42 protein-coding genes and 2 pseudogenes (2 of these 44 only partly in view) are annotated in these 57,671 nt (G+C 73.9%); 26 read left to right on the top strand and 18 right to left on the bottom strand.

Translation table 11 applies throughout. From position 1 onward, the window contains the following. The 10 genes from VE614_RS12210 to VE614_RS12165 all read right to left on the bottom strand — a co-directional run. Nucleotides 1-999 carry the 5' portion of an ABC transporter ATP-binding protein gene (locus VE614_RS12210; protein WP_324935678.1) on the bottom strand. The gene continues 741 nt to the left of window position 1, outside the view, so only the first 999 of its 1,740 coding nucleotides appear in the window; its start codon is at nucleotides 997-999; its stop codon lies beyond the left edge, outside the window. Next, on the bottom strand, nucleotides 996-2,084 hold the full coding sequence (locus VE614_RS12205) for a SagB/ThcOx family dehydrogenase (RefSeq protein ID WP_324935676.1): 1,089 nt from the start codon (nucleotides 2,082-2,084) through the stop codon (nucleotides 996-998). Before VE614_RS12205 ends, VE614_RS12210 begins: the two co-directional genes overlap by 4 nt. A gap of 8 nt (nucleotides 2,085-2,092) precedes the next feature. Beyond that, on the bottom strand, nucleotides 2,093-3,472 hold the full coding sequence (locus VE614_RS12200; protein WP_324935674.1) for a YcaO-like family protein: 1,380 nt from the start codon (nucleotides 3,470-3,472) through the stop codon (nucleotides 2,093-2,095). Further along, the gene (locus VE614_RS12195; protein ID WP_324935672.1) at nucleotides 3,469-4,950 is read right to left on the bottom strand and encodes a CocE/NonD family hydrolase; all 1,482 of its coding nucleotides are present in this window, start codon (nucleotides 4,948-4,950) and stop codon (nucleotides 3,469-3,471) included. Before VE614_RS12195 ends, VE614_RS12200 begins: the two co-directional genes overlap by 4 nt. Next, entirely contained in the window at nucleotides 4,947-5,786 is an 840-nt protein-coding gene (locus VE614_RS12190) for a hypothetical protein (RefSeq protein ID WP_324935670.1), read from the bottom strand. The genes VE614_RS12195 and VE614_RS12190 overlap by 4 nt, the downstream gene beginning before the upstream one ends. A gap of 107 nt (nucleotides 5,787-5,893) precedes the next feature. Further along, nucleotides 5,894-6,007, bottom strand: a complete 114-nt coding sequence (gene amiA, locus VE614_RS12185; protein WP_240449383.1) for a streptamidine family RiPP — start codon at nucleotides 6,005-6,007, stop codon at nucleotides 5,894-5,896. Nucleotides 6,008-6,089: 82 nt separating this feature from the next. Beyond that, nucleotides 6,090-6,887, bottom strand: coding sequence for an ABC transporter ATP-binding protein (locus tag VE614_RS12180; RefSeq protein WP_324935667.1), 798 nt, complete (start codon nucleotides 6,885-6,887; stop codon nucleotides 6,090-6,092). A gap of 120 nt (nucleotides 6,888-7,007) precedes the next feature. Continuing rightward, the gene (locus VE614_RS12175; protein WP_324935665.1) at nucleotides 7,008-8,057 is read right to left on the bottom strand and encodes an iron ABC transporter permease; all 1,050 of its coding nucleotides are present in this window, start codon (nucleotides 8,055-8,057) and stop codon (nucleotides 7,008-7,010) included. A 61-nt stretch (nucleotides 8,058-8,118) separates the two neighbouring features. Next, the gene (locus VE614_RS12170) at nucleotides 8,119-9,051 is read right to left on the bottom strand and encodes an iron ABC transporter permease (protein ID WP_324935736.1); all 933 of its coding nucleotides are present in this window, start codon (nucleotides 9,049-9,051) and stop codon (nucleotides 8,119-8,121) included. 101 nt (nucleotides 9,052-9,152) lie between these two features. After that, nucleotides 9,153-10,142, bottom strand: a complete 990-nt coding sequence (locus tag VE614_RS12165; protein WP_324935663.1) for an ABC transporter substrate-binding protein — start codon at nucleotides 10,140-10,142, stop codon at nucleotides 9,153-9,155. A gap of 104 nt (nucleotides 10,143-10,246) precedes the next feature. Between VE614_RS12165 and VE614_RS12160 the strand changes: the two genes are divergently transcribed. Then, complete coding sequence (locus VE614_RS12160; protein WP_324935661.1) at nucleotides 10,247-11,443, top strand: hypothetical protein; 1,197 nt, start codon at nucleotides 10,247-10,249, stop codon at nucleotides 11,441-11,443. A gap of 146 nt (nucleotides 11,444-11,589) precedes the next feature. After that, nucleotides 11,590-11,937 (top strand): DUF1330 domain-containing protein, encoded by a 348-nt coding sequence (locus VE614_RS12155; RefSeq protein WP_324935659.1) that lies wholly within the window; start codon nucleotides 11,590-11,592, stop codon nucleotides 11,935-11,937. Here VE614_RS12155 and VE614_RS12150 read toward each other — a convergent pair. Next, complete coding sequence (locus tag VE614_RS12150; protein ID WP_324935657.1) at nucleotides 11,883-12,239, bottom strand: hypothetical protein; 357 nt, start codon at nucleotides 12,237-12,239, stop codon at nucleotides 11,883-11,885. The two genes, VE614_RS12155 and VE614_RS12150, sit on opposite strands and share 55 nt — an antisense overlap. Before the next feature lie 102 nt (nucleotides 12,240-12,341). Here VE614_RS12150 and VE614_RS12145 point away from each other — a divergent pair, with 102 nt between their 5' ends. Both VE614_RS12145 and VE614_RS12140 read left to right on the top strand, forming a co-directional pair. Beyond that, nucleotides 12,342-13,031 carry a DUF6882 domain-containing protein gene (locus VE614_RS12145; RefSeq protein ID WP_324935655.1) on the top strand — a complete coding sequence of 230 codons (690 nt, stop codon included), beginning with the start codon at nucleotides 12,342-12,344 and terminating at the stop codon, nucleotides 13,029-13,031. Nucleotides 13,032-13,234: 203 nt separating this feature from the next. Beyond that, a complete protein-coding gene (locus VE614_RS12140; RefSeq protein ID WP_324935652.1) occupies nucleotides 13,235-14,866 on the top strand; it encodes an alpha/beta fold hydrolase in 1,632 nt (543 codons plus the stop codon). Nucleotides 14,867-14,888: 22 nt separating this feature from the next. Here VE614_RS12140 and VE614_RS12135 read toward each other — a convergent pair whose 3' ends face one another. Further along, nucleotides 14,889-15,389, bottom strand: a complete 501-nt coding sequence (locus VE614_RS12135) for a peptidylprolyl isomerase (RefSeq protein ID WP_324935650.1) — start codon at nucleotides 15,387-15,389, stop codon at nucleotides 14,889-14,891. Between the two features lie 42 nt (nucleotides 15,390-15,431). Continuing rightward, complete coding sequence (locus tag VE614_RS12130; protein ID WP_324935648.1) at nucleotides 15,432-16,460, bottom strand: alpha/beta hydrolase; 1,029 nt, start codon at nucleotides 16,458-16,460, stop codon at nucleotides 15,432-15,434. 248 nt (nucleotides 16,461-16,708) lie between these two features. On the opposite strand from VE614_RS12130, the gene VE614_RS12125 reads away from it, so the two are divergent. After that, the gene (locus tag VE614_RS12125; protein WP_324935646.1) at nucleotides 16,709-16,840 is read left to right on the top strand and encodes a hypothetical protein; all 132 of its coding nucleotides are present in this window, start codon (nucleotides 16,709-16,711) and stop codon (nucleotides 16,838-16,840) included. 177 nt (nucleotides 16,841-17,017) lie between these two features. On the opposite strand, the gene VE614_RS12120 is transcribed toward VE614_RS12125, so the two are convergent. Next, the gene (locus tag VE614_RS12120; RefSeq protein WP_324935644.1) at nucleotides 17,018-17,173 is read right to left on the bottom strand and encodes a hypothetical protein; all 156 of its coding nucleotides are present in this window, start codon (nucleotides 17,171-17,173) and stop codon (nucleotides 17,018-17,020) included. 87 nt (nucleotides 17,174-17,260) lie between these two features. Here VE614_RS12120 and VE614_RS12115 point away from each other — a divergent pair, with 87 nt between their 5' ends. The 4 genes from VE614_RS12115 (at nucleotide 17,261) to VE614_RS12100 (ending at nucleotide 20,527) form a co-directional block, all read left to right on the top strand. Continuing rightward, nucleotides 17,261-17,986 (top strand): response regulator transcription factor, encoded by a 726-nt coding sequence (locus VE614_RS12115; protein WP_324935640.1) that lies wholly within the window; start codon nucleotides 17,261-17,263, stop codon nucleotides 17,984-17,986. 2 nt (nucleotides 17,987-17,988) lie between these two features. Next, a complete protein-coding gene (locus VE614_RS12110; protein WP_324935638.1) occupies nucleotides 17,989-19,101 on the top strand; it encodes a HAMP domain-containing sensor histidine kinase in 1,113 nt (370 codons plus the stop codon). A gap of 88 nt (nucleotides 19,102-19,189) precedes the next feature. Then, on the top strand, nucleotides 19,190-19,756 hold the full coding sequence (locus VE614_RS12105) for a DM13 domain-containing protein (RefSeq protein WP_324935636.1): 567 nt from the start codon (nucleotides 19,190-19,192) through the stop codon (nucleotides 19,754-19,756). 126 nt (nucleotides 19,757-19,882) lie between these two features. Next, a complete protein-coding gene (locus VE614_RS12100; protein ID WP_324935634.1) occupies nucleotides 19,883-20,527 on the top strand; it encodes a dihydrofolate reductase family protein in 645 nt (214 codons plus the stop codon). 50 nt (nucleotides 20,528-20,577) lie between these two features. Here the strand turns inward: VE614_RS12100 and VE614_RS12095 are convergent, their stop codons facing one another. Both VE614_RS12095 and VE614_RS12090 read right to left on the bottom strand, forming a co-directional pair. Further along, a complete protein-coding gene (locus VE614_RS12095; RefSeq protein ID WP_324935631.1) occupies nucleotides 20,578-21,405 on the bottom strand; it encodes an SCO2400 family protein in 828 nt (275 codons plus the stop codon). 273 nt (nucleotides 21,406-21,678) lie between these two features. Further along, complete coding sequence (locus VE614_RS12090) at nucleotides 21,679-23,043, bottom strand: cellulase family glycosylhydrolase (RefSeq protein ID WP_414719563.1); 1,365 nt, start codon at nucleotides 23,041-23,043, stop codon at nucleotides 21,679-21,681. 132 nt (nucleotides 23,044-23,175) lie between these two features. Here VE614_RS12090 and VE614_RS12085 point away from each other — a divergent pair, with 132 nt between their 5' ends. The 3 genes from VE614_RS12085 to VE614_RS12075 all read left to right on the top strand — a co-directional run bounded on the left by VE614_RS12085 (nucleotide 23,176) and on the right by VE614_RS12075 (nucleotide 26,621). After that, on the top strand, nucleotides 23,176-24,720 hold the full coding sequence (locus tag VE614_RS12085; RefSeq protein WP_324935629.1) for a ricin-type beta-trefoil lectin domain protein: 1,545 nt from the start codon (nucleotides 23,176-23,178) through the stop codon (nucleotides 24,718-24,720). Nucleotides 24,721-24,942: 222 nt separating this feature from the next. Continuing rightward, nucleotides 24,943-26,151, top strand: coding sequence for a M20 family metallopeptidase (locus VE614_RS12080; RefSeq protein WP_324935627.1), 1,209 nt, complete (start codon nucleotides 24,943-24,945; stop codon nucleotides 26,149-26,151). Between the two features lie 89 nt (nucleotides 26,152-26,240). Beyond that, nucleotides 26,241-26,621 (top strand): hypothetical protein, encoded by a 381-nt coding sequence (locus tag VE614_RS12075; protein ID WP_324935625.1) that lies wholly within the window; start codon nucleotides 26,241-26,243, stop codon nucleotides 26,619-26,621. A 54-nt stretch (nucleotides 26,622-26,675) separates the two neighbouring features. On the opposite strand, the pseudogene VE614_RS33745 reads toward VE614_RS12075, so the two are convergent. Beyond that, a pseudogene (locus VE614_RS33745) lies at nucleotides 26,676-26,837 on the bottom strand (S1 RNA-binding domain-containing protein); the annotation flags it as partial. A 198-nt stretch (nucleotides 26,838-27,035) separates the two neighbouring features. On the opposite strand from VE614_RS33745, the gene VE614_RS12070 reads away from it, so the two are divergent. The 5 genes from VE614_RS12070 (at nucleotide 27,036) to VE614_RS12050 (ending at nucleotide 34,597) form a co-directional block, all read left to right on the top strand. Beyond that, on the top strand, nucleotides 27,036-27,944 hold the full coding sequence (locus VE614_RS12070; RefSeq protein ID WP_324935623.1) for an aminoglycoside phosphotransferase family protein: 909 nt from the start codon (nucleotides 27,036-27,038) through the stop codon (nucleotides 27,942-27,944). Between the two features lie 1,135 nt (nucleotides 27,945-29,079). Next, complete coding sequence (locus VE614_RS12065) at nucleotides 29,080-30,027, top strand: LysR family transcriptional regulator (RefSeq protein ID WP_324935621.1); 948 nt, start codon at nucleotides 29,080-29,082, stop codon at nucleotides 30,025-30,027. A gap of 491 nt (nucleotides 30,028-30,518) precedes the next feature. After that, the gene (locus VE614_RS12060) at nucleotides 30,519-31,565 is read left to right on the top strand and encodes an N-acetylmuramoyl-L-alanine amidase (protein WP_324935619.1); all 1,047 of its coding nucleotides are present in this window, start codon (nucleotides 30,519-30,521) and stop codon (nucleotides 31,563-31,565) included. 378 nt (nucleotides 31,566-31,943) lie between these two features. Further along, nucleotides 31,944-34,118 (top strand): acyltransferase family protein, encoded by a 2,175-nt coding sequence (locus tag VE614_RS12055; RefSeq protein ID WP_324935617.1) that lies wholly within the window; start codon nucleotides 31,944-31,946, stop codon nucleotides 34,116-34,118. 200 nt (nucleotides 34,119-34,318) lie between these two features. After that, a complete protein-coding gene (locus VE614_RS12050; protein ID WP_324935615.1) occupies nucleotides 34,319-34,597 on the top strand; it encodes a DUF6355 family natural product biosynthesis protein in 279 nt (92 codons plus the stop codon). A gap of 208 nt (nucleotides 34,598-34,805) precedes the next feature. On the opposite strand, the pseudogene VE614_RS12040 reads toward VE614_RS12050, so the two are convergent. After that, nucleotides 34,806-35,012, bottom strand: a pseudogene (locus VE614_RS12040) (hypothetical protein); the annotation flags it as partial. A gap of 361 nt (nucleotides 35,013-35,373) precedes the next feature. On the opposite strand from VE614_RS12040, the gene VE614_RS12035 reads away from it, so the two are divergent. The 9 genes from VE614_RS12035 to VE614_RS11995 form a co-directional block, all read left to right on the top strand. Then, nucleotides 35,374-35,802 (top strand): YybH family protein, encoded by a 429-nt coding sequence (locus VE614_RS12035; protein ID WP_324935613.1) that lies wholly within the window; start codon nucleotides 35,374-35,376, stop codon nucleotides 35,800-35,802. 279 nt (nucleotides 35,803-36,081) lie between these two features. Beyond that, nucleotides 36,082-43,680 (top strand): non-ribosomal peptide synthetase/type I polyketide synthase, encoded by a 7,599-nt coding sequence (locus VE614_RS12030; RefSeq protein ID WP_324935611.1) that lies wholly within the window; start codon nucleotides 36,082-36,084, stop codon nucleotides 43,678-43,680. Beyond that, nucleotides 43,677-44,933, top strand: a complete 1,257-nt coding sequence (locus VE614_RS12025; protein ID WP_324935609.1) for an MFS transporter — start codon at nucleotides 43,677-43,679, stop codon at nucleotides 44,931-44,933. Before VE614_RS12030 ends, VE614_RS12025 begins: the two co-directional genes overlap by 4 nt. Next, nucleotides 44,930-48,406, top strand: coding sequence for an amino acid adenylation domain-containing protein (locus VE614_RS12020; RefSeq protein WP_324935607.1), 3,477 nt, complete (start codon nucleotides 44,930-44,932; stop codon nucleotides 48,404-48,406). The genes VE614_RS12025 and VE614_RS12020 overlap by 4 nt, the downstream gene beginning before the upstream one ends. After that, nucleotides 48,399-50,498: an amino acid adenylation domain-containing protein gene (locus tag VE614_RS12015; RefSeq protein ID WP_324935605.1), complete on the top strand. Its 2,100-nt coding sequence runs from the start codon at nucleotides 48,399-48,401 to the stop codon at nucleotides 50,496-50,498. The genes VE614_RS12020 and VE614_RS12015 overlap by 8 nt, the downstream gene beginning before the upstream one ends. Next, complete coding sequence (locus VE614_RS12010) at nucleotides 50,495-51,280, top strand: thioesterase II family protein (RefSeq protein ID WP_324935603.1); 786 nt, start codon at nucleotides 50,495-50,497, stop codon at nucleotides 51,278-51,280. The genes VE614_RS12015 and VE614_RS12010 overlap by 4 nt, the downstream gene beginning before the upstream one ends. Before the next feature lie 16 nt (nucleotides 51,281-51,296). Next, the gene (locus VE614_RS12005; RefSeq protein WP_324935602.1) at nucleotides 51,297-55,049 is read left to right on the top strand and encodes an amino acid adenylation domain-containing protein; all 3,753 of its coding nucleotides are present in this window, start codon (nucleotides 51,297-51,299) and stop codon (nucleotides 55,047-55,049) included. 119 nt (nucleotides 55,050-55,168) lie between these two features. After that, nucleotides 55,169-56,356 carry an acyl-CoA dehydrogenase family protein gene (locus VE614_RS12000; RefSeq protein ID WP_324935600.1) on the top strand — a complete coding sequence of 396 codons (1,188 nt, stop codon included), beginning with the start codon at nucleotides 55,169-55,171 and terminating at the stop codon, nucleotides 56,354-56,356. 570 nt (nucleotides 56,357-56,926) lie between these two features. Further along, nucleotides 56,927-57,671: the 5' portion of a glutamate-cysteine ligase family protein gene (locus tag VE614_RS11995; RefSeq protein ID WP_324935598.1), read on the top strand. 734 nt of this gene lie beyond the right edge of the window; 745 of the gene's 1,479 nt are visible here — the first part of the coding sequence; the start codon lies at nucleotides 56,927-56,929; its stop codon lies beyond the right edge, outside the window.

Here is a 57,671-nt window from a genome sequence, read left to right as displayed (position 1 = left end):
CCGGGGAGCCTCGGGCCAGTCGGCGGGTTCCCGTCCGGTGTCCGGGACGGCGGGTGCGGCGGTGCGCAGGGCGGCGAGCCCGTCGGCGGCGGAGACGCCGAGGTATCCGGCGTGCCATTCCCGGGCCAGGTCGCGGACGGGCCGGAAGCACTCGCCGGTCAGCAGCAGCACCAGGTAGGTACCGGTGGGGGCGGTGGCGCCGGCCACCGCCGACCAGCAGGCCAGCAGTGCGCCGGCCGCGGTGCCGCCCTGGACGGCCAGGTCGGTGATGCCCGTGTCGACCAGTGAGACGCGGAGTTTGGCGACGGTCGCCCGGTGCAGCCGCGCCGACCGCTCCTCCAGCCGCCGCCGGGTGCGGCCGACGGCGCCCGCGGCGCGTAGCGCGGGCATGCCCTGGAGGGCTTCGAGGTAGTCGGCGCCGAGCCCTTCGTAGGTGTCCCAGTGCTCCTTGCCGCGCCGGGCGAGCAACCGGTCCCAGGCGCGTGGCCCGGCCAGGGCCAGCAGCAGGGCCGGGACGAGCCCGAGAAGGGCGCGTGGCTCGATCACGGCCACCGCGGCGAGCAGCAGGGGCGGCGCGACCAGGGTGACGATCAGCTGGGGCAGATAGCGGGACACGTAGGCGTCGACGCCCTCCACGCCGTCGACGAGGGTGGTGCGCACCGCTCCGGTCCGCGCGGTGGTCAGCTGGGCGGGGCCCAGCCGGCCGAGGTGGGCGAGGAGTTCGTCGCGCAGCCGGACCCGGACGTGGGCGCCGGCCCGCGCGGCGGTGCGCCGCTGGGCGCAGCCGAGTGCGGCCCGTACGGCCACGACGGCGAGGACCGCCGTGAGGAGAGCGGGAAGTGAGCCGGTCGCACCGCGCGCGATCGCGGCGAGTGCCTGCGCGAGCAGGACGGCCTGGGCGAGCCAGCTCAGGGTGACGGCTCCCTGGAGGAGGGTGGCCGCGAGCAGCGGGCGCCGCGCGTGACGTGCGGCGCGGCGCAGCTCCGGGTGGACGATCACGAGGTCCTCTTCTCGGGTCGGCCGGACCCGAGGGCCAGGCCGTGGACGATCCAGTTCTGTGCGGGTGGGCCGCCCAGCGCGGCGCCCAGGTCGGCCCGTTGCCAGGAGCCGACCGGCCGGGCGGCGAGGCCGCGCCGCGCGGCGGTGAGCTGGGCGCGTCCGACGGCGTGTCCGGCGTGCAGGTGGTCGCGGCGGATGCGCGGCGGGGCGGCGACGGAGGGACAGCCGTAGGCGAGCAGGACGGCGCCGGCGTCGGCGATCCAGCCCTGTCCGGCCGCCCAGGCGGCGAGGGTGGGCCGGGCCTCCCCGGTCGCGAGCCGCCGCAGGGTGCCGTCGGGCGCGGTCTCGACGAGTTCCGGGCGGGGTCCGCCGACGGCCACGCACCACCGCAGCTGCCCGGGGCCGGCTTCCCGCGCGGTGGTGAGCACCGCGTGCAGGTCCTCGCGCGCGGGGGTGCCGGTGAGGGGCGGCCGGGCGCTGCGCCGGGCCAGCAGTTCGGCCGGTGTGGGCGCGTCCGGTTCCGGCGGGCGCGGTCCGGGAACGGGGGGCGGTATGTGGACGGCGGCCAGCGGTTGTTCGGTGGTGCCGTCGAGGCGGAGTACCGGACGCGCGGTCGCCAGGGCCCGCGCGGCGAGCCAGAGCGCGGCGGCGGCGTGCCCGGTGTCGAGCAGCAGCAGGGGCCACGCCCGGTGGCCGTAGTGGCTCGCCGTGCGGCGCGCGGTGACCGTCAGCTCGACGGTCGTTCCGGGCGGGGCGTCGCGCGGTACCGGTCCCAGGTGGTGGACGCGGTGGCGCAGCGGGTCGTAGCCGTACGCTCCGGGCGGCAAGGAGCAGCCCTCGCCGACGACGAGCCGGGCGTCGACCGGGTGCAGCGCGCCCGCCGACGGGGCGGGCCGCAGCCGTCCGGAGGGATCGGCGGCGGCCAGCGACAGCCGCAGCAGCCGGTCCAGGTCGAGCCGTCCGGGCCCGGCCGGGGGCATCGCGCGGGCTGGTCCCGGCCAGTCGGGGACGGCGGGGCCCGCGGGGGTGTCGGGGCCCGGCTCCTCGGCGGTGCGGGCCCGGGCGAGGGCGGTCACCAGATCCACGGCGCGGCTCACATGTGCGGGGGAGGGGCGAGTGTGAAGTCCTCCGGCGCTCCGGGCGCCGCGCTGCGCCAGCCGCGGGCCGCGGCGGCGTCGGCGAGACGCGGGCAGCCGAAGTACCCGAACGCGGCGGGCGCGTTGGGGAGCAGCCCGGAGACCAGGACGCGGGCGACCCGCAGCGCCGTCTCGGCGACGTCCTCCGTGGTCAGGTCGAAGGTCATGACCCGGTGGCCGCCGCGCTCCAGCGCCCGGTCCATCAGTTCCCGGCTGCCGGGTGCGACCTCGTCGAGGGCGACGACGCCGAGCTGCGGGTCGGTGAACCGCCGGGCCTCGGCCGCCATCCGCGGGTCGAGCCACACCTGGACGTGCGCGCCCAGGTCCCTGACGTGCTCGAAGTGGTCGCCGCACACGTCGAGGTAGCGGCGGTCCTCGCGGTGGTCGAGATAGAGCCCCTTGGCGAGCAGCCCGGCGTCGACGGCCTGGAAGACCCAGCCGTCGGGACCGGTGAGCCCCTGGGTGAACACCCAGGTGTGCACGGCCTCCAGTACGGCCTTGCGGGCGGCCTCGGCCGGGTCGTACTTGCAGGCGAACCCGGCCGCGTACAGGCCGAGCCGCGGATCGTGGACCAGGGCCGCCACGCAGGGGGCGAACTCGGAGGGCATCTCGACGAGCCACACCCGCAGCCCGGACCCGGCGAGATCGCCGGCGAGTCCGGGCACGGTGTCCGGGTCGATGCCGCGCGTGGGCCCGTCGAGGTGCCACCACAGTTCCAGCGCGTCGCGTTCGGCGATCTCCAGCAGTGCGCGTTCGACGGCGTCGTCGAGTCCCTGTCCGGTGGCGATGCCGGCGTAGTTGAGGTGGTGGGTGCGGGGGAGGGCCCGCAGCTCGCCCTGGCGCCAGTTGAGGTGGGTGAGCGCGACGGGCGCCCACACCTCGGCGCTCTCCCCGCCGGGCAGCCGCTCGGTGCCCCGGGTCCACAGGGCGGGGGTGTCCGGGGTGAGGGGACGGTAGGGGAACCTGTCACGGGCGTACTGCCAGTCGGCGTACGCCGGCAGCTCGTCCGGCCCGTACAACCGCAGTCCCTTTCCGGATAGTTCGGCGGCGGTGGCGCGCAGCGGCGCGTCGGGGTGGCCGGGCGGCGGGACGCGGTTGCCGCAGTAGCGTTCCACCCCCTCGGCTATGGCCGATATGCGGGCGGTCTCGGGGTCGCCGAAGGAGGTGCCGAGCGAGACCCGGTCGGCGGGCCACAGACCCAGCTTGCGGGCGTCGGCGACCTCGGCGGTCATCGCCGTGTAGCGGGGCGGGGTGCCTTCCGGGTGGTCGACGGGCTTGACCTTGCGGACGATGCCGCAGACCGGGTCTACCAGGGTTTCCAGCGGCAGCGGCGTCATCGCGGGATCTCCTCCTCGGGGTCGGTGGGTCGGGGACGGGTACGGAGCGCACTGAGCAGGAGTCCGAGGCACGCCGGGTCCACCTCGCGGGCGGAGGCGGTGAGCCGGGTGGCCGTGACGGGGTCCTCGCCGGTGTGCGGGTTGCGGGCATGGGCGGGGAAGTGGTGCCCGGCGATCTCCAGGCGGAGCCGGGTCCCGGCGCGCAGCCGCCGGGCCGGCCGGCCCAGCGGGACGGTGAACTCGGTATACCGTCCGGGCGGTTCGGCGCGCCGGACGATACCGACCGCGAGCCGCTCGGCACGCCCTTCGGGCGTGAGCGCGACGAGCCGGGCGGCCCAGTCGGCGGACGGGGTGTCCGCCCGGGCGCGCAGCCGCACCCGGGCGGGTCCGAGAAGGTCCAGCGGACGCGGCAGGGGCGCCGTGACGAGTACACAGCGGTCCGGCGCTCCGTCGGCCGGTACGGTCAAGTCGCCCGAGAGCACCGGGCGTTCGGGGTCGGCGGTGAACGCGGTGCCGCGCAGCGGACGCAGGCGGGGCGCGTACGGCTCGCCCTCGGTGTCCGCCGCCGTCCACAGCGGGCTGCCGCCGAGCGCCACGGCACCGGACCGTCCGCCCGCCAGGCGCCCGGCGAGCGCGGCGCGGGCCCAGCGTGCGTAGAGGTCGCCGAGGCGGACGCGGTGCGCGGGGTCGGCGTCGGGGCCCGGGGCGGTGGTGAGGCCGTGGCCCCACGGTCCCATCAGCAGGCGCGCGGAGGGGCCGCCCCAGCGGCGCCACAACTCCACGGTGTCCTCGGCGAAGTGGTCGTGGTGACCGCCCACGGCGAGCAGCGGCACCCGCGCCTCGGCGCCCAGGGCGACCAGCCGCCCCCGGTCGCGGCGCCGCCACACCCCCGGCCAGGAGGGCAGTTCCCGCCCGAGCCGCCGGGGGAGGTCCAGCAGCGGCAGGTGGGCCGGCAGGTCCGGGTCCGCGGCGAGGGCCTTGTCCAGCGCGCTGTCGTCCGAGTCCGGCCGGTCGCCGTGCGCCGCCCACCATCCGGCGCGGGTCAGCAGCCGCTCCACCCCCGAGGGTTCCCGCGCGGTGTCGGCGGCACCGAGGGCGGGCACGGCGGCGAGCACCGCGTCCGGGCGCGCGTCGCCGGGCGCTTCCAGGGCGAGGACGAGGGCGCAGTGCGCGGCGTACGAGGCGCCGGACGCGACCAGCCGCCCGTCGCTCCAGGGCCGGCCGCGGATCCAGCGCGCGGTCTCCGCGCCGTCCGCCGCCTCATCCTCGTACGGCCGCCATTCCCCCGGCGAGGCGAACCGCCCGCGCACGTCCTGCGCGACGGCGGCGAATCCCCGGGCCGTCCAGCCGCGCAGCTCGGCGCGGTGGGCCCGGCGGTCGTACGGGGTGCGGACGAGGACGGTGGGGAAGGGGCCGGGGCCGTCCGGGAGGCGGACGTCGGTGGCCAGGCCGTGCACGGTCGTGGTGTACGTCGTCACCTGGCGGTCACCGGCAGCCGGGCGACGTCGGGGACGGGCAGGACCGGGTGTTCGGTGACGGTCAGGGTACGCAGGTCGACGCGGCGCAGCCGGCGCCGGGCGGGCAGCGCGCCGGTGTCGGGGGCGTCGGTGGCCCAGCGGGTGAGGTCGTCGGCGAGCAGCGCGGCGAGCAGTGCCGCCGCCGGCGCGGTGAGCCGGACGGGGGCGCCGCCGGTGCGCGGGCCGTTCCAGTAGGCGGCCAGCTCCCGGTGTGCGGGGGTGGCGGCGAGCCGGCGGGCGCGCAGATGGGCGGAGGTGACGTCCCCGGCGACGGCGGCCACCGGCTCGATGTACGCCTGCCAGCCCTCGCGGTGGCAGCGCAGCCAGGCGACCCCCCGCTCGGGCAGCCGGTCGGCGTCGTCCCACAGGCCGGGGGGCACGGGGCCGTCGAGGCACCAGACCACGGCGGCGACGTCCGGCGCGATCGGCTCGCCGGGGGTGCCGGGGCGGGGCGCGGCACCCCCGGCCCGCAGCAGCCGGGTCAGGGGCTCGGTGAGGACCGGATCGCCCAGCAGCAGGACGGGGCGGCGCTCGGCGGGCCACTCGGCGGAACGGCCTCCCGCGGCCGGTGTGCCGTCCTCGGTCAGGTAGCCGGCCGCGGCGAACGCGGCGACGAGTCGGTCGAGTTCGCCATCCGCGCCGGGCAGGTCCGTTCCGGTCAGCCGGGAGCGGAGCGCGTCCGCGTCCGCGCGGCCCGTGTTGACGCGGAAGAACTCACCGTCGGGCGTGCGGACGGCCAGTCCTCGCCCGTCGACGGCGACGACCTCGACACCGGGTGCGAGCTGGCTGCGGGACACGTCGATTCTCCTACGGGGCGGGGAGCGGAAGGTGCTGGGCAGAGCGGGGGAAGGGAGCGGGCCCGCCCTGGGAGGACGGGCCCGCTGGTGAGGGGGAGAGCCCTCGCTTACTCCTCGGTGTCCTCGAACGGGTTCTCGACGAGGGCGTTGGAGTGGGACGCCGAGTCGTGGGCCAGCTGACCCGGGTCGGCGATCGGCGCGAAGACCTGCTCGTTCTCCACGAACGTTCCTCCATCTCAAGGGACTTGCGGCGTTCTGCTGAGCGCCACGTCCTGAACATTAATGAATATGATTATCGTTTTTCTAGCTGGTGAGAGGGTGATCTGGGTAACACACGGGCCAGTCCCCCTCGGGGTCCCGGCCCACCCGGCCCGCGACCCGCAGCACCTCCGCGAGAAAGCCGGGGGTGACGACTTCCTTGGGCGCCCCGTCGGCCACCACCCGCCCGTCCCGCAGTGCCACGATCCGCTCGGCGAAGCGAGCGGCGTGGGCGAGGTCGTGCAGCACCATGACGACGGTCAGGCCCCGTTCCTCCCGCAGCCGCACCACCGTCCGCAACACGTCCAGCTGGTGATGCAGGTCCAGATACGTGGTCGGCTCGTCGAGCAGCAGGACGCGGGTGTCCTGTGCCAGCGCCATGGCCAGCCGCACCCGCTGCCGCTCCCCACCAGAGAGCCCCTCCACCGGACGGTCGGCCCAGTGCGCCACACCGACGTCCTCCAGTGCCCGCCGCACCACGGCGTCGTCCCCCTCGCGCAGCATGCCCAGCGGGCCGCGCGCCGCGTACCGCCCCTGGCGCACCAGGTGACGCACCGTCATCCCGGGGACGGCCGGGGCCGACTGGTGCAGCAGCGCCACATGGCGGGCTGCGGCCCGCCGGGAGAGCCGGGCCAGGTCCTGCCCGCCGAGCAGCACCCGCCCCTCGCCGGGCCGCAGCAACCCGGCCGCCAGCCGCAGCAGGGTGGACTTGCCGCAGCCGTTCAGCCCGACCAGGGCGGTCAGTTCGCCCGGCTCGACGGCCAGGTCGACGCCGCGCAGCACGGGCCGGCCGGGGTATCCGAAGTGGACCCCCTCGACACTGATGCCGACGGGTTCGCTCATGCCATGTCCCTCACGTCCGTATCGCGTTCAGCAGATCCGCCCGGCCGGAAGCCCCTGGAAGCCCCGGCTCGGTGCGGCCGCAAGCCCCTGGAAGCCCCGGCTCGGTGCGACCGCAAGCCCCTAGAAGCCCCGGCTCGGTGTGCGGCGCACCACCACCAGCAGCAGCACCGCGCCCGCACAGGTGGTGAGCGCGCCGACGGGCAGCGTGAGCCGGTCGGCGTCCCACACCGACGCCAGCAGCCGTGACGCCGCCTGCGCCCCCGCGTCCGCCCCGCCCACCACGACCGCCCCCAGCAGCGCGGCGCCGGGCAGCGCGAGGCGCAGATCGGCGCCGAACACCGCCACCGCGACATGCGGTACGAGCAGTCCGACGAAGCCCAGCGCGCCCACCGAGGCCACCGCGCCCGCCGTCAGCGCCACCGCGCACAGCAGGGCAGCCGTCCGGGCGCGCGGGGCCGACAGTCCCGCCGCGGCGGCGAGTTCGTCCCCACAGCGCAGCAGGGTCAGCGGCCCCGACAGCAGCCACGCCACCACGAGCCAGGGCAGCGCCCACGGCCACAGCAGGTGCCAGTGCTCCCACACCCGGCCCTCGGTGCTGCCGACCAGCCACTGCACGACGCTGCCGAGTTCGCCCGGCGCGACCAGCAGCACCATCGCGGTGAGCCCGCCGAGCACCGCTGAGACCAGCACCCCGTGCACCGCGGTCTTCTCCGGGTCGCCCCGGCCCCGGCCGGTCAGCAGCCACAGCAGCCCCGCCCCGGCGCAACCGCCCGCGCACGCGGCGACGACCACGGCGAACGGCGACTGCCACCCCGCGAGCCCTAGCCCCGTCGCCGTGACGGCGCCGAGCACCGCGCCCGGCGTCACCCCCGTGACCTCGGGACCGGCCAGCGGATTGCGCAGGGCCGACTGGAGGACCAGCCCGGCCACCCCGAGACAGGCGCCCGCGCCGAGGGCCACGAGCATGCGGGGCAGCCGCAGGTGGAAGAACACATGGCGTTCCAGTGCGTCACCCCCGCCGCCCAGCACCTCCCAGACCACGCCCGGGGACATGGCCCGCCCGGCCAGCAGCGAGGCGCCCGCGGCCAGCACGAGCAGCGCGCCCAGTACGCCGTAGCGCCGTGCGATCGTCAGTCGTCCCCCCACAGCCGTACCGCTGGTCTCTCTCATCGCGTCCTCCACGGCAGCGCACCCCGGCTCATCGCGTCCTCCGCAGCAGCGCCACTCCGGCTCATCGCGTCCTCCGCAGCAGCGCCACTCCGGCCGGGACGCCGAGCAGCGCCGTCCAGGCACCGGCCGGCGTCTCCACGGGGGCCAGGGCGAGCCGGGCCGGTACGTCGGCCACGGCCACCACGGCCGCACCCCACCCCGCCGACCACGGCAGCCAGCCGACCGCGTCGCAGCGCGGGTTGAGGCGGCGGGCCAGGTGCGGGGCGAGGAAGCCGACCCAGGCCACCGGGCCGCACACGGCGGTCACCGGGGCGATCAGCACGACGGCGACGGCGAGCGCCGTGAACCGCGCCCGGTGCACCCGCACCCCGAGCGCCTCCGCGTCGTCGTCGCCGAGCCGCAGCACCGCGAGCACCGGCGCGCACAGCACGAGCGCGGGGACCGCGATCAGCAGCCACGGCCACAGCCCGGTCACGTCCTCCCAGGTGCGGGCGGAGAGCGAGCCGAGCAGATAGCGGTAGATCAGCTGGAGGTCGAGCTGGTCGGCCATCACCATCAGCACCAGCAGCGCCGCCTGCAACGCGGCGGCGACCGCCGCTCCGGTGAGCAGCACGGCGGAGGGGCTGCGCCCGAGTCCGGCCGCGAGCAGGGTCAGTCCGCCGCCGAGCACGGCGCCGCCGATGGCCAGCAGGGGCTGGACGGCCGCGGGCACCGCCACCGCCAGCACCAGGGGCGCGGCGACCCCGAGGGCCGCACCGGAGGAGACGCCCAGCATCTCGGGGACGGCCAGCGGATTGCGCAGCGCCTCCTGGAGCACCAGTCCCGCCGCGCCCAGGCAGGCGCCCGCGACGAGCGCGAGCACCAGCCGGGGCACCCGCAGCTCGGTGACGACGACCCGGGTGATCTCGTCGCCGCCGAAGAGCCGGTGCGGCGGGACGTAGGGAGTGCCGAGGCACAGCGCGCACCACGACGCCACGACGAGCAGCACGGCCAGGGCGGAGAGTTGCGCCCCACGGCGTGCTCCCGGCCGTCGCGGCCCCGGCGAACCGGCGGAGGGCGAGCCCGCCGCCGGTTCCAGGATCCCGGTGGGCGTGCTCACCGCAGCGCGGCCACGGCCTCGTCGAGGACGAGCCCCAGGGAACGCGTGCCGCGCCCCTTGGCCCACACCTCGGAGTCGACCTCGTGGACGTCCCCGTTCTCGACGGCCGGGATCTTGCCCCACAGCGGGTTCTTCGCCAGCTTCTCCGAGAGCTTGCCGTCCGGTTCGCCGAAGCTCATCGTCTCGACGAACAGGACGTCCACGCCCTGCGCGAGGATCTCCTCCAGGCTGTAACTGCCCTCCACGCCACGGGACGTCCAGGGGTACTCGGCGAGCTTCGGGAACAGGCCGGCGGCCACGTCGGTGCCGGGGGTGGCGACGCCGAAGTTCTCGTCGCTGCCGTAGATGATCAGTGCCGTCTTGTCGCTCTTCTTCCGCTCGGCCGCGGCGAGCTTGGTGCGGAACGTCCGCTCCGCCTTCTCGCCCTGTGCCGTGCGGCCGGTGAGCGCGGCGACGTCGCGCAGATAGCCCACGCTGTCCTGCCACTTGGCGGGCTGCATGGGCCAGAACGTGGTGGCGCCCTTCAGCGCGGGGGCGAGCTTGCCATGGGTGTCCTCCAGCCCGATCACCAGGTCGGGCTTGTGGGAGAGGATCGCCTCCACCTCGGGGGCGATGAAGCCGCCGGGGATGATGTCGACCCGCTTCGCCTTCTCGGGCCCGAGGAAGTCCGGGTGGGCGAGGAGCTGGCTGTTGGTGGCGACGGGCACGAGGCCCAGCTCGGTCAGGATGTCGTCGCACAGCGCCACCAGGCAGACGATGCGCTCCGGCCGCTGCTTCAGCGAGACGGTGACGCCGCGCGCGTCCGTCAACTGCCGGGCCTCCTTGATGGGTTCGACCGTGACGTCCGTCACGTCGGCCTTCGCGTCGCCGGCGTTCGCCCCGCTCTCGGCCGGGGAGTCGGCGGTGGCGCCGCATCCCACCAGGACGGAACCCAGGATCACGGCGGCCAGTCCGCGCCGTACGGCCCTCAGGGGTGAGCGCAGCATCGGTGCCCTCGTTTCTTCTCGTGTCGTCTCGTGGTCCGGAAACGCACCGACCATACATGATAATCATTTTCAGTCATGCTCGATGTGCCGACGGAGGACCGCCGATGACGACCGAACCGCTGCTCCTGGTCTCCGACCACGTGGAGGGATGCGTCCATCTCGTGACCGTGCCGGACGGCTCCGACGCGGGGCGGCTGCCGGGCCGTCACCTCTCCGAGCACGCCGGTTTCCTGGCCCTGCCGGAGGGGCGGGTGGCCTGCGTCGACGACCGCCGGGGCGAACTGCTCGTCCTCGATCCGTACGGCGGGCGGCCGGTCGCGGCCGCGATACCCGTGGCCGTCCCGGCCGAACACCTCGCCGCCGACCCCTCCGGACGATGGGTGGCCGTCACCACGGGACTCGGCAAGAACGCCGCCCCCTGGTCGGACCTGCTCACGGTCGTGGATCTGGCCACCGGCGAGGCCGCGCGGGTCCGCACCCGCGTCGGCGAGCCCGGCGTGACGGTGCTCGGATCCGGCGAACCGCTCGTCGTCCTACGGCACCGCGAACCCGGTACCCTGGCCGTCCACCGCCTCGCCGACCTGCTCGCCGCACCGCCCGGCTGCCCGCCCGTCACCCCGGCCGCCTGCCTGCCCCTCCCGGACGACGGACACGGCGACGCCCAGGATCCGCGCCACGCCCGGGTCTTCGCCGCCACCGGCGACGGCGTGCACCGGGCGCGGCGGGAAGGCGACAGCCTGGTGGCAGAACCGCCGATCCCGTGGGACGCGCCCGCCCGCGGCTGGTACCTACGGCTGGACCCGCGCCGACGAGCCCTGTGGTCCACCCTGCGCGGCGGACCCGCGGACCCGCTGCGCTGGCCGGAGTGGACCAACCAGGCCTGGCGCCACGACCTGGACACCCACACCACGACCCGGACCGAACTCGGCCCCGGACTCGTCTTCCGCCTCGCCCTGGCCCGCGCCCACACCGCCTTCGCCCGCATCCACCCCGACGGCGACGAACTCGTCCTGCTGGGCGGCGACGGCGCCACGCGTCACGTCGCCCTCGCCGCGATGGACGGCGCCCCCCGACGTGGCGGCACACCCTGGGAAGGTGTCCAGCGCCGGGCCGTGGCCGCGTCACCCGACACCGACTGGGTCGCCGTCACCCGCGGCGGCCATGGGGAGGTCCACCTCGTCGACGCGGCCACCGGCACGGAGGTGAACCGCCTCCGTCTGGACACGCCCCTCCATCACGGCGGCCACGCGGCGCTTCTTCCCCAGCCCGGGGGGCCGGACCGCGATCTCGTGGGGCGGTGAGCCCGGCGCGCCCACAGCGACCTGACGCCGACGCCGACCGCCGGCGCAGTGGAGACGGGGCGATTACCCGCCACGTAATCGCCCTCGGCGCGGCCGGATGACAAGGTCGTTCCGAGCACGGGCCGGACCGACCGGAAGGACCCACCATGACCGCCTACGCCATCGCCCACCTGCACGAGACCGCCGTCCACGAGGACATCGCCGAGTACATCGAGCGCATCACCGGGACCTTCGCGCCGTACGGCGGCCGCTTCCTGGTGCACGGTACCCGGCACGAGACGAAGGAGGGCCGCTGGCCGGGGGCGGTCGTGATGATCTCCTTCCCCTCGATCGCCGAGGCGCGGGCGTGGTGGGACTCGCCCGCCTACCAGGAGATCGTTCCGCTGCGGTCCCGGCACATCGTCGGGGACATCATCCTGGTCGAAGGCGTGCCCGAGGGCTACGACCCGGCCGTCACCGCCAGAGCGATACGCGACGCCATCCCGGCCGAGTAGCCCCCGGTCAACCCGGCCGGAGGGAACCGCTGCAGGTGAGGCATGACCCGGGCGCCCACCTCCCGATCCCGGGCGAGGGCGACCACGAACGGCAGCGCGGCGGTCGCGGCGGATGCCACCCGCCCGGTCCCCAGCGCGCAGCAGTCGAACAGCGGGTAGCAGTCCTCCTCGGTCGCCGCCCCGCCCTTGAGGACCAGGTTCCGCAGGGCACGCCGCATCTCCTCGGGCGGATGGTCCCCGAGCGCCGACTCCCGCCGCTCCCACGGCACTTCGTCCAGCGCCTCCAGCACCGTGTGTGCCACCTGCCCCCCCGTGACCTCGGCGAATCGGTCCCCGGCGGACGTCCTTCCAACGGGGTACCCCCGGGCCGGCCGACAGCGCGTGCGGCCCCATAGGGTCGGGGCATGGTGAGTGGATTCAGCGAAGCGTTTCTCCTGGAAGCCGAACGGCATGCCGCCTGGGGCGCGGCCCAACTCGACGCTCTGACGCGGTTCCTGCCCGAAGGCCCCTGGACCGCGGACCTGCCGTCCTGCCTGTACCGGCAGGGCGGGCTGGAGCTGCGGGTGGCCGTGCTCGGCACGTACGACACGGAAGAGCAGTCCTGGATGTGGGGCTGGGCCAATCCGGGACTCCAGGGCACCGAGGTCGTCGCCCTGGCCGCCGCGGTCGAGCGGTACGGGCGGGCGCACGGCATAACCGAACTGACCGAGGAAGTGCTGCCGCTGTCCGGCTTCGACGACCCGCGGCACGCGGCCGAGCTGCTCGCCTTCACCGGGATGGGGGTGGCCGAAGCACCGGGGTACATCGGCGTTCCCGCGGGACCGGCCACACAGGTCTACTTCCTGCCCGACGACACGCGAGTGCCGCGCGTCGGCGTGGACCCGGTCGCACTGCCGCGGACGCTGCTCACCGGCGCCGGTCTGATCGGCCACGCGCCCCGCCAGGTCGTCGGCGGTTACTTCGACCACCACGGCGTGCCCCAGTGCGTCGAGGGCGAGCGGATCGTCGCCGAACTGCCCGGCGGAGACGCGGTCGAGGTGGACTTCGACACACACGGCCGGATCGCCGGCATCTCGGTGAAGGCCGGCGCCTGAGCGTGGAGCGAAGCCAGGGAAAGACCCAGGTGGTTCTGGGCAACCCCCTGAGGTGTCCCCGGAGGGGAACTCCGGCCACGTCCCGGTGGCTTCCCTGATCCCTGTCTCGCGCGATTGCGTCCGAAGTCGTCTCACCGCCACCTTTGATCACGGGACATCCCGTCCCGCGTGGCCCGCTCGACGACCTCGGAAGGAACTCCCTGATGCCCCTGCTCCTCAAAGCGCTCACCGGAGTGCTCGCAGTCGGCGTATTCGCCGCACCGTCGGCACCGGTCGTGGAAGCGGCGGACGCCGGCCCTCCCCGCTTCACACGAACGACGGCGGAGGTGTCGTCCATCGACTGGAGACCATGCCCCCGGGACGCGACAGCGGAATGCGGCACTTTACCTCTGCCCGTCGACTGGACGCGCCCGGCGGGCGAGCAGTTCGACCTCGCGGTGGCCCGCCGCAAGGCGGCCGATCCGGCCCGGCGGCTCGGCGTGCTGCTGGTCAACCCCGGCGGGCCGGGGGACTCCGGTGTGGACTTCGCCGTACGGCGGGCCAAGTCCACCTTCAGCGAGGACATCCTGTCCCGGTTCGACATCGTCGGGTTCGACCCGCGCGGTGTCGGGGACAGCCGGCCCGTGAAGTGCTCGCAGGAACTGGTGAACCGGCGACCGTCCGCCTATCCCCGCAACCAGGCGGAGTTCGCTCGACTCGCGGAGTTCAACCGCGTGTTGCGCGAGGACTGCCGACGGCGCAGCGGGGCCATTTTCGACCACGCCGACACCTTGAGCGTCGTCCATGACATGGATGCCCTCCGCGGTGCGCTGGGCGAGAGGAAGATCAACTACTTCGGTCATTCGTACGGCACGCTGATCGGCCAGCAGTACGCGGAGCGGTACGGCGAGCGGATCCGCGCCATGGCTCTCACCGCCAACATCGACCACAGCCTCGGACTGCGGGAGTTCCTCGTCTCGTCGGCGGTCACCGCGGAGGACTCGTTCCACCAGTTCGCGCGCTGGTGCGCGTTCGATCGCTCCTGCGCACTGCACGGCCGGGACGTCACCGCCGCGTGGGACGGCCTCCTCGCCCGAGCGGACCGGGGCGAAATACGTGATCCGGCGAGCCCGGACCGGACGCTCACCGCTCATGAGATCGCCCTCTTCGCCTTCAGGAAGTTCTACGGCCCGGACTGGCGGGAACTGGCCGCCTACGTGGCCGAGCTGGACGCGCAGGAACGGGGAGAGCGCCGGCAACCGCGGCAGCCCCGACCGGAGGACCCGCCGAGCGAAGCCGGCCGGGCGACGACCTCTGAACCGCTGTTCCACGCGGTGTTCTGCCAGGACTGGCGATTCCGGCCGAAGAACCACCGGGAGTTCGCCGCCCTGACCGCGGCCGAACTGGCGGCGGCACCTCACCTGCGGGGCTCACCCCGCGTACACACCGCGGTGGCCGGCTGCGTCGGCTGGCCGGAGAAGGTCAACAACCCACAGCACCGGCCGCGCATCACCAAGGCACCCGAGATCCTCATGCTGCATGCGCTGCACGACCCGGCGAACAACTACGCCTGGGCCGTGAACGTGCACCGGCAGACCCGCGGGACGACCGTTCTGCTGCCCTACGAGGGTGCGGGACACAGCGTCTACGGCCGCAGCGCGTGCACACGCGAGGCCGTGGACGCCTATCTCACGGACCTCGGCATCCCGAGCGACGGGAGCAGTTGCGCCCCCGCCGAGGAGCACGCGACCGGTGCCGGTACGGTTCACCCGGTAGACCCGGTAGACCCGGTAGACCCGGTAGACCCGGCTCGCGCGGTGACGCGGAAGCGGACGGCGTTCCCCGGGGCCGGGTGACCGTCCGCCGGCGTGGCCGAGGTCAGCCGATGACCTTGGCCGTCTCGATGACGACGGGCTCCAGGGGCACGTCCTGGTGGCCGCCCTTGCTGCCCGTCCGCACCTGCTTGATCCGGTCGACGACCTCCTGGCCCTCGGCCACCCTGCCGAAGACGGCGTAACCCCAGCCGTTCGGGTTCTTCGCCTTGAAGTCGAGGAAGGCGTTGTCCGAGACGTTGACGAAGAACTGCGCCGTCGCGGAGTGCGGGTCGCCGGTCCGCGCCATGGCCACCGTGTACGCCGTGTTCTTCAGCCCGTTGTCGGCCTCATTGGTGATCGGCGCCTGGGTGGGCTTCTGCGACATGTCCCGGGTGAAGCCACCTCCCTGGATCATGAAGCCGTCGATCACCCGGTGAAAGATCGTTCCGTCGTAGTGCCCGTTCCGGACGTACGTCAGGAAGTTCTCGACGGTCTTGGGTGCCTCGGCGTCGTTCAGTTCGAGCACGATGCGGCCGAAGTCAGTGGTCAGCTCGACCCTGGACATAGAGTCGTCACCTTTCTGGCGGGACATGATCGGCACAGTTTGTCACGCACGTCCCTCGCGTGCCGGGACGGCCGCTCCGGTCGTGGCCGAGGAAGGCAGCGCGGCCAGCCAGTCGGTGAGGATCCGGTTGACCTCGGCGGGGCGTTCCTGCTGGATCCAGTGGCCGCAGCCGTCGAGGAGGTGGCAGGAGACCAGCCCGGGCAGCGTGGTGGGGTGGGCGTCGATCGCGTCGGCCAGCCATGTGGTGGAGGCGTCAAGGCGACCGCCGACGAACAGTGACGGCTGGGGGAGCGGGGCGCCGTCGAATGCGGCGAGGTCCTCCCAGTCGCGGTCCATGTTCCGGTACCGGTTCAGCGCCCCGGTCAGTCCGGTCCGTTCGAACTCCCCGGCGTAGACGTCGAGGTCGCGCTCGCCGAGCCAGGCGGGCCGCCGTCCGCCGGGGAACCGGTCACGCAGCATCCCGCCCCTGCCGACGAAGTGCGGATCCGGAGCGGCCGGTCCCGGCATGGTGTCGCCGGACAGCGCCGCGTAGAAGCCCGCGAGCCAGCCCCGCACATCCGGTTCGATCTCGGCCTCGGCGCGCCCCGGCCGCTGGAAGTAGGAGACGTAGAACTCCTCGTCCCCGCCCATCCGCGAGAAGACCTCGCTGGGCCGTGGACCGCCCCGTGGCGTGTAGGGCACGCCGAGCAGCCCGACCGCTCGGAAGACCTCCGGTTCGAGCAGGGCGGAGTCGGCGGCGATCGTCGCGCCCCAGTCGTGGCCGACGATGACCGCCGACTCCTCGCCGAGGGCGCGCACCACGCCGACGTTGTCCTCGACCAGGTCGAGCATCCGGTAGGCGGCCGGGTCCGCGGGCTTGGAGGAGCGGCCGTAGCCGCGGACGTCGAGGGCGACCGCGCGATAGCCGGCCGCGGCCAGTGCGGGCAGTTGGTGGCGCCAGGAGTACCAGGACTCGGGGAAGCCGTGCACGAGCAGCACCAGCGGTCCGGTGCCCTGCTCCACGAGGTGGATCCGGCCCGCCGACGAGGGGACCACGCGGTGAGTGACGTCCGTGGTGAGGTGCGGTGACATGCGTCCTCCGGAGGGTCGGCCCATGGCTCAGTACCGATCATGCGGCGGATGCCGCCGTCGGGCCGAGTCCTGTTGCCGTTTCGGCAAAGTGGCGGGGTGGTGATTGAAGGACGCCGATGTGGGCAGAAGCGGCTTCGCTGTCCGAGGGTGTTTCGACGCTCTGTGAAGTTCGTGCGACGACGGAAAGGACCCGTGCTGTGAGGCGCATGGCCGGCGAGGGAGCTCGTATACCGATCTATGAAGAGCTGGTGCGTGAACGAGGTGACGCCGTGGCGGCGGCGCAGACGGCCGCCGAGCGCACCCAGCTCCAGGCCGCGCAGCTGCTGGGCAGACAGCAGGCCGACCGGCCGCACCCCGGGGCGGGCGAGCCCGCCGACTGAAGCCCGGCCGCCCCCGGACCAGCCCGAGGAGGAAGGCGTCCAACTCGGCCCGCAGCGCGGGATCGACATGGTCGCGGACGGCTTCCCAGCGTTGCCCGGCCCAGAAGTGCGCGTTGAGCGAGCCGCAGGTGTGCAGGAACTCGTACACGGCGAGAGGGCGCCGTGGGGTCCCCGCGGTCACACCCAGTCCCCCTCGACCGACGGCGCGTCGTGGTCCCACAGTCCCGTGTCGTCGTCGTACCAGGCGCCCCTGAGCCGGGGCAGGCGCTCCGGGGGCGGAACCGCCGCCGGCCACGACCAGTCCGCGATCATGACGGTGATGTCCGGCCCCACGACGGCAGACCACCGACCGCCAGGTGGGCCGGACGGTGGCGAGACCCGGACGGCGCCGGTCAGGGGACGTGCTGTCACGCTGGGGGCATGCAGCACGCGTATGGATCCACGGGGGCGGAGGGGCGCTCCGCCCGCATTCTGGTGGTCGACGACGATCCGACCGTCGCGGAGGTCGTCGCCGGATATCTCGACCGCGCCGGCCATGTCGTCGACCGCGCCGACGACGGCCCCTCCGCCCTCACCCGCCTCGCGGCCCACCGGCCGGACCTGGTGGTGCTCGACCTGATGCTGCCCGGCATGGACGGCCTCGAGGTGTGCCGCCGGATGCGCGCCGCCGGACCCGTGCCGGTCATCATGCTCACCGCCCGCGGGGATGAGGAGGACCGCATCCTGGGCCTGGAGGTCGGTGCGGACGACTATGTCACCAAGCCGTTCAGCCCCCGGGAACTGGTGCTGCGCGTGGAGTCGGTGCTGCGGCGCAGCCGCTCCGCCACCCCCGGGCACCGGCTGGCGGCGGCCGGCCTGACCATCGATCCCACCGGCCGCCGGGCCGTCAAGCACGGCGTCGAACTCGCCCTGACGCTGCGCGAGTACGACCTGTTGTGCTTTCTTCTCCGTAACCCGGGGCGGGCCTTCAGCCGCGAGGATCTGATGCGGGAGGTGTGGGGCTGGGACTTCGGAGACCTGTCGACGGTCACGGTCCATGTCCGCCGCCTGCGCGGCAAGATCGAGGACGATCCGGCCCGGCCCCGGCTGATCCGGACGGTCTGGGGGGTCGGCTATCGCTTCGAGCCCGATGAGGAGGCGGGCTGACCGTGCGCGACACCCTCCTCATCGCCCTGTACGCCTTCGCGGGCGCCGCCGCCACCGGCCTGGCCGGAGCGGGCGCCCTGTGGCGGATCCGGCGGCGCTCCCTCACGGCGTCGCTCGCCGTGGTCGCGGCGGTCGGCGTGGTCGCGATGCTCGCGGGCACACTGGCCGTCGCCTGGGCGATGTTCCTCTCCCCGCACGACCTGACGGTCGTCACGACGGTCGTCGCGATGGCGGCCGTGGTCTCCCTGGCGACCGCGCTGCTGCTGGGCCGCTGGGTGGTCGCCCGCAGCCGTGAACTCGCCGCCGCGGCCCGCCTGTTCGGCGAGGGCGGGGACTTCGCCGCTCCCGGCGGCCCGACCACCGCCGAACTCCAGGCCGTGAGCCGTGAACTGGCCGCCACCAGCGCCCGGCTCGCCGAGTCCCGGGAGCGGGAGCGCGCCCTGGAGGCATCGCGGCGCGAACTCGTCGCGTGGATCTCGCACGACCTGCGGACCCCGCTGGCCGGCCTGCGCGCCATGTCCGAGGCCCTGGAGGACGGCGTGGCCACCGACCCCGGCCGCTACCTCCGGCAGATCCGCACCGAGGTCGAACGCCTCGACGGCATGGTCGGCGACCTCTTCGAACTCTCCCGCATCCACGCCGGAACCCTGGCCCTGGCCCCCGCCCGCATGTCCGTGGACGACCTGGTCGGCGACGCGCTGGCGGGGGCCGGTCCGCTCGCCCGGGAGCGGGGGGTGAGGCTGGTGGGCGACCGGGTCGAGGCGGTGCCGGTGGAGGTGGACGGCAGGGAGATGAGCCGGGTGCTGGGCAATCTGCTGGTGAACGCCGTCCGCCGCACCCCGGCCGACGGCACCGTGGCGGTCGCCGCGGAGCGCGGGCCGGACGGCGCGGTGGTGCTGTCGGTGACCGACGGCTGCGGCGGCATCCCCGACGACGAGCTGCCCCGTGTCTTCGACACCGGCTGGCGCGGCAGCGACGCGCGTACACCCCCGGCCGGCGCGGGGCTGGGCCTGGCCATCGTGCGGGGCATCGTCGAGGCCCACCGGGGCCGCGCCACCGTGCGCAATATCCCCGGCGGCTGCCGTTTCGAGGTGACGCTGCCCGCGGCTCCGTAAGGATTTCGTCATCTGTCCCCCGGCCCCGGACGGCCGTTCCTTCCGTTGAATGGGGAGCGACGACGTACGGCATTCAGGAGGGGCGGGAATGGGACGGGTGTGGAGCGTGCTGGTCAGGCCGTGGGTGATCGGCGTGCTGGTGATGGGGCTCGCCGGGGCCGCGTTCGGGCTGTACTGGTTCCAGCCGTGGAAGCTGTGGCAGGAGGAGACGGTCCACGAGGCGCTGCCGGAGGCCGCGGCTCCCTCGGCGCCGCCCGCCGCGAGACCGTCCGGGCGGTCCGCCGCACCGGCCCCGGCCGGGCCGGTGACGCTGGCGAGCGGTGAGCTGATCAGCCATGAGCACGCGACCTCGGGCACGGTGAAGCTGGTCCGGCTGGCCGACGGCTCGCGCATCGTGCGGCTGGAGAACCTCGACACCAGCAACGGCCCCGACCTGCGTGTCTGGCTCAGCGACGCGGAGGTGAAGGAGGGGCAGGAGGGCTGGCACCTGTTCGACGACGGCGAGTACGTCAGCCTCGGCAGGCTCAAGGGCAACAAGGGCAGCCAGAACTACACCGTGCCCGCCGACGTCGACCTGTCCCGTTACAGCAGCGTGAGCATCTGGTGCGACCGCTTCGACGTCTCCTTCGGCGCCGCGGAACTCGCCCGCGCCTGAGGCTGCCGGGACGTGGCGGCGGCGTCGCGATGAGTTTTCGCGGGCTCGGCAGTCCAACTCTCACCGATCACCGATCACCGATCACCGATCACCGGTCATCGATGCGTCGATCACAGGAGGAGCCGCGTGACTCAGCTGCTGAGAGTTCAGAACTTCAATGTGTCGAGCGACGGCTACGGCGCCGGGGAGCACCAGACTCTGGAGCAACCGTTCGGCCACGCCAACCCGGGGGACCTGTTCGCCTGGGCCGGTGCCACGGCGAGCTGGCCCATGCGCACCGACCCGGGCGGGAGCCGCGGTCTCGACGACTACCTCACCCGGGACTACGCCCGCGGCATCGGCGCCGAGATCATGGGCCGCAACAAGTTCGGGCCCCAGCGCGGTCCCTGGCAGGACCACGAGTGGCAGGGGTGGTGGGGCGACGAGCCTCCGTTCCGTACCCCGGTGTTCGTCATGACCCACCACAAGCGCCCCTCGTTCACGCTCTCCGACACGACGTTCCACTTCGTCGGGGGCACCCCGGCCACGGTCCTCGCACAGGCGAGGGAGGCGGCGGACGGCAAGGACGTCCGCCTCGGCGGCGGGGTCACCACCATCCGGCAGTTCCTCGACGCCGACCTCGTCGACACCCTGCACGTGGCGGTGTCGCCGGTGAAGCTGGGATCCGGGGTGCGGCTGTGGGCGTCCCCCGACGAACTGCTCGACCGCTTCCACCTCGATGTCGTGCCCAGTCCGAGCGGGGTGACGCACCACCTGTTCTGGCGCAAGTGACCCGATCGTGACAGGGGGCGTACGCAGCAGGCCGTAGCCGCGGCGCCGGGTCAGCCGAGGCAGACCACCAGCAGACAGAGCTGCGCGGGCGCGGTGTCGGCGGGGGAGGAGCCGGGCTGCGACGCGTCGGTGCCTCCTGTGCCTCCTGTTGCTCCACTGCTTCCGGTGCCGCTCGTGTCCTCCGCGTCGCCGGCGGGCGGCGGCGGGGGCGGTGACAGTGGCGTATGGCCGGTGTCCGCCGCCGTGCCGGTGCGGGCGGGGCCGGTGGGATCGGCGGACGGTGCCGAGGCCCGCGGTGGCGAGGCCGGGGCCGCCGGAGCGGGAGCGGCGAGAAGCTGCCGCGCTCCGGCAGGCTCGGTGTGGGCCGCGACGGCCGGAGCCTGCTGCCGGGGGGAATCCGTGGCTTCGGCGGGAGCGGGGGAGGTCCGGGGAGAACGGGCCGAGTCGGGCCGCTCGATCGGCGGACGGTCGTACTGGGGCGCCTGCTCCCGAGCGGCCGGCGCGTCCGGATGCTCCGGCGCCGTCGCCGCCTGCGCCCGGTCGGGGGCGCCGCGGTGCAGACCGGCCACGGTCAGGCCGCCCCCGACGAGCGCGACGGCGGTCGCCACGACGGCCCGGCGCTGCGTCTTCTTCCAGCGGGCCAGCTGCCGTCGCCGGGCCGCCCGTCCCCGCGGCGCGGGCGGCTGCTCCGGGTAGGTGTCGTCCGGCTCCGTCCGCGCGATGCCCGCCGCCTCGACCATCGCCGTCGCCCGCGTGACCGGAGAGCTGTCGCGGGCCGTGCGGGCGGCGGAGGGATCGATGTCGGGGGCATAGGCGCCGCACCCCGGACACACCAGGGCGCCGTTGAGATGCCGACGACACGTGGAGCAGTAGTCCATCTGCGGTCTTCCTGAGCTGGCGGTGCCGTCGGCCGGCGGGCCGGGGCGGGGCTGCGTTCGGACAGGGGATCGAGCGGCTTGCCACGTTAACCGGGCTCTCGCAGCGCTGTGTGCAGCCTGTGTGATGCTCCTGGGCGGATTGCCCGGGGCTCGCCTGTGGCGGGCGTGAAGAGCACACCAGCCGGACGGTCGGTCACGCCGGACGGTCGCCGCTCCGGACAGCCGGTCACGTCGGACGGTCAGCCGCTCCGGACGGCCGGTCACGCCGGACGGTCAGCCGCTCCGGACGGTGACCGTCACCTCCCGGCCCGGCGCCGCCAGGACCCACGCCCGCCCCGCCGTCGTCCGCAGCACCGTCGCGTCGGGTGCGGTGACGCGCCAGGTGCCCGGCGGCAGGGACAGCTCGGTCACCCGCGCCCCGTGCCGGGCCGCCCGGTAGGCCAGCCGGTACACGCCGGCCGAGGAGTCGTACGACGCGGAGGCGACGGTGCCCGCCACGCTCGCCGCGTAGGGCTCGGCGGTGAGTTCCTTGTGGGTGCGGAAGGCGCCGGCGTCGTCGACCGCGCAGTAGCCGCCGCCGTAGCACCACACGTAGCCCGCCCAGCCGGAGGTGTACCGGCCCAGGGAGGCCATGGCGTCGCGGTAGAAGCGGCCCATGTTCGGCAGGGAATGGTTCAGCGGACCCCACTCGCCCACCACCACCGGCACCTCGTACTTCTTCGGGTACTCCACCACGGCCCGCTCGTACGCCTCGATCCACCCGGCGCCGGGGTCGTAGTCGGCGCCCGCCTCCATGGCGGCGTTGTAGAAGTGCGGCGCGTACACCACCTTCTGGTCGTCGACGCGCCCGAGGCCGGTCGGCACGCCCTCGCCCACGATCGGTGTGGGCTCGACGAAGAGCCAGGCGTCCCGGTCGACCGAACGGACCGCGTCGGCGAGGCGGTTGTACATCGGGGTGAGCTGGTCGCGCTCGATGCGGCGGGCGGCCGTCGGCAGATCCTCCCCCTCGCGCAGTTCGCCCATCGGTTCGTTGATCAGGTCGTAGCCGATCACCGCCGGGTGGTGGGCGACGTGCCCGGCGAGGACGCGCCAGGCCTCCGCCTGCGCGCGCCGGAGATCGGGATCCTCGTAGAGGTGGGTGAAGGCGCGCTGGACGGCGGGCTCGAAGTACTCGGCGAACCAGTCGTCCGGGTGCGGGGTGAACGGCAGCCCGTCGGTCCTGGTCGCCCACGCGGGCACCCCGCGATGGCCGAAGGCCGGACCGAACACGTCCTGGTGGGCGTCGATGAGGACCTTGACGTCGTTGCGCGCGGCCCAGCCCAGAACGCGGTCGATCTTCTTCAGGTACGCGCTGCTGTACTGCCCCGGGCGGGGCTCCAGGTCGTCCCAGAAGATCAGCAGCCGGGCGAAGTTGAAGCCCCGTGCCCGCATGTCGCGGAAGTGCCGCTCGGTGATGGCCGACAGGGCCTCGTCGCCCCGGTTCGTCTTGTCCTCGACGTTCCAGCCGCGCAGCGTCAGCACCCGCCCGTGCCGGTCGGTGAGGCGGGGGACGGACTGCGGGTCCTGCCGCGCCTGGGCGGTCGCGGGTGCGAGCAGCGCGCCGACCGCCACGCTCACCGTCAGGGTCGTTCGCAGCACGGGCAGCCTCCTGGACGCCGGTCCGCGCCCGGCGCGGAAGTTGACGTTTGTTCAGCTCTCCTCGTCCGAGATATTCCCATAGCGGCTACCGGCCAGTAAATACCGTGGGTAACCCCACGTTCAGGAGGTGTCATGAGACGCTCCGGGAACCGACTCCGGCGCATCACCACCGCCGTCACGGCCGTACTCGCCGTCGCCGCGGCGGCCGTACCCGCCAGCACGGCCGGCGCCGCCGCGGCAGCCGGCACCGGCGACGGCGCACGGCCGGCCGCCTCCAGCCCACTCCCACCCGACCTGGAGGCCATCCGGGCCCGAGAGGCCACCGCGCTCTACGGCGACCCCGCCGAACGCCCCTTCACCGAGCGCGAGTCCGCGCTGATCTCGCTCGGCGACAGCGAAATCTCCGGCGAGGGTGTCGGCACCTACGAACCGCCGACCAACGGCCCCACGAACTGGTGCCACCGCTCGCCCGAAGCCGCCATTCACCGCACCGCGATCGCCACCGACCTCACCTTCAACGCGGCCTGCTCCGGCGCCTCCACCGGCAACATCCGCGTCGGCGGCACACCGCAGTACGCCGACGAACCGGTGCAGAGCGACAGCCTGGCGGTCAAGGCCCGCAACACCCGGATCAAGATGGTGCTGCTCGTCGCGGGCGCCAACGACGACCTTCAGTTCGGCCCCGTCATGACCGACTGCGTCCAGCGCTACCTGCTCTCCCAGGGCCCCTGCGAGCCGAAGTACGCCCCCGGCTGGCAGACCCGGGTCGACAACCTCGTCCCCAAGGTCGAGCAGACCCTCCGGGACCTGAGGACCGTGATGCGCGACGCCGGTTACGCGGACGGCGACTACCAGCTCGTCGTGATGAGCTACCCGAGCCCCATCGGCCCCGACTTCCGCGACAACCCCGACTTCGGCGGAAAGCTCGCCTGCGGCGGCCTCGGCTACGACTCCGACACCGTGTGGGGCCGCAACACCGCCGTACCCGCCTTCGAACGCGGCATCCGCAAGGCCGCCGCGGCCACCGGAGCCCGCTACCTGGACAACTCACGGCTCTTCCACGGCCACGAGGTCTGCATGGACGACGCCTGGGCCCGCGGCCTGTACATCGACCTGTCCAAGCCCGGCATGCCGGACGAGAACTCCGTCCGCCAGTCCTTCCACCCCAACGGCCGCGGCCACGCCGCCTTCGCCTCCTGTCTCACCCAGTTCTACGCCTCGAACCTGCGCGAGGCCTCCTGCGCGGACGTCAACTCGGCCGGGAGGCCCAGCCTGTTCCCGTACGCCTGGGACGACGTCTTCACCCCGCTGCGGAACCAGGGGACCGGCACCTGCGTGGACGTCACCGGCTCCCGGACCGGCAACGGCACCGGCGTCCTCGGCTGGGACTGCGCCGGCACCCGCAACCAGCACTGGTGGTACGACTCCGCCCGGCAGACCTTCCACACCCAGCTCACCCAGGACCGCTGCCTGGACGTCCCCGGCGCCCGGTACCGGGCCGGCACCGAGCTGATCATCTGGAACTGCTCCGGCGCGGCCAACCAGAAGTTCCTCCGCGACGGCGCCACGATCCGCCCGTCCGCGGCGACCGGCCTCTGTCTCACCCAGACGGCGGCCCGGGAGCCGCTGCGCCTCCAGAACTGCGACGGTTCCGCCGGACAGCGGTTCACTTCGTAGGTCTTGCCCGCACCTCCGCGAAACGGCCCGTACCCCAGGGCGGGTACGGGCCAGGGCGCGACGCCCGCCCTCATGGACACGCCCCCCCACCCTGACGAGGCCGAGTGAAGAACCGCTCGCGCGGGCACTCATCCTCGGACCGACGGAACGCGCCGACCCGCAGCGGCGGGAGGTGCGCATGTCCGTGGCTCCGCCGCACACAGCGCTCGACAGGAGGACGCGGTGACCACTACGCCCGAACACCTGCTCGCCGAGGCCCGCGCACTGCTTCCCGAGATCGTCGCCGTGCGGCGCCGGCTGCACCGAGTCCCCGAACTGGGCCTGCACCTGCCGCACACCCGGAGCACGGTGCTCGCCGCACTCGACGGGCTGGGACTGACGGTGACCACGGGGGAGCGGCTCAGCTCGGTCACCGCGCTGCTGGAGGGCGACCGGCCCGGGCCCACCGTACTGCTCCGCGCCGACATGGACGCCCTGCCCCAGCAGGAGGACACCGGCCTGGAATTCGCCTCCGAGGTGCCCGGCGCCATGCACGCCTGCGGTCACGATCTGCATACGGCGATGCTCGTCGGCGCGGTCCGGCTGCTGGTCGCGCGGCGGGCGGAACTGGCCGGCCGGGTGCTCTTCATGTTCCAGCCGGCGGAGGAGAGCGACGGCGGCGCCCAGTACATGATCGACGAGGGGCTGCTGGACACTCCGGACGGCGCCGGGATCACCGCGGCGTTCGCCCTGCACGTCACGACACGCTTCGAGAGCGGATCCGTCCATCTGCGGCCCGGCCCCACGTTCGCCGCCTCCGACCAGATCCATGTGACCGTCCGCGGCCGGTCCGGCCACGCCTCGGCGCCGCACGTGTCCCTCGACCCCATCCCGGTGGCCTGCGAGATCGTCCAGGCGCTGCAGACGCTGGCCACCCGTACCGTGGACATCTTCGACCCCGCCGTGATCACCGTCGCCTCGATCCACTCCGGGACCACGACCAACATCATCCCGGAGACCGCCGAACTGCACGGCACCTTCCGTACGCTGACGCCGCGGACCCGGCGCCGGGTCCGCGAGGGCATCGACCGTGTCGCCCGGCACGTGGCCGCCGCCCACGGGGCCACCGTCGACGTGGACCTGACCGAGGGCTACCCGCCCGTGGTCAACGACGGGACGGTCGCGGCGACCGTCCGCGAGACCGCCGCCGAACTGCTCGGAGCCGACCGCGTCCAGCTGCTGCCGCAGCCGTTCATGGGCGCGGAGGACTTCTCCTACGTCCTGCGCCGCGTACCCGGCACCATGGCCTTCCTCGGCGCCCGCCGGCCGGGCGACCCCGCCGGGAAGGCGCCCGACTGCCACTCCAACCGGGTCGTCTTCGACGAACCCGCCCTCGCCGCCGGCGCGGCTCTGCACGCGGCGGTGGCACTCAGGTACCTGGCGGCCCGGTAGCCGCGTTCACGTCGCCTGTTGGAGTTTTTGAGTTGCCGCAGCCTCCCCGCTTCGCTGATCCTGTGTGCTCGGTCGACGAGGAGGAAACGATGGGGCTCATGCTGTTTCCAGGAGACGGCGACATCGACAGCCCGGATGTCTCCTGGTCCTGCACCGGCTTCGGCATGTTCCGGGCGTGGCTCGCCCGGGCCGAGGGTCTCGCCCTCGACGAGATGCGCGGCTTCGGCGGAGACCGCCCCTGGACCGAGGTGTCCACGACGCTGACCCCCCTGCTCGACCACCCGGACGACGAAGGCCACCTCACACCGATGGAGTGCGCAGCGATCCTGCCCCGGCTCAGGGAGATCGCCGAGCAGCCTCAGAAGGACCCCTCGGATCCGGTCACCCAGCGCCGGGTCGACGATGTCCGCGAGCTGGTGGCCGTCCTGCACCACTGCGTGGACCAGAACGTCGACCTCGTCTTCGGCTAGGGCCCGGCGGCGCGGCCGCTCGTCCCGGCCGAGCCGTGCGGTTCGGGACAGGGCCAGGGATCGTCGCTCCCGATCGTCCCCGGTGACGACGACCGTGACCTCGGCCCCGACCTGGACGACCTCGGACGGATCGCCCACGGGCGGCGAGGCCGGCACTCGCACGTGCACCAGCCCTTCGATTCCGTCGGCAACCTCGACGAACGCACCGAACGGGATCGACTGGGGACCCGTCCGCGAAGTTCCTCCTCCCCCCGAGACGCCGTCGACGACGGCCCGAAAGGGGTCTGGCCGGGTCCGGCCGCGTCGCCCGCAAGGACAGTCCGGCTTCCGGGTTCCACGTGTCGAGGACGAGGAACTCGCAGGCGGCCCGTTTAATCGCTTGTCCGGTAGGGCCGCGGGCGTGAGGATCGGCGGATGGTTTCGAGTGGGCCGGATGGGCGCGCCGGTGTCGACGCGGCCCTGGTGAAGCGTTTGATCGCCGCGCAGTTCCCTCAGTGGAGCCGGCTGCCGGTGGTGCCGGTGGAGGTGGACGGCTGGGACAACCGCACCTACCGCCTCGGTGACGGTATGTCGGTCCGTCTGCCCACCGCCGCCGGTTACGCCCCCGCGGTCGACAAGGAATGCGAGTGGCTGCCCCGCCTGGCGCCTGCCCTGCCCGTGGCTGTTCCCACGGTCCTGGCCAAGGGCGCCCCGGGCGAGGGATACCCCCACCCCTGGTCCGTGCGCGGCTGGCTGCCCGGCGAAACGGCCTCGCCCCGACGCATCGACGACATGGTCCGGTTCGCCACCGACGTCGCCGAGTTCGTTCTCGCCCTTCAGCGCTGTGACACGACCGGCGGTCCCCTCGCCGGGGCACACAGTTGGTATCGCGGCGCGTCGCCCGCCCACTACGACGAGGAGACGCGCCGTTGCATCGCGGCCCTGGGCGGCCGTATCGACACCGCGCGGGCCACCGAGGTCTGGCAGGCGGCGCTCGACGCCGATCGGCCAGGCACGCCGGTGTGGTTCCACGGCGACATCGCAGACAACAACCTGCTGGTCACCGACGGCCGGTTGTCCGCCGTGATCGACTTCGGCACCTCGGGCGTCGGCGATCCGGCCTGCGACCTGGTGATCGCCTGGACCATGCTCCGCGACGACAGTCGCGAGGCGTTCCGGCGGGCGGTCGGCCAGGACGACGGCACCTGGGCCAGGGCCAGGGGCTGGGCGCTGTGGAAGTCCCTGCTGACGTTGACGGAGTGTGCCGATCCCCGGGACGAGCGGGTCGCCGTCCACGCGTCCGTGATCGACGCGGTGCTGGGCGACCACGAACGCTTCGGGTGACCCGGGCGGCCCCGCCGGCCTCCGGGCAGCGGCAGGACAGACGCGGTCCCAGCGAGCGGATGGGGGTCGAGCGGGGCGGGAAGGGTGCCACGACCATCCGAGGAGGCCGAACGGCCGCGGAGATCAGGACGCCGCGTGACGCGACGGCCGTTTCGCCACCGGCAGGCGTCACCGCGACGACGGCCGACGCCAGTGCGGCGAATCCCGCCGCGCCGACGAGCAGGGCCACCGTCGTCTCCTGTCTCGCGTAACGGTCAGGGTTCATGCGAGTCCATGCATACCGTGTGAATGACGCAGACGAACACCAGCCATGACCTGCCCGGCCAAGCTCTGAACTTGCTCAAGAGGAGCTTGGGCCGGTGATCGGGCGGGGGATGCTCTGGCACACATCACATCGCACGACAACGGGGTGAAAGAACATGGAGTACTTGGCGATCCTGGGCATCGTCCTCATCGCGGTGGTCTTCTCGGCGGCCCGGGGAGGGAGCCGGTCGTCGCGGCGGCGCCGTTCCTGGTGGGGAGGCGACAGCGGCGGACACAGCGGCGGGGGCGGCTGGTTCTGCGGGGGCGGCTCGTCCTGTGGGGGAGGCTCGTCCTGCGGGGGCGGCGGGGGCGGAGACTGACGCGCGCGGGGCCTGCCCGGATCCGGGAGCACCGAGGCGTCGGCCCGGCCGGCGGAACAGCACGTCGATCTGGTCGTCCTCGGCGTCCTGCTGCCCGATCTCCATCACCTGCGGGACGCCCGGCAGTTCCGCGGCCCGACCGGCCCGCCGTCCTCCTGATCGCCGGAGGGGAGCTGGCCGGGACCTTTCGCCCCGGCCTCGGCGACGGGGCGACCCGCCGAGGACCTGCCGGCGGGCACGCCCCCGGGAGTCGCCGCCCGGCCCGCACCGCGCTCTTCGCGGGCGGAACGCCCGGTTCTCCCCACCGGTTCGGGGACCTCGCAGCCGCTCCGGACGACTCGCTCGTCCTCGCGGCGGACGGCGAGGGCAGTGTTCCGCGGCTGACGCGGGCGCAGGCCAGGCCTGATCGACGCCGGACAGGCACCGCGGCTCGAAGCCATCGGGGCCGCACCGCGCGAACCGGTCTGTACCAACCTCTTGTCCCCGTCCCTCCGTCGACGCAAGCTCCCCTCATGGAGTTGGAGTTGCGGCATCTCAGGACGGTCCGGGCCATCGCCGACGCCGGCAGCCTCACCAGGGCGGCGACGGCGCTGGGGCTCGCGCAGCCCGCGTTGAGCGCGCAGCTCAAGCGGATCGAACGGGCGCTGGGCGGCGAACTGTTCGAGCGGGGACGGCACGGCGTACGGGCCACGGCGCTCGGTGAGCTGGTCCTCGAACGCAGCCGCATCGTGCTGCCCGCGGTGACCGAACTCCAGCGGGATGCGGCGCGGTTCGCCCGCACCCCGCGGGCCTCCGCCTGCCTGCGGCTCGGCGGAACACACGGCCCGCTGCTCGGCGCCCTGGTCGACCGGCTCGCCGACGCGGTGTCCGACGCCCGCGTGACGACCTGCGCTTCCTGGTCCGAGCGGCACCTGGCCGACCTGCTCGCCGAGGGCCGGCTGGACTTCGCCCTCGCCGGGACCTGCGGCTCGGCGGCCCCGCCGGGCGCCGAGGGCCTGGTCTGGCGGGAGATCGCCGTGGACCCCGTCTTCGTCATGCTGGCCGAGGGGCACGCCCTCGCCTCCGCGCCCGAGGCCGCGCTGATCGAGCTGGCCGGCGAGGAGTGGGCCTGTGTGCCCGGCGACGGGTGCTTCGGGGACTGCTTCACCGCCGCCTGCGCCCGTGCCGGCTTCACACCGCGCCGCGTGTACGAGACGGACACCTCGTCCTTGGTGCATCTCGTCCAGGTCGGCCGGGCGATCGGCCTGTGCCGGGCCACCTTCCCGGCCTCCCCGGGGATCGTCACCCGGCCGCTCACCGGTACCCCCCTGGCCTGGCGGCATCTGCTCGGCTGGCATGCGGTGACGCAGGACGCCGACCTCGCCGAGACCGTCCTCGCCCAGGCGCGCGTGGCGCACGCGGGTGTGGCGGCGCGCAGCGACAGCTACACCCGGTGGCTCGCGGCGCACCGCGTTCCGTGAGGCCGCGCCGCCACGTCGACGCCGTCCGCGTGGAGGCCGCCCAGGCCTTGCTGTCCGCCGGGACCGCCCCGGTGGAAGAGGTCGCGCGGGAGGCCGGATCCGGTTCGTCGGAAACGGTGCGGCGCGTGTTCCGGCACACGCTCGGCGTTTCCCTCACCGGCTACCGGGCCCGCTTCCGCACGACGGACCCGCGGGACGGTGACGACCCGCTTCCGGCGTCGAGGACGCACCGGTAGACCGGCGTCGTAGAACCGCGTCGGACCGGTGTCGTAGAACGGCGGAATCGAACGCGGCACAGCGTCCGGATTCCGCTGCCGAGCGGCCGGATCAGCCCTGTACGGCCCAGCCTCTCCCCGGTATCGCAGTCATCAGCGCGTTCATCGCGTGGCTGGATCACCACCTGATCGGAGGCTGACCATGGTCCCCACCCCTGGCCCCATTCACCGCCATCCCGCCCGGCCGGTCCATCCCGCGCGACCGGAGCGCGCGGCATGAGCGCCGGTCCGCAGAGGTACCCCGGGGCCTCGACGGCCTACTGGTACCAGGACGACTATCCCGGCTCGGCGATGCGGACGAACACCATCGTCTGGCACTCCACGGAGGGCACGTCACTGCCGTCGTACGGCGGCGGCGCGTCGGCGCCCAATTTCACCGCCAAGCCGGATTTCGCCGCGAAGAAGCTGGTCTGGTACCAGCACTTCGACTTCGACGTGTCCAGCCGGGCGTTGGTCAACACCTCGGGAGGCGTGGAGACGAACACCCTCAACGTGTGCCAGGTCGAGGTGGTCGGCACCTGCGACCCGGCCACCCACCGCAGATGGGGGTCGACACCGCACCTGTACATGCCCGAGCTGCCGCGCTGGGTGATCCGCGACCTCGGGGCCTTCGCCCGCTGGGCCCATCAGCAGCACGGCGTGCCGCTGACCTCCGGGCGGACCTTCAAGGCCTACCCCGGCTCGTACGGCGCCGGCAACGGCGTGCGGATGTCCCACAGCGCCTGGAGCAACTTCAGCGGGCACTGCGGGCACCAGCACGTCCCGGAGAACCTCCACGGCGACCCCGGGGCCTTTCCCATGACCGCCATCCTCGCCGCCGCCAAGGGAACCCCACAGGAGGACCCCATGCCGCAGTACGTCAACCTCGGCACCACCAAGCCCTACCGCCTCGCCCCCGGCACCTGGGACTCGATCGAGTTCACCCAGGAGTGGACCGACGAGACGGGCCACCACCCCGCCGGGAGCAGCGTGTGGGCGCGCGGCGCCTGTCGCTTCTCCGGCTCCCTGAGCCTGCGCGTGGCCGGTCTGCAGCCCGGCCAGACCGTGCAGGTCCGGATGTCCGAGTCGGCGGGCAGTGACCTGGTGCAGGACCATCCGATCCACGAACTGGTCGGCACCGGCGGCGACACCTTCGCGGTGGTGCCCCTGGTGAAGCGGCTCGGAGCCGGGCGCGCGATGCGGGTGCGGCTGCTCAACACGCAGGAGGCCCCGGTCACGATCGTGTCGGCCGTGCTGACCGCGCTCGTGTGGAAGGAGAGCTGAGACCGGGCAGTCCCGCCGCCGGAAGGCGTCGGACAGCGGTCCGCCGCTCCCGGCGGCGGGGCGCTGCCCCGACCCGCCGAGGCGCCCCGCCGAGGCGCCCCGTCGAGGTGCCCCGCCGAGGCTCCGGAAGGCTCGCCGCCAATGTTTCCTATGCGCATTACGTCATAGCGCCGTCGTCGGTCGTTGCAACCCAAACTGTCCGTTTGTTATGGCGATGTGATAGCAACGTCATCGAGCGCGGACCCGGTCGAGGGTAGGTTCGATCGTCCGGCTCCGGGGCGATCACCGGCGTCAGCAGATCCGGTGGCGAGCCCCGGATCCTTCCGCAGGCGTGCGTGCACGTCTCGGTGACGCCCCAAGAGCAAGGAGATCCAGACGGTGCCCGTCCGCCGCCTAGCGCAGCCCCCGCGGCCCACTTCCGACGACGTCCCCGCCGTCCCGAGACCACGGGACGGCGCTCCCGGGGACCGAGGAAACCGGCCGGCTCCGGCGGCCGGCGGCGCGGGACTGAGACTGGACATCCAGGGCCTGCGCGCGGTGGCCGTCTCGCTCGTGGCGATCTCCCACGCCGGGGTCACCTCCGTGGCCGGCGGATACGTCGGCGTGGACGTCTTCTTCGTGATCTCCGGATTCCTGATCACCTCGCTGATGCTCCGCGAGTGGAGCCGCGAGGGCCGGATCGCGCTGGGCCGCTTCTACGCCCGCCGGGCGCTGCGCCTGCTGCCCGCCTCCACCCTCGTCGTGCTGGCGACGCTGGCGGGCTCCTGGCTCTTCCTGGGCCCGCTGCGCTTCGCGGACTACGCCAAGGACGCCATCGCCTCCGCCTGGTACGTCGTGAACTTCCGGCTCGCCGAGGCGGGCACCGACTACTTCAACACGGACGTGCCGCCCTCGCCGTTCCAGCACTTCTGGTCCTTGGCGGTCGAGGAGCAGTTCTATCTGATCTGGCCCATCGTCCTGATCATCGCCCTCAAGCTCTTCCGCCGCCGGGCCCTCCTGGCGATCCCGCTGCTCGCCCTGGCCGCGGCCTCCTTCGCCCTCAACCTGCACCTCACCGAGACCTCCCCCTCCTGGGCCTACTTCGGGTCGCAGGGCCGGATCTGGGAGCTGGCGGTGGGCGCCCTGCTGGCCCTGGCCGCGCACCGACTCGACGACATCCCGCGCCCGGTCGCCGCGGTCCTGAGCTGGGCGGGCCTGGCCGCCATCGGCTACGCGGCCGTCGTCTTCGACGAGAGCACCCGCTTCCCCGGCCACAACGCCGTCATCCCGGTCCTCGGCGCCGCCGCCGTCCTCGCCGGAGGCGCGGCGGCCGGCCGCTACGGAGCGGGCGCGATCCTCGCGCTGCGCCCCGCCGTCTGGATCGGCGGGATCTCCTACGCCTGGTACCTCTGGCACTGGCCGCTCATCATCATCGTTCCGGCCGCCGTCGGCTCCGGTGAGCACGACGGTCCGCTCCGGCTGATCGCCGCACTCTGCGGCATCCCGCTGGCCTGGCTGACCCTGCACCTGGTCGAGAACCCGATGCGCTTCCACCGCGCGTTCAAGGCCCACGCCGCCCGTGGGCTCTCCCTCGGCCTCGGGCTCTCCGCCGTCGCGGCCGCGCTGGCGCTGGTCACCACCCAGTTCCCGCCGACCCTGGAGGAGGGCGCGGCGCGGCCGAGTCCCAAGGCGACCATCGCAGCGGCGTCCGACCCGCGTGCCGCGCTCGTCGAGCTGCTGGAACAGCGGGTGGACCAGCTCCCGTCCAACCTCGAACCGAGCATGCGGGACACGGCGTACAAGCGGTCCAGGGTCTACACCGACGACTGCGCCCTGACCATGGCCGACACGGTGCAGACAGAGCCCTGCCTGTACGGCGACAGGAACGCCGAGCGCAGCGTGGTCCTCTTCGGCGACTCGCACGTAGCCCAGTGGTTCCCGGCGCTGGACGCGATCGCCCGCAAGCACCACTGGCGGCTCTACTCGTTCACCAAGAACGCCTGCAAGGTCGCCCAGATCACCATCGAGTACAACGGCGGCCCCTACTCGGCCTGCGACGACTGGCGGGCCGTGACCCTCCGGAAGATCCTGAAGATGGAGCCGGAACTCGTCATCACGTCCAGCTCCAACTCGGCGAAGCTGTACGGGAACGGCGACATGGCGCAGGCCTGGGGCAAGGGCCAGGCCGAGACCTACCGGACGCTCCAGCGGGGCCGCACCCAGGTGCTCACGCTGCTCGACACCCCGTGGCCCAAGAACAACGCGGTGGACTGCGCGGTCGCGCACCCGGACAGCCTCGGCTCCTGCGCCCGCGACCGTTCGGAGGCCGACCCCGAGCCCGACGTCACCAAGGCGATCCGGGCGGCGGCGGCCGCCGAGGACGTGACGGTCGTCGACCCCTACGACTGGGTATGCGCCCCGTCCGGCAACTGCCCCGTCGTGGTCGGCAACACCATGGTCTACCGGGACTACGGCCATCTGGCGGACGGTTTCGTCGAGGCGCTCATCCCCGTGGTGGAGGCCGAACTGCTGCGGCTCTTCGACACGGACCTGAGCCGGCGTCCCGGCGCCTGAACCGGCACGCACAGGGCCCGTCCCGTCGGTCACACCGGCGGGACGGGCCCTGTGCCGTGCCCACCGTCCGACGGCCACCCGAAGTGATGGTTTGCCTCCCCTTCCGAGTGAGATCGACAGCCCTTTCACCAGGGTTCCGGGACGCTTTTCCACGCATCGCCGGACCGCCCGGCATGTGATCCTCGACAAGGAGCAGCTCGATGACGCTTCGTCGTGCCCTGGTGGGCGCCCTCAGCAGCATCGTCCTCGGAATCGGCCTGCCGGTGGCCACCGCCTCCTCATCCGCCGCGGACCCCTGCGGGTTCTACGAGACCGGGTCCGACGCCTTCTACAACCACTGCACCAGCGACGGCTCCCGCGTCGTCATCGAGGTGGAGGTCTGGGGTCCGAACCACGAGCGGTGCGTGGCCCCCGGCCGCAGCTGGCTCGGCGCCGCGGACAAGATCGACGGCGCGTTCTACACCGGGCGGACCTGCTGACCGCCGCCTGGCCCGGTCCGGGCGCGGCGCTCCGCCGCGCCCGGTGCCGTCCCACATGTCCTTGGCCCCTACCCTGATCGCCTCGCGGACGCGGAAGTAGGTGCCGCAGCGGCAGATGTCGCGGATGCCGTCGAGGCCGGCCTCGGTGATCCGGGCCACGTCCTGGTCGATCCAGGCCCGCCGCGTCGGGTGCAGCTCGGCCCCCACCGAGGACGGTGCCGCCGAGGCAGGCGAGCCGTACCCGGGAGGTGGCCATGGGATGGGCCCGGCCCTGCCGGGCGTCGTCGGCGCGGTGCCACACCAGCTTGACCGGCTTGCCGATCTTCTGCGAGGCCCGGGCGGCTTCCAGCGCGGCGCCGAAGAACAGCTCGCGGCCGAACGAGCCGCCGCCCTGGGTGACCTGGACGGTGACCGCGGGCGGCGCTGGGCGCTGAGTGTGTGTGGGGGGCGCGCAAGCCTGCCGTCTCGCCTGCGGGGCGGAACGGCCGGTGCGCCCCGCGCGGGCGAGGACTACGGGCGGTTCTCGGCCCATGACCCTCGCCGTGGGAGCCCCGTGCCGGGTGCTCCGCCCCCTCGCGGGCGAGGACCCCAAGACCCGTATGGAGCCCGGCCCGTCGCCAGGGCGGTAATCGCTCACCGCTGCCCGCCGGGAGCCGGCGGGCAGCGGCGCCTCACATTCCGCAGGGCTGTCCCGTCGTAAGAGCCGTAAGAGCCGTAAGAGCCGTAAGAGCGGACATGCCGTGTGCGCATCCGGCGCAGCATCCATGGAGAATGCGATGAATTCGAGCGAGTTCCAGGTCCGGGCCCTTCTGGAGAGCCGAGTCGACGCCAGTCAGGCAAAGGATGTCGATCGGCTCATGTCGCACTACTCGTCCGACATCGTTTATTACGACGTCGTTCCCCCCATGCGATACACGGGGCACGAGCAGGTGCGCCGCAACTTCGTGCGCTGGTTCGGTGAATACAACGGCCCCCTCAGCCTGGAGACGCACGATCTCACGGTCATGACCGGCTCCGACGCCGCGTTCGCGCACATGCTCCACTTGGACTCCGGAACACGTAAGAACGGTCTCCGGAGCGCGATGTGGGTGCGATCCACCGTTTGCCTCCGGCGGTCCGGCAGTTCGTGGCTGATCACCCATGAACACATCTCGCTGCCGATCAACCCGGAGACCCTTCAGGCCTGGTTCCCGACGGACAGGTAAGGCGGAAGCGGCCCCCGCGCCGACCGGTGACATGCCGAGTCCGTTCAGTACCGCCGGTAATGGGCGGACCCGGCCGCGGGAGTGATCCATCGATCATTGACAGGCCCACTTGATGATGATCAACTCGTGTCGTGATCAAGGAGCTTGGAGTCCCGCCTGGCGTGATGTGAGCGTTCTTCCCTTCGGCCGGCCGACGACTTTTCCCAAGTGACTCCCGTCGGCCGGCGGTGCCGCCCGGTGGGCGTCAGGAATTCTGACGAGAGACAACGGGGGCAAAGCATGACCGCGGCGTGCGCCGGTACGGGACCGACGACCTTCGCCCAGGAACGTCTGTATCTCACCTCCCAGGCGGAGGGGCGGGACGACGCCTACCTGGTGATCACGGCGATGCGCCTCGACGGCGATCTCGACGTCGAGGCGCTGCACGGGGCCGTACGGGAGGTGACCGCCCGTCACGAGTCGCTGCGGGCCACCTTCGTCTTCGAGGGCGGCGCGGTGGTGCAGCGGATCCTCGACCGCTCCACCGAACCGTCGTGGACCGTCACCCAGGCCGAGCCGGCCGCCGAACGGCCGGACGACGCGGTGCGCGACCTGGTACGGCAGCTGAGAACTACGCCCTTCGACCTGGCGACCGGACCGCTGGTCCGCTGGGGCCTGACCCGGATCGGCCCGGCCGAGTACGGGTTCGCCCTCGTGGCCCACCACATCGTGTGCGACGGCTGGTCGCTCGGCGTGATCTTCCGCGACCTGGAGACCGCCTATACCGCACGCCTGGAACACCGCCCCGACGCCTTCGGCGGGGCGGCACCGAGCCCGCTCGCCTGCGCGCGGGACGAGCGGAGCCGCTGGGCGGAGCACGACGGCGCCGCCGACGACCTGGACTTCTGGCGCGGATACCTCGCCGGGAGCACTCCGCTGGCCCTGCCCACCGACCTGCCGCGCCCGGCGGCGCCCAGCGGCGCCGGCGGAAATGTGCTCGTGCCCCTCGACGAGGAGCTGATCGCGCGGCTGCGCGACACCGCGCGGCGGGCGGGCGCCACCCTCTTCATGGCCTTCGCCGGGATCTACGCGGCCGTCCTCGGCCGGTATGCCCGCCAGGACGACGTGGTGATCAGCAGCCCGGTCGCCAACCGGGAGTCCGAGGAGGAACAGGACCTCGTCGGCTGCACGGTCAACATGGTCCCGATGCGCCTCGACGTGTCCGGCCGGCCGAGCGTGCTGGATCTGCTGAGCAGGACGCGAGCCGCCGTGATGCCGGCCATGGCGCGGCAGAACGTGCCCGTCGACGTGCTGGTCCGCGAACTGGGCCTGCACGGCGCCGCCGGACGCTCACCGCTCATGCAGTGCTCCCTGGCCGTGCAGAACTTCGACGCCGCACTGCCGCGGTTCACCGGCGGCGCGGCCACGGCCGTAGAGGTGGACAGCGACCGGGCGAAGTGGGACCTCGCCCTGACCGTCGACCTCTCCGGTGAACGCCCCTCCCTGCGGCTGGAGTACGACGCCGACATCCTGCTCGGCCGCACGGCCGAGACCCTCGTACGCCACCTCATATCCGCCGTCCGGCACGCCGTGCGGGACCCCGACGAGCCACTGCGGATCGTCGACGCCGACGAGTCCCACCACCTCGTCCACGCGCTGAACCCGGCCCCGGGCGCACCCGAGACCGAGACCGTGCTCGCCCGCTTCGGGCGGGCCCGCGCGGCCCGTCCCGACCACCCGGCGGTCACCGACGGCACGACCACGCTCAGCTACGCCGAACTCGACGCCCACGCCGACCGGTTGTGCCGGCGGCTGCGCGACGCCGAGGTGGGTCCGGGCACCCACGTGGGTGTCAGCGGGCAGCGGAGCGTGTGGGCCGTGGTGGCGATGCTGGCCGCCTGGAAGGCGGGGGCGACGTTCGTGCCGCTCGACCCCGCCGGACCGAGCGAGCGCGTCCGGTCGATCGTGGAGCGGGCGGACATCGGCCTGGTCATGGCCGACCGGGCCGCCCGGCCGGTCGTCGAGGAGTGGCTGCCCACCACCGCCCTCCTCACCGTGGACACACCGGAGTTCACCACCGCGGCCGAGGAAACACAGGCCGCCGACGCTCCGCCGCTCGCGCAGAGCGACCCCGAGCGGACCGCGTACATCATCTTCACCTCCGGATCGACCGGGCGGCCCAAGGGCGTCGAGGTGCCCCACTCCTGCCTCGCCCAGCTCTTCACCGACCGGCCCGCCGGGCTGGCGGCGGACGAGACGGACGTGTGGCTCTGCACCCACTCGTTCGCCTTCGACTTCTCCGTCTGGGAGATCTGGGGCCCGCTCACCACCGGCGGCACCTGTGTCATCGCCGGCACCGACCAGGTCCGTGACCCGGCCGCGCTCGCCGCCCTGATCGACGCGCGGCGGGTGACGGTCCTCAGCCAGACCCCCGGCTCCCTCTACGGCCTGGCCCCGGCGCTGGCCGCGTCGGCTCGGCGGGGCGGCTCCGGGCCCCGGTACATCGTGCTCGGCGGCGAGGCGCTCGACTGGGAGCGGCTGGCCCTGCTGCTCGGCGACAGCGGTCTCGACGCCACCGTGGTGAACATGTACGGGATCACCGAGGGGACCGTCCACGTCACCGCGCATCCCGTCCCGGTCCGCGACCTGGGGTCGGTTCCGGCGAACGCGGTCGGCGCCCCGCTCCCGCACGCCCGGTGCTACGTCCTCGACGCGCACGGCGAACCCGCCGGGCTCGATGTGCCGGGCGAGCTGTACATCGGCGGCGGGCACGTCGCCCGCGGCTACGTCAACGACCCCGCCCAGAGCGCCGACCGCTTCCTTCCCGACCCGTTCCACGACGGCGGGCTGATGTACCGCACGGGTGACCTGGCCCGCTGGCGCACCGGAGGCGGACTGGAGTACCTGGGCCGCGTCGACGACCAGGTGAAGGTGCGCGGCCACCGTGTGGAGCCCGCCGAGGTGGAACGTGCCGTGCTGGGGCTGCCCGGCCGCCGCCTGACGGCCTGCCACGTCCTCGCCCACCAGGACGCCCTGGTCGCCTTCGTCGCCATGGACGGTCCGCTCCCGGAGCGCGAGCTGCGCGCTCACCTGCGCTCGGTACTGCCTGCCTACCTCCGGCCCAGCCGGTTCGTGGCGGTCGACGCCATCCCGCTGACGCGGAACGGGAAGGCGGACCGGGCGCGGCTGCTCGGTCTGCTGAGCGGGGAGCAGCCGACGGGCGGCGGGTCCGGCACCGGTCCGGTGCCCGAGTCCGAGCCCCGGCCGGGGACCGAGGACGCCGCGGCCCCGCGGAGGCGGGAACCGGCGGACCTGACCCGGACCGTGCTCGCCGCCTGGCAGTCGGTGCTCGACCGGTCCGACTTCGGCGTCGACGACAACTTCTTCGACGTCGGCGGGCACAGCTTCGCCCTGCTGAAGGTCCACGAGGCGCTGCGCGAGGCCGGGCTGGAGGTGAGCGTCACCGAGCTGTTCCGCAATCCCACCGTCCGCTCCTGCGCCCGGTTCCTGCACACCGCGTACGGCGACGCCGAGGCGACGGAGGCGGGCCGGCCCACCGCGGCGCCGACGGGCCGGGGCCCCGGCCCCCGGCGGCCCGGCGACGGGCGGATCGCCGTCGTGGGCATGGCGGCGCGACTGCCCGGCACCGGGGAGGACCTGGACGCCTTCTGGCGGATGGTGGTCTCCGGCGGGCACGCCGCCGCCCGCTTCGGCGAGGAGGAACTGCGTGCCGCGGGTGTGCCCAGCGGCATGCGCGACACCGCCGGCTACGTCCCCGTACGGGCCGCCCTCGACGATGTCGCCGGATTCGACCGGAAGCTGTTCGGCTACTCGCCGCTGGAGGCGTCCCTGCTCGACCCGCAGCACCGCATCCTGCTGGAGTGCGCGTGGCGTGCGCTGGAGGACGCCGGGTACGCGCCGGCGGGGACGGACGAGAACCGGACCGGCGTCTTCACCGGCGTCGGCGGGAACGCGTACCTGCTGGACGCGGTGCTCGCGAACCCGGGCGTGCTGCGCGGCGCGGGCCCCCTGCAGACGGTCATCGGCACCGACAAGGACTTCGCCGCCACCCGGATCTCCTACAAGCTCAACCTCCACGGCCCGAGCCTCACCGTCCAGACGGCCTGCTCGACCTCCCTGGTCGCCACGCACATGGCCGTCCAGAGCCTGCTGTCGGGCGAGAGCGACCTCGCCCTCGCGGGCGGCTGCTCGGTCGCCCCGCCGTCCCGGCACGGCTACGTCCACGAGCCCGGCGGCATCTACTCGCCCGACGGCCTGTGCCGTCCGTTCGACCAGCACGCGCAGGGCACCATCCCCGGCGACGGCGCCGGTGTCGTCGTCCTGAAGCGGCTGGAGGACGCGCTCGCCGACGGGGACACCGTCCACGCGGTGATCCTCGGCTCCGCCGTCAACAACGACGGCGCGCGGAAGGTCGGTTACACGGCGCCCGGACCGACCGCCCAGGCCGAGGTCATCCGCGCCGCCCTCGGCGCCGCGGGCGTGCCGGCGGAGTCCATCGGCCTCGTGGAGGCGCACGGCACCGCCACCCGCCTCGGCGACCCGGTGGAGGTGTCGGCCCTGCGCGACGTCTTCCACACCGGGACGCGGGACGCCGAGCGGGCGCCGCTGTACGTGACCGCCGCGAAGTCGAACCTCGGCCATCTGGACACCGCGGCCGGTGTGGTGGGCCTGATCAGGACCGTGCTCGCGCTGCGCCACGGGACGGTCCCGCCCCTCGCGCACTTCACCCGGGCCGCCGACCGGCTCGACGCGGAGGGGACCGCGCTGCGCTTCCCCGCCACGGCCCTGCCATGGCCCCCGGGCGCGACACCCAGGCGCGCGGGCGTCAGTTCCTTCGGCATCGGCGGCACCAACGCCCATGTGATCGTGGAGGAACCGCCCGCCGGGCTTGCCCCGCCCGCCCGCCGGCGCGAGGGCGGCCCGGCGCAGCTCCTGACCGTCTCCGCCGCCGACGAGACCGCGCTGGACCGAGCGGTCGGGCAACTCGCCGATCACCTGGCGGCGAACCCGGACGTGCCCCTGGCCGACGTGGCGTACACCCTCCGGGTCGGCCGGGCCCGGCTCCCGTGGCGTACGGCGGTCGTCGCCCCCGACACCGCTCGGGCACCCGCGCTGCTGCGCCGCGCCGAACGGGGCCGGATCCGAGTCCCCTCCGGTTCGGGCGCCGCGCTGATGTTCCCCGGGCAAGGGACGCAGCGGCCCGGAATGGGGCGTGCCCGCTACGACACCGACCCGGTCTACCGGTCCTGCGTCGACGAGGGCCTGGCGGCGGTCGGCCCCGAACTGCGCGCAGCGGTGGCCGACGCGCTGCTCACCCCGGCGGACCCCGCCGCGGCACGAGCGGCGGACGGTGTCACCGGCACGCTCCTCGCGCAGCCCTGTCTCTTCCTCGACCAGGTCGCCCTGGCGCGCAGTCTGACCGCGCGGGGGATCGAGCCCCGGGCGCTGCTCGGACACAGCCTGGGCGAGCTGACCGCGGCGTGCGTCGCCGGGGTCCTCACCCTCGCGGACGGCGTCCGGGCGGTGACCGAGCGGGCGCGGCTCATGCACGCCGCACCGCCGGGCGCCATGGCGGCGGTCGTCGCCCCGGCCGAGCGGGTGGCGGAACTCCTGCCGGACGATCTGGTCGTCGCCGCCCACAACGGGCCGCACTCGGTGGTCGTCTCCGGTGCCGCCCCGAGCGTGGCGGCCTTCGCCGAGCGCTGCCGGGAGACCGGCCTGACCGTCGTACCGCTGCACACCTCGCACGCGTTCCACTCGCCGAGCATGGACCGGGCCGCCGAGGCGTTCGCCGAGGTGATGGCGGGACTGAGCCTGAGCGCGCCGCGCACACCGGTGTTCTCCGGCGCGACCGGACGCAGGCTCGGCGACGCGGAGGCCGTCGACCCGCGGTTCTGGGCCTCCCAGATCCGGCTGCCGGTGCGCTTCGCCGAGGCGGTCCGCACCGCCGCGGACGAGCTGTCGCCCGCCGTCTGGTTCGAGACGGGCTCCGGCTCCACGCTCCAGGGCCTGGTGAGCGACATCCTGCGGGACGCGCGGCCGCTGCTCGGCGGGTTCGACCGGCCCCGGCACGGCGGGTCCCTCCCCTCAGGCCTGGAGGCCGCCGGGGTGCTGTGGCGCCTGGGAGTCGGCGAGCTGTGGCGGGACGACACCGAGGACGTCCGGCGGGTGCCGCTCCCGACGTATCCCTTCACCCGGGAGCGGTGCTGGATCGAACCGCAGGCGGCCCCGGCCGCACCGAGCGAACCGCTCGCCGCGCGATGGGCACAGGCGGCCCCGGCCGCGCCCCCCTCGCGGCGGCCGGTCGCGCCGCCGGCGCCGAAGCAGGCCGCGCCGAGCGAGCCGGCCGCGCCCCGATCGGCGGACACGGTCGCGCCACGGGCGCGGGCCGATGAACGGACGAACGTGAACGAAGAGGAGACAGCGGTGAGCATGGTGACGGCGGACACCGACGCGGTGCTGAGCGCCCTGTGGTGCGAGGTCCTCGGCGTGGACGCGGTGGCGCCCGAGGACGATTTCTTCGACCAGGGCGGGCACTCGCTCGCGGCGCTGCGGCTGAGCGCCCGCATCCGCGAGTCGCTGGGCCTGGAGGTCAGCCTGGACTCGTTCTTCGACGAGTCCACCTTCGGCGGACTCGCCCGGGTCGTACGGTCCCAGCTCGGCCGGCCGGAACCTGCCGCGCCCCCTGCCGGCCAGCCGAGCGCGCAGGCCCTCGCGTCCCCGGCTCCGGCCGTCACGGCCGCCACGCAGGTGCCGTCGCCGTCCCAGGCGGAGCACCCGGTCCCGGCCGCCCCCGCCGGCGCGCTGTCCACCAGCGTGTACTTCTTCTCCTCCGCGTCCGGTGACTTCGGCGCCGACTACGACCTGATCCTGGCCTCCGCCCGCGAGGCGGACCGGCTCGGCTACGAGGCGATCTGGACGCCGGAGCGGCACTTCCACGAGTTCGGGGCGCAGTACCCCAACCCGGCGGTGCTGGGCGCGGCGCTCGCGACCGCCACCGAGCGGATCCACATCCGGGCGGGCAGCGTCATCCCGGCCCTGCACAACCCGCTGCGCCTCGTCGAGGACTGGCGGATCGTCGACCAGCTCTCCGGCGGCCGGGTCGGGGTGTCGTTCGCGCCCGGCTTCCACCCCAGCGACTTCGCCCTCGCCCCGGACCGGTACGCGGCCCGCCGCGACACCTTCGAGGACGATGTGCGCCGTGTCCGCTCGCTCTGGTCCGAGGGTGTCGCACGCGACGCCCTGGACGGCACGGGCGGCCGGGTCGACGTGTCGCTCTATCCGCGGCCGGTCCAGCCGGAGCTGCCCACCTGGCTGACGGCGACCTCGAACGACGAGAGCTTCCGCCGGGCCGGCGCGCTGGGCGGCAACCTCCTCACCGCCCTGCTGGAGCTGCGGATCGAGGAACTCGCCGACAAGATCCGGATCTACCGCAAGGCGCGCGAGGAGGCCGGTCACGACCCCGACACAGGCCGCGTGACGCTGATGGTGCACTGCTACGTGGGCGAGTCCGAGGACATGGTGGAGGAGGTCTGCCACGACCCGTTCCTGCGCTACCTGCGCAGCCACACCCAGCTGGTCGGCACGCTGACCGCGGCCCTGCCGGAGGAGCGGATCGACCTGGCCGGGGCCAGCCCGAAGGACGTCGACGCCATCCTGCGGCGCGCCTACCAGAAGTTCCGCGGCGAGCGCGCCCTGCTCGGCGACCCGGTGGCGGTGCGGCGGCGCTGCGAGCTGCTGAGCGAAGCCGGTGTGAACGAGATCGGCGCCCTCGTCGACTTCGGCCTGACGCAGCGCCAGGTGCTCGGCAGCCTCGGACGGCTCGCCCGGGTGCGGGACGAGATGGCGGGTTCCGGCACCGCGGCCGCCGCCCGATGAGCGGCACGTTCCCGAGGTTCCTGACCGCCACGGCCGTGTCGGACACCGCCAACGGCGTCTTCGCGGTGGCGGCGACGATGACCGTCGCGGCGCGGGCGCACTCGTCGGTCGCGGTGGCCGCGGTCACGGTCGCGGCGAGCCTGCCGTGGCTGATCGCGGCCGTACCGGCCGGCGTCCTGGTGGACCGGATCAACGCGGTCCGGGCCGTCACCCTGGCCAACGTGGGCCGCTGCGTCGCGATGCTCTGTCTGGCGGCGCTGATCTGGGGCGACGTCGCGCTGGCGGTCACCGTCCCCGCGCTGGTGTTCGTGGTCTCGTGCTTCCAGACCGTGGTCGACACCGCCGCCGAAGTGGTCACCGCGAACGCGGTCGACGACACGCGCCGCACCCGGGCCAACGGCCTGCTGGCCGTGTCGACGCGGCTGTTCTACCAGTTCCTCGGTCCCGCGCTGGCGGGCGTCCTGGTCGACGTCGACGCGCGGCTGCCCAGCGTGCTGTCCGGTCTGGCGTGCCTGGCCGCCGCGCTGGTCGCCGCCCAGCTGCCGCGCGCGGCGGCGCAGGTGCGCGCGAAGGAGGAGGCCGCCACCGGGTTCTGGGAGGGGACACGGCTGGTCTTCTCCCGCCCGGTGCTGGCGACGCTGGTCGCCGTGGGCGGTCTGACCACGATCGCCAGCAGCGTCTTCTACACGATCCTCGTGGTGTACGCCCTGGATCCCGGCCCGCTCGGGCTGTCCGCCTCGCAGTACGGGTTCCTCATCGGGGCCACCGGGGTGGGCGCGGCGGCCGGCGCCCTGCTCACCCACCACGTGGAGCGGTGGCTGGGCCGCAGCACGACCCTCGTCCTGACCCGCGTGGGCTGGGCCCTGGTCTTCGCCGGGCCGCTGTTCGCCGAGGACGCCCTGCTGGTCGTCGTCATGGCGGTGGGCAGCGCCTTCGGCGGGATGTGGTCGGTCGAATCGATGACGGTGCGTCAGCTCACCGTCAGCCGGACCGATCTCGGCCGGGTCAGCGGCGCCTCACGGATGCTGACCTACGGGATGACACCCGTCGGGGCGGCGCTCGGCGGGACGATCGCGCTCGCGGTCGACGCACGGGTGCTCTTCGCCGCGTCCGCCGTGCTGACCCTGCTCACCGTCATCCCCATCCGCGTCTATCTGTCCGATCGGGCGATCGAGGCGGCGACGAAGCGGCAGGAGGCCGCCGCCGCCGACGACGCACCGGTGTCCACCAGTGAGGGGGAGAACGTCCAGTGAGCACCGCCGCACCGCATCCGGAGCCGACGATCGAGGACTGGGTACCGCTGCTCGGCGAGGTGCTGCCCCACGCCGCGCGTCCGGCCGACGGCTGGGCCGGCGCCACGTTCGGCCGGCTCGGCGGATCCTCGTTGCAGGCCTACCACCTGGTCGCGCTCGGCGAACGCCGGCTCGGGCGGGCCCTGGACCTGCCCCGGCTGCTGGGCGACACCCCGCTCGGGGACGTCCTCGCCGGCGCGCGGCCGGTGGCCGGCCGGCCCGCGCCCGTGTCCCCGCCCGGCGACCGGCCGCTGCTGCCCGGCCAGGAGGAGATGCTCACGGCCCATCTGGCGGGCCGCGACGCGGTCTACCGGCTGGTGTTCTCCGTGGCCGCGCCGGAACTGGACGGGGCACGGGCCGGCGCGGCGCTCCAGGCGCTCGCGGCCCGTCACGAGTCTCTACGCACCCGGTTCGTCGCCGACGGCGACGTCTTCGCGCGGCGGGTCCTGCCGCACTGGCGGGTGCCGCTGCGCGAGCTGGAGCTGCCCTGCGGCGGCGGTCGTCCCGCCGAGCGGATGGAAGCGCTGGTCGCCCCCGTCTCCGAAAGGTTTCTGCGGCCGTTCGAGCAGCCGCCCTGGTGCGCCTTCGTCGGCCGGTCCGCCGAAGCCGACGACGTGCTCACCCTGGTGTTCCACCACACGATCGTGGACGGCTGGAGCATCGGCGTCCTCCTGCGCGAGTTCGCCGAGTTCCACAACACCGGCCGGTTCACCGAGCCGGTCGCCCCGGCACCCGACTCCTCCCTGGCGCGCTACCGCGACCGGGCCGGCTCAGGGCGCCTGGCCGAGGACCTCCAGCGGGTGGCGGAGCGCCTGGCGGGCGCCCCGGCCGGCCTCCGGCTGCCCGGGACGGCGGGGGAGGGGAACGAGCCGTTCGACCCGAACGGATGCCGGCTGCCCGTCGTCCTGGCCCCGGACGTGCGCGACGCCGTGGACACCGTGGCACGCCGCGCCGGAGTGCGCCGCCCGGTCGTCCTGCTCGCGGCCTGGGCCCTGGTGCTGGGCCGTCGCGCGGGCACCGACGACCTCGTCCTCGGGATGCCCGCGAGCGGCCGCTTCCGCGCGGACCAGTTCGACGCGGTCGGCCTGCTGACCCGGGTCGCGCCGGTCCGGCTACGGCTCGCCCCGGACCTCGCGGTGGACGACTACCTCCGCGAGACGGCCGCCGAACACGCCGCCGCGGTGCGGGACTCGGAGGCCCCCTACCAGGACATCGTCCGCCACCTCGGCGCGCGCCCCGCCCACGGCTCCAGTCCGCTGACCCCGTTCGCGTTCGCCGCGCACGACGAACTGGTCCCGGCCGCCCTCGACCTCGCCGGGACACCGGCCGAGGTGGTCGAGGGACACGGCCGCGGCGCGGTGTTCGACACGATCCTCTACCTGCGGCAGTGGGGCGACGAGCCCGTCCTCGCCCTGGAGTACTCGGCCGGTCTCGTCGGTCCGCAGACCGCCGCCGCGCTGGCGGGGGCGCTGCGTGCCACCCTGCTCGACTTCGCCCGGGCGTCCGCCGAGCCCATCGGCCGGCTCACCGGTCTCTCGGCCGCCGAGCGGGACCGCTTCGCGGCGCTGGCCCGCCCCGCCCCCGCCGCGTCGGAGGGCCCCGCCGGTCTCTGGGACCGCTTCGCCGCCGTGGCCGCGCGGTGTCCGGACGCCGTGGCCGTCACCGATCCGGCCACCGGCCGTGAGCTGACCTACCGGGGGCTGGAACGGGCGGCCACGCGGTACGCGTCCGTCCTGCGCCAGGCGGGGGCCGGTGCCGGAGACCGGGTGATCGTCCAGGTCGACCGCTCGGCCGCGGAGGCCGTCGCCGTCCTGGCCACGCTGCGGACCGGGGCGGCGTACGTCCCCGTGCCGCGCGAGACGGCCGACGCCTGGCGCGAGGAGGTGCTCCGCGCCACGGGCGCCACCGTGGTCGTCGCCCCGGCCGGCCACCGCGGCGACTGGCCCGCGGGGCTGCGACTGGTGGACCCCTGGGCGCCGGACGAGGCAGCGGACATGACGTCGGCGGAGGAGACGGCCTCCATCGCCCCACCGCACCCGCGGGGCGCCGACAGCACGGCCTACGTCTCCTTCACCTCCGGCACCACGGGCGTCCCCAAGGGCGTCGAGGTGCCCGACCGCGCGGTGATCCGGCTGGCGGCGGATCCCGAGCTGCTGCGCCCGGCGGACGAGGAGGACCCCGGGCGGCCGCGCACGATGCTGCGGCTGGCCCCGCTGGCGTTCGACGCCTCGACCCTGGAGCTGTTCCACCCGCTCCTCAACGGCGACCGGATCGCCGTGCTCCCGCCGGGCCCCGCCTCGCCCCGGCAGATCGGCGCCTTCCTGCGCGAGGAGCGCGTCACCCACGCCTGGCTGACCTCGGGCCTGTTCCGTCTGGTGGCCCGGTTCGAGCCTGCCTCCCTGGGCGTGCTCCGTCAGCTGCTGACCGGCGGGGACGTCGTCTCGCCGGACCATCTGCGCACCGTCCTGGAGGCCTGCCCCGGCCTGTGGGTCACCAACGGGTACGGCCCCACGGAGAACACCACCTTCACCACCGTCCACCATGTGACCGCCGCGGACGGCATCGGTGACACCGTGCCGATCGGGCGCCCCGTCGCGGGCACCGGGGTCCTCGTGGCCGACGCGGCGGGCCGGCCGGTCCCGCCCGGCGTCGACGGCGAGCTGTACGCCACGGGCCTCGGCCTCGCCCACGGCTACGCCGGAGACGCCGAGCGCACCGCCGAAGCCTTCGTCACGGTGCCCTGGCTCCCGGGTGAACGCGCCTACGCGACCGGGGACATCGTCCGCTGGGACGACACCGGGCAGCTGCTGTTCCGGGGCCGCCGGGACCGCCAGATCAAGGTCCGCGGGCACCGCGTCGAACTCGCCGCCCTCGAGTCGCACCTCAGGTCCTGGCCCGGCGTCGTCGACGCGGACGTCAGCGCCGTCGGCGACGACCACACCGACCGGGCCGTCCTCGCGTCGGTCGTGGGCCCGGAACGGTCCGCCCTGCGAGGGCTCATCCCGTCCCTGGCGAACAGTTTCCCCTCGTACGCGCTGCCCGGACTGTGGTGCCTGGTGCCCTCCCTGCCGCTGAACCGCAACGGCAAGGTGGACACCGCCGCACTGGCCGCACAGGCGGTGACGACCGAGCGCTTCCTGGCCGAGGAACCGGCACCCACCGCGACGGAGACACACCGAGCCCCGCACACGGCACCGGGGAACGACGTCACCGGGCAGGTCGCCGAGGTCTGGCGGCTCCTCCTGGGCAGCGACGACTTCCGCCACGACGAGTCGTTCTTCGACGCGGGCGGCGACTCCCTGCAACTCACCGAGATGCGCAACGCGCTGCGCAAGCGGTTCCCGGGCGTCCGCATCACCTCGGTCGACATCTACCGCGCCCAGACGGTCGACGAGCTGGCGGCGCACATCGAGAAGGGGCTGCGCGGTGCGTGACGCGGTGAGGGAGCAGCGTTTCGAGGCGGAGGCGCCCGAGCACGGCGCGGCGTCGTCGGCGGCCCTGGCCGCCGCTCTGGTCGCGGCCCGGGTCTGCCACACCGGGGAGGTGACCGTCCGGATCGCGTCGGGCACCTCCGCCGACGGGACGGAACTGGCCCTGGCGGACGGCGGGCCGGGGGATCTCGCCCGGCTCGCCGAACTGATCGCCGCCGGGAGCGGGTCCGGCCCGCTCCGCGTCGATGTGCACTGCGACAGCTGCCGGGGAGGTGCGAGCGACCATCCGCCCTGCCGGCTCGTCCTGCCGCCCACCGGGGCGCCCGGTCGGCAGGAGGTGCTGCACGAGTGCGGTGAGAGCTTCACCCGGTGGGGTCCCGAACGGATCCGGACCGTGCTGGAGCGGCTGCGCACCAGGCCCGAGGCCGGCCTCGACCACCTGGTGGTCGCGGGGGAGGAGGAGCGCCGGACGCTGCTCGCCCTGGGCGGAGCGAGCGTGGCCCGCCCCACGGCGCCCCTGCACGAACTCGTCGTGCGCGCCGCCGAACAGCACCCCGCGCGCGTGGCGGTCACCGCGCGCGGCGAGTCGCTCACCTACGCCGGGCTCCTCACCCAGGCGCGGACACTCGCGGAGCGGTTGCGGGCCGAAGGCGTCGTGCGCGGCGACGTGGTGGGGGTGAGCGCGGCGCGCTGCCTGGAACTGCCCGGAGTGCTCCTCGGCGTGCTGCTGGCCGGCGGGGCCTATCTGCCGGTCGGCCCCGAACTCCCGCCCGCCCGGGTCGCCGCCATGCTCGGCACCGCCGGGGCGCGGATCGTCGTATGCGCGGACGCCGCCGCCGGAAAGGTACGGCGGGCCGCACCGGACGTCACCCTGGTGAGCATCTCCGGAGAGCGGCTGGCGGGCCCGGCTCCCGCAGGCGCGGACCACACCGACGGGCGCGCCGGGGACCGTACGGCGGCCGGACCGGACGACCCGGCCTACGTGCTGTTCACCTCCGGCTCGACCGGCCACCCCAAGGGCGTGGTCGTGCCGCACGCGGCCATCGTCAACCGCCTGCTGTGGATGCAGGACCGCTTCCGCCTCGACCCCACGGACGTCGTCCTGCAGAAGACGCCGTTCGACTTCGACGTCTCGGTGTGGGAGTTCTTCTGGCCGCTGCTCGCCGGAGCCCGCCTCGCGATGGCGCCGCCCCTCGCGCACCTCGATCCCGAGGAGATGGCCGAGACGTTCGTCCGCGAGGAGGTCACGGTCGCCCACTTCGTGCCCTGCGTGCTGGAGCAGTTCCTGCGCGAACCCCTGGCCGCGGAGTGCACCCGCCTGCGCCGGGTGGTGTGCAGCGGCGAGGTGCTGCCGCCCGCGCTGGCGAACCGGGCGGCGTCGGTGCTCGGCGTCACCGTGCACAACCTGTACGGGCCGACCGAGGCCGCGGTGGACGTCACCGCCTGGGACTGCCGGCTGCCCGAGCCGGGGCCCGCCGTGCCGATCGGCGCGCCGATCGACAACGTACGCGCCTATGTGCTGGCGCCGACCGGCGAGTTGGCGCCCTTCGGAGCGGTCGGGGAACTCCATCTGGCCGGTGTCTGCCTCGCCTCCGGGTACGCGGGCGCCCCGGAGCTGACCCGCGAGCGCTTCGTCCCCGACCCCTTCGCGACCGCGGCGGGCGAACGGATGTACCGCACCGGCGATCTCGTCCGGTGGTCCCCCTCGGAATCCGCCGACGGCCGGGCGGTCCTCGACTACCGGGGGCGGATGGACCAGCAGATCAAGATCCACGGGGTGCGGATCGAGGCGGGGGAGGTCGAGCACGTGCTGGACCAGCATCCGAAGGTACGCGCGAGCGCGGTGGTGAAGCTGGCGACGGACGGCGGGGACCGGCTGGTCGCCTGTCTGCTCGTCGAACCCGGCGCCCCGCCCGGCCGGTCCGAACTGCGCCGCCACGCGCTGACCCGGCTGCCCGCCGCGATGGTCCCGAGCCGGTTCACCGTCCTGGACCGGTTCCCCATGACCGGCAGCGGCAAGGTCGACCGGTCGAGGCTGCGCGAACTCGCCCGGCAGGGCGATGCCCCGACCGCCGAAGAGGTGCTTCCCGCATGAGTTCCGTCGTCTTCCCCCTCAGCACCGGCCACCGGGCACCCGAACCGCCGCCGGACGGGCTGCCCCTCGTGGCCGTGCCGCACGCGGGCGGAACCGCCCACGCCTTCCGCGGCTGGACGGCGCAGGCCCACCAGCGGGGACTCACGGTGTGGGGGACCCGGACCGCGATGCCGAACGAGACCCCCGCGGGCCGGACCGTCCGGGACCGGGCCCGCGCACTGGCCGAGTCCCTCGCCGCGCTGGACCGGCCGTATGTGCTGGTGGGACACAGCCTGGGCGGCACCGTCGCCGCCGAGGCCGTCCTGCGTCTGGAGCGGCACGCCCCCGAGGCGGTCCCCGCCCTGCTCGTCGTCTGCGGCACCAACCCGTCCCACCTGCCCCGGCCGGCCGCCCTGCCGGACGGGTCGGAGGCGGACGCGGTGGAGTTCCTGCGCACCGTCGGCGGCACACCGGCGCAGGTGCTGGAGGACCGCGGGATGCGGGAACTGGCCGTGGCCATGCTGCTCCACGACCTGTCGTCGCTGCGCGGCTACCGGTGGGACGGCTCCCGCCTCACCACCCCCACCGCCGTGTACGCGGGCCGCACCGACCCGGTGGCCCCGCCCGAGTCGCTCGCCCGCTGGGCCGAGATCGCCGAGCCGGTGACCACCCGGGTCTTCGGCAGCGGTCACTTCTTCCCCCACGACCGGACGGCGGAGGTGCTCGACGCGATCCGGCTCGACCTCGCCCGGCACCGTCCCGCCGATACCGTCACCCACCCCCACAGCGCCCCTCGCCCCTGATCCTGGAGCTTCTGGTATGTCCCGCATCGAGACGCCGCTGTCCTTCGGCCAGCAGCGCATCTGGTTCGTCGAGCAGGTAGCGCCGGGCAACGTCGCCTACCTCAACACCGATGTGAGAATCCTCCGCGGCGCGCTCGTGGTGGAGGCGCTGGCCGACGCCGTCCGGACGGTCGTCGACCGGCACGACGCCCTGCGCACCCGGATCACCCCCGCCACCGGCGGCCGGGAGCCCATGCAATGGGTCGAGCCCCGGGCCGGACAGCCGCTCGACGTGGTGGAGATGCCCGCGCAGGACGACCTGTCCACGCAAGCCCTGCGGCCGGTCGTCGAGGACTTCGTACGGGAGGCCGCCGCCCGGCCCTTCGACCTGAGCGCCGAGTCCCCGATGCGCACCCATCTGCTGCGCTGGAGTCCGACGCTGCACGTGCTGGTCGTGATCGGGCACCACATCACCCTCGACGGCTGGTCCCTGACCAACGTCATCGAGGAGATCGCCCTGTTCTACAACCGCGGGGTCGGCGCGACCGACCGGGAACCGCGGGAGGTGACGGTCCAGTACCCCGAGTTCGCGGCCTGGCAGCGGGAGCACTTCGACGAGGACCGGATCCGCGAGGAGGTCGAGTTCTGGCGCGGCTACCTGGACGGCGCCCCCGCGCAGATCGAGCTGCCCTGGGACCGGCCCCGCCCCGAGCGCCGCGACATGACCGGCGCCGTCCTCAACACGATGCTGCCGGACGAGGTGTACGACGCAGCCCGCGGGCTCGCGTCCTCGGCGCGCTGCACGCTGTACATGGTGCTGGCGGCGGCGCTGTCCGTGGTGCTCACCCGGTACTCCGACCAGCGGGACGTGGTGCTGGGCACCCCGGTCGCCGGGCGGACCAGACCGCAGTTCGAGTCCACCGTGGGCCTCTTCCTGAACCTCATCTCCGTCCGCGTCCGGGTCGACGACCAGGCTTCCTTCCTGGAGCTGCTGAAGTCCACCCGCCGTTCCAGCCTGCAGGCGATGCAGCACCAGGAACTCCCCTTCGACCAGGTGCTGCAAGGCCTCTCGGTGGAGCGGCACGACAACGTCTCGCCGATCTTCCAGGTCTCGCTGTCCGTCGCCAACCTGCCCGACCTGCCGTTCGAACTGGCCGGTCTGGAGCCGACCGAGCACATCTGGGTCGAGCTGAGCGGCGCGCGCTACGACCTGACGACCACCTTCGTCCCCGAGGCCGGGCGGCTGCGCCTGCGCCTCCAGTACGACACGGCCCGCTTCGACGAGAGCACCGTGCGCGCCCTGGTGTCGCACCTCGGCCAGGTGCTGCTCCAGGCGGCCGGGGACCCGTCGACCCGGGTGGCGGACCTCGACCTCGCCTCCGCGGAGGAGAAGCGGCGAGTGCTGGAGTTCTCCGGCCTGGGCACCGTAGAGGCGGCGGCCCGCCCCGTGCCGGACGTGCTGACGCGGTTCCGGGACGCCGTGGAGACCTGGCCGGACCGCACCGCCGCCCGCACCGGGGACGACTCCCTGACCTTCCGTCAACTCGATGTGGAGGCAGACCTGTTGGCGGACGCGCTGGCCGCCGAAGGCGTCGGACGCGGTGACGTGGTCGCGCTCCGCCTGCCGCGCGGCCTCGACTTCCTGGCCACCGTCCTCGGCGTGTGGAAGCTGGGCGCCGTCTTCCTCCCGGTCGACGCGACCCACCCGGCGCAGCGCGTCGCGTTCATGCTCGACAACGCGCACGCCGCCCTGATGGTGGCGGACGACGGCGCCGGCGCGCCGACCGACGTGCGCGTGGTCAGCCCCGCCGGCCTGCGCGAGCGCGCGGACCGCACGCGGGCCGCGCGCCCGGAGCCCGACTCCGACACGGCCGCGTACATCATGTACACCTCGGGGTCCACGGGCGATCCGAAGGGTGTGTCCGTCTCCCGCACCGCGCTGTCCGCCTTCTGCGCGGGAGCGGTCGACCTGCTCGGGATGACCCCGCGGGACGTCTCCCTCAGCCTGACCACCACCTCGTTCGACATCTCCCTGCTCGAGTACCTGGTCCCGCTGCTGGCCGGCGCCTCGGTCCACCTGCTCGAAGAGGGCGCGACCAGTCCGGCGGCGGTCCGGCGCGCGCTGACGGCGACACCCCCGGTCACCTGCGTCGGCGGCACCCCCACGGTGTGGAAGTCCCTGCGCGACGCGGGAGTCGAGGTCGCGGACGGAACCAGGCTGATGCTCGGCGGCGAGCCGCTGCCCGGCGAGTTCGCCGCCTACCTGGACGGGCGCGGGCTGTCCTACTGGAACTTCTACGGCCCGACCGAGGCCACGGTCTACTGCACCGTCCAGACGTCCGACGGGGACGCGCGGGACAGGGCCGCCGGCGTCGAGGCGTCCTCCTGCGTAGGAGCCCCGTTCGGCCTCAACCGCGCCTATGTGCTGGACGCGTCGTACCGGCCCTGCCCGGTCAACGTGCCCGGTGAGATCTGGCTCGCCGGCCCCCAGGTGGCGCAGGGCTACGTCGGCCAGCCGGAACTGACCATGAGCCGCTTCCCGCTGGACCGGATCGCGGCCGACGGCTACCGCCGTTACCGCACCGGCGACGCCGGACGCTGGGACGCCGAGGGCCGGCTGCGCTTCCTGGGCCGCCTCGACACCCAGGTCAAGGTGCGCGGCTTCCGGGTCGAACTGGAGGAGATCGAGCGGCGGCTGCGGGAGTGCCCCGGCGTCGCCGACGCCGTGGTCGGCGTGGACCCGGACACCGGTGACCGGCTGATCGCCGGGCTCATCCCCGAGGGCGAGGCGGTACCGGAGGCGGCCGGGCTGCGCGAACGGCTCGCCGAGACCCTGCCCGACTACATGATCCCGTCCCTCTACACGACCTTGACCAGTCTGCCGATGTCGGCGAGCGGGAAGCTCGACCGCCGGCGCCTCGGCGTGAGCACCGAGCCGGCCCCCGCGGCCGACGACCTGGACGGCGGCTCCCCGCACGAGCAGCTGGTCCGCGGGGTGTTCCGCGATCTACTGGAGCGCGAGGACATCGGGCGCGACTCCAACTTCTTCGAGCTGGGCGGGCATTCGCTGCTGGCGGTCCAGATGGTGCTGCGGTTCCAGGACATGTTCGGCGTCTCCCTGGAGACCAACGAGGTCTTCCGGCATCCGACCCCGCGCACCTTCGCCGAGCGGCTCGGCCGCCCCGACTTCGTGCGGGAACCCGCCGTACCGCTGCGCACCGCGGGCGGTGAGCCCACGGTGATCTGCCTGCCGCCGCTCAGCGGCACGGTGTGGAGCTTCGTGCAGCTGCTGCCCTACCTGCCGAAGCACATGCCGGTGCACGGCGTCCTGTCGCCCACCCTGGAGAGCGACGGCCGCTCCGCCGACCCGGCCGTCCTGCTGGACGAGTTCGTGTCCGCCGTGGAGGGCGTCGACGTGCTGGGCCCGATCGTGCTCGTCGGCTGGTCCATCGGCGCGGCACTGGCGCCGAGCGTCGCCGCCGAACTCCAGGACCGCGGCTACGAGGTCGAGCACGTGGTGATGTTCGACGCGGCCGACGTGGACCACGGCCGGCTGCCCGGCATCGGCGACGGCCCGTCCGACACCCACCCGCGGCTCCCCTGCGGACTCACCCACTTCCTCGCCTCGGACCGGGCCGCCACCGGCGACGAGCGACGCTGGGAGGACCTGTTCAAAGGCGAGGCGGACACCATCGGGACGACCGCCCCGCACCTGCGCATGCTGGACCCCGGCCACCTGACGGAATCCGGGCCCCGACTGCGCGAACGCCTCATGGAACTCGGTGGCTGACCGCCCACCGGGGCGCCCGGCCACCCGGCTCGGCCCCTCCCCGGCGCGCATCCTCATGCCCGCCGCCGACACCGGCAGACGAAAGACGTCACAGACGCCATGACCGAAGAGAAGACGCCATGACCGAAGAGCTGAAGGACGCCCCGGAGGATCTGAGCCTGCGCGAACGGGTCGCCGCCGCAGTGGAGACGGCCCGCGCGCACGCCGGGGACGTGGACAGCGAGGGCCGCTTCCCCGCCGAGGCCGTCGCCGCGCTGAAGCGCTACCGGCTCCTCGCCCCCGAACCTGTACCCGGCGAGGGCCTGTGGACCGCGCCGCAGATCGTCGCGGTCGCCAACGCGCTGGGCCGCGCCTGCGCCTCCACCGGCATGATCTGGGCGATGCACCAGGGCCAGATCCAGGCGGTCGCGCGGCAGCCGAGGACCAGCCCCACCGTGCGGAAGTTCCTCGACTCCGCGTGGGCGGAACAGCCCCTCGTGGCCAGCCTGATGTCGGAGGTCGGCGCCGCCAGCCCCCGCGAGAGCCGGGCCTACTGCCGTGCGGACGCGGACGGCGGCGCCCTCACCATCGACAAGAACGTCTCCGTCTCCTCCTACCTCCGGCAGGCCGACGCGGGCCTGGTCGTGGCCCGGCGGTCGGCCGACGACCCCGCCACCGACGCCGCCCTGGTACTGGTGCACCGCGACGACCTGACCGTGTCGCAGTGGCGCGACTGGCAGGCGCTCGGCATGCGCGGGACGGCCAGCGGCGGCGGCCGGGTGCGGGCCCGGACGGACCGCGACGCCCTCCTGGAGGAGACGTTCGGCGAGGCCTCGGCCCGCGTCATCATGCCGCTGTCGAACCTCGGCTGGGCGGCGTGCTGGCTCGGCATCGCCGAGTCCGCGTTCGCCATCGCGCAGGACGCCTTCCGGCGGCAGCAGGGCCGGGCCGCGCCGGACATGCTGACGGCCCGCACCATGCGGCTGGGGCGGGCGTCGGACGCCCTCGACGAACTGGCGGAGCAGATCCGCTCCATCGCCGCCGAGTACGACGCCCTGGGGGGCGCCACCAGCGACGCCATGGTGCGCCGGTCGAACGCGCTGCGTCTGACGGCCGCCGCCCGGGCGAACGAGAGCGTGCTGGACTCCTTCCAGGTCATCGGCGTGGACGCCTACCGGGAGCCCTCGACGAGCAAGTGGAGCCTGAGCCGCCAGATACGCGATGTGCTGTCCGCCCGCGTCATGATCAGCGAGGACCGGATCCGGCTGGGCAGCGGCGGACTCGCCCAACTGCCCCGCAGGAGCGGCCTGGAGGACGCGCTCGGCTGAGCGGGGACGGGTGCGCGCCCGCCCCGATCCGGCGCCTGCCCCCCATGCGCCGCCTGTCCTGGACGTGCCGCTCCGCCGGCCGCCGGATCTCCGCGCGCCGGCAGCGCCAGCCGGGCTGGGCGGTGACGCGGGTGCCGTCGGTCCGGCAGAACGGGTCGGGGAGTTCGGCGTTGGCGGTGAGCTGCCCCGGGGCGGGCACCGGGCAGCCGGCCCCGTCGTCCTCACCGACGGGGGCGAGTCGTCCGCTCATGATCATGCTGTTCCGGCACATCCGCGAGGAGCGCGGGCGCGACGGTGACCGACGGTGTCCGGGAGGCGCTGGGCCGCCCCGCGCGCGACTTCGCGGAGTATGTCGCCCGGACCGACTTCGACGCCCACCTGGAAGCCGTCTCCTGACCGCGCCGTCCTCGTCGTGACCCGCCCGCCCCGCCGCTTTCCCACCAGCGGCGCCTCCGCGTCGCCGCGCGGGTGAGCGGAGGGCGCGGCGACCGGTGGCGTCGGTGGTTCGTCCGGCGGGGGAGTGGGACTCTGAAGGTAGGGATCCGCGCCGAGGAGACTCGGGAGGGCGGTATGGGACGGGACGTCCCGGCGATGGCGTTCACCCGCGAGGACCGTCGCCAGTTCCGGCACAAGATGCACGAGTGTCTCGACGTGTTCGCGCGGATGCTGCGCGAGTCGCGGTTCGACTTCGAGCGGCCGCAGGTCGGCCTGGAGATCGAACTCAACCTCGTGGACGCCACCGGCGAGCCCGCGATGCGCAGCTCGGAGGTCCTGGAGGTGATCGCCGATCCCTTCTGGTCGAGCGAGCTGGGCCGGTTCAACCTGGAGATCAATATCGCGCCGCGGCGGCTCACAGCGGGCGGCCCCGACTCCTGGGAGCGGGAGATCCGGGACGCGCTCAACCACGCCGAGGAGAAGGCCGCGGCGATCGGCGCGCATCTCGTCATGGTCGGGAGCCTGCCGACGCTGGAGCAGAAGGACGTCGGCCTGGCCGCACTGTCCGAGAACCCGAGGTATCACCTGCTGAACGAGCAGATCTTCGCCGCCCGCGGCGAGGACCTGCTGATCTCGATCGACGGCGTCGAGCGGCTGGAGACCTACGCGGACACGATCACCCCGGAAGCGGCGTGCACCAGCACCCAGTTCCACCTCCAGGTGTCCCCGGACGAGTTCGCCCCCTACTGGAACGCCGCCCAGGCCATCGCGGGCGTCCAGGTGGCGCTGGCGGCGAACTCCCCGTTCCTGTTCGGCAAGGAGCTGTGGCGCGAGACGCGGCTCCCGCTGTTCGAGCAGGCCACCGACACCCGGCCGGACG

Source organism: Streptomyces sp. (genome assembly GCF_035645055.1).
In the GTDB taxonomy this organism is placed as follows: domain Bacteria; phylum Actinomycetota; class Actinomycetes; order Streptomycetales; family Streptomycetaceae; genus Streptomyces.
This window is presented reverse-complemented; position numbering and strand designations above follow the sequence as displayed.

Bases quoted from the DNA above. Each gene is read 5' to 3' on its own strand.
- VE614_RS12030 (WP_324935611.1), top strand. From the start codon at position 36,082: ATGACCGCGGCGTGCGCCGGTACGGGACCGACGACCTTCGCCCAGGAA.
- VE614_RS12025 (WP_324935609.1), top strand. From the start codon at position 43,677: ATGAGCGGCACGTTCCCGAGGTTCCTGACCGCCACGGCCGTGTCGGAC.
- VE614_RS12070 (WP_324935623.1), top strand. From the start codon at position 27,036: ATGGTTTCGAGTGGGCCGGATGGGCGCGCCGGTGTCGACGCGGCCCTG.
- VE614_RS12075 (WP_324935625.1), top strand. From the start codon at position 26,241: ATGGGGCTCATGCTGTTTCCAGGAGACGGCGACATCGACAGCCCGGAT.
- VE614_RS12145 (WP_324935655.1), top strand. From the start codon at position 12,342: ATGGTGAGTGGATTCAGCGAAGCGTTTCTCCTGGAAGCCGAACGGCAT.
- VE614_RS12035 (WP_324935613.1), top strand. From the start codon at position 35,374: ATGAATTCGAGCGAGTTCCAGGTCCGGGCCCTTCTGGAGAGCCGAGTC.
- VE614_RS12095 (WP_324935631.1), bottom strand. From the start codon at position 21,405: ATGGACTACTGCTCCACGTGTCGTCGGCATCTCAACGGCGCCCTGGTG.
- VE614_RS12060 (WP_324935619.1), top strand. From the start codon at position 30,519: ATGAGCGCCGGTCCGCAGAGGTACCCCGGGGCCTCGACGGCCTACTGG.
- VE614_RS12115 (WP_324935640.1), top strand. From the start codon at position 17,261: ATGCAGCACGCGTATGGATCCACGGGGGCGGAGGGGCGCTCCGCCCGC.
- VE614_RS12135 (WP_324935650.1), bottom strand. From the start codon at position 15,389: ATGTCCAGGGTCGAGCTGACCACTGACTTCGGCCGCATCGTGCTCGAA.
- VE614_RS12175 (WP_324935665.1), bottom strand. From the start codon at position 8,057: ATGAGAGAGACCAGCGGTACGGCTGTGGGGGGACGACTGACGATCGCA.
- VE614_RS12130 (WP_324935648.1), bottom strand. From the start codon at position 16,460: ATGTCACCGCACCTCACCACGGACGTCACTCACCGCGTGGTCCCCTCG.
- VE614_RS12065 (WP_324935621.1), top strand. From the start codon at position 29,080: ATGGAGTTGGAGTTGCGGCATCTCAGGACGGTCCGGGCCATCGCCGAC.
- VE614_RS12050 (WP_324935615.1), top strand. From the start codon at position 34,319: ATGACGCTTCGTCGTGCCCTGGTGGGCGCCCTCAGCAGCATCGTCCTC.
- VE614_RS12085 (WP_324935629.1), top strand. From the start codon at position 23,176: ATGAGACGCTCCGGGAACCGACTCCGGCGCATCACCACCGCCGTCACG.
- VE614_RS12160 (WP_324935661.1), top strand. From the start codon at position 10,247: ATGACGACCGAACCGCTGCTCCTGGTCTCCGACCACGTGGAGGGATGC.
- VE614_RS12005 (WP_324935602.1), top strand. From the start codon at position 51,297: ATGTCCCGCATCGAGACGCCGCTGTCCTTCGGCCAGCAGCGCATCTGG.
- VE614_RS12010 (WP_324935603.1), top strand. From the start codon at position 50,495: ATGAGTTCCGTCGTCTTCCCCCTCAGCACCGGCCACCGGGCACCCGAA.
- VE614_RS12155 (WP_324935659.1), top strand. From the start codon at position 11,590: ATGACCGCCTACGCCATCGCCCACCTGCACGAGACCGCCGTCCACGAG.
- VE614_RS12000 (WP_324935600.1), top strand. From the start codon at position 55,169: ATGACCGAAGAGCTGAAGGACGCCCCGGAGGATCTGAGCCTGCGCGAA.
- VE614_RS12165 (WP_324935663.1), bottom strand. From the start codon at position 10,142: ATGCTGCGCTCACCCCTGAGGGCCGTACGGCGCGGACTGGCCGCCGTG.
- VE614_RS12180 (WP_324935667.1), bottom strand. From the start codon at position 6,887: ATGAGCGAACCCGTCGGCATCAGTGTCGAGGGGGTCCACTTCGGATAC.
- VE614_RS12200 (WP_324935674.1), bottom strand. From the start codon at position 3,472: ATGACGCCGCTGCCGCTGGAAACCCTGGTAGACCCGGTCTGCGGCATC.
- VE614_RS12105 (WP_324935636.1), top strand. From the start codon at position 19,190: ATGGGACGGGTGTGGAGCGTGCTGGTCAGGCCGTGGGTGATCGGCGTG.
- VE614_RS12140 (WP_324935652.1), top strand. From the start codon at position 13,235: ATGCCCCTGCTCCTCAAAGCGCTCACCGGAGTGCTCGCAGTCGGCGTA.